This window comes from Bradyrhizobium uaiense (assembly GCF_010811875.1).
Lineage (GTDB): Bacteria > Pseudomonadota > Alphaproteobacteria > Rhizobiales > Xanthobacteraceae > Bradyrhizobium > Bradyrhizobium uaiense.
In genome coordinates, this window is sequence record NZ_VKHP01000001.1 from 1 (window position 1) to 57,671 (window position 57,671).

Genomic DNA, 57,671 nt, shown 5'->3' on the forward strand with positions numbered 1-57,671 from the left:
CTCGGGCTTCCCCGACTCTACGTGCCCGCCGAAGCATAACTCGGTCGAACCGCCATGGTACGGACCCGTATGCCTGGTGGTGTGGGAGGGGCGGTGTCGTGAGGCACCCCCCTATCCCGATCAATCCTGAATGTCGATCGGCCCTAGAGTTTCGGCCAATCGTCATGGCCGTAAAGCGATCGGAGGCACAGCCCAATGAGCGATCGGACGTCTCGCGCTGAGAGTTATCGATCCGCAATCCTGACGTAGCGTGAGATTTGCATTTCGCATTGGTTCTGTTAGGTGGGACAGGTCTGGGGGCTACCTAAGGGAATCATGATCGAATGAAAAAATTGGTGTTTGTGATTGCCGTCGTGCTCGCAGCGGCGGTGCCGACTTTCGTCGCTGAGTCCGCCGGACCGGCGGACATCAATGAACAGGTCGTGAGTGACTCAGATATTTGCAGCGCTAGCCCGGAGATGGCGTGGCTCTGCGGAATCTTTGATTGCTTAACCACCCCCGGGTGCAGATTGAACTAACAATAAACAGAAAATGAGGTCAATTTCCCAGTACGCTGCTTGATGGCCACAGCAGTCCCATTCTCTTCGCGTGGAGATACACTGTCAGATGATGCGGGCGCGCCATTTTTCAGTGTCCGCTCATCGTCGGTTCCGCTCGAGCGATTCAGGGCGTCGCTGACGAAGGGCGTGAGGGTAGATTTTGGGCAAGCATCAAGTTCCGAATGCGGCCCTCACCCCATGCGTAGAATTCTGCGCCCATCCGGATGCTTTCGACAACCATGTGCGCGTTGTCATCCGCGAAACGGCGGAATAACGTCTGATTGCGCCTTGCTGGCAACCCAACGCGGACGCTGGCCAATGACCATCGCGTAGCCGATGGCCTCAAACTCAGCGGCCGTGAAGAAAGGCGTCTTAAAGGCGAGAGGGCCCTATAGCGGTTATCGAGTGACATTCGCGCTGTGCAACCGCCTGCTTCGCAAGCTTGAGAAGCAGGCGGTATTCTTGATTCTGGAATGGAGAAATTGATGGACGCGGGGCAGGCACAGTGGAGTGCAGGTTCTTCCTCGGGGCTTTCCGAAGGGGCGGACCAGGAAAGCTACCTCGGCGGCTTCAACCGCGCCGTGGTGAATTTGGTCGAAACCGTGACGGGCTATCGGACCGCAGCTTCCGCGCGCGCGCAGATGCTGGACAATTGGGTTGTCGAAGAGGGGCAGGGCGAAGCCGAGAATCGGCGGCAGGGGCGCACACGAGTCAGGAATACGGAGAACACAGGCTCGCGCTCGCTCGACTTATCGTGGCTCTCGCTGACCACTCTGCCCAGCGCCCTGCCGCCAAGGTTGCTGGAACTGCGCGCCAGGCACAACGAGCTACGCAGCCTGCCCGCTATGTTAACGCCCGGTCTCCAGCGTCTTCTCATCAGCCATAATCGCTTGACCAGTTTGCCGGATGGTCTTCCGGCGACCCTCTCTGAGCTGGAAGTCGCTGACAATAGATTGACCAGCCTGCCGGTAAATCTTCCGGTCGGACTCGAGATCCTAAACGCGAACGACAACCAGCTAACCAGCCTGCCGGACGCTCTCCCGAGCGGGCTCACCTCGCTCGCGCTCGGTGGCAATCAGTTGACCGATCTGCCCGAGTCCCTGCCGTCGCGGCTCATTGAACTCAATGTGAGCAGCAATCAATTGGCCAACCTGCCTGACCCACTCCCGAGCACACTCCAATCGCTCAATGTCAGCGGTAACCGGCTGACCAGCCTGCCTGAAAGTCTTCTAGAGGCTCTTATACCGATGAATAGCCTCTACTACCCGCATATGGCGAGCTTCGAGTTCGGGGATAACCCGCTGCCGGACGCCGTTCTCGCTCATCTGGCGGCGGCTGAAGCGCTACCGCAGCTTGCGCAGCAATCCCTGCATGAGGCTGCCGCACACTGGCTCGCAGACGATCCGGTCGCGCTGGCCGAATGGCAGCACTTCGCGGATGAGCCCGGCGCCCAGGACTACGCCCGGTTCCTGGAGAGGCTACGAGGCACTGTGAACTACGGCAATGACGCGTTTCGGCAGCAAGTGGCTGATGATCTGCGGCAGGCGGCCGCCAATGCGGAATTGCGTGAGCAGTACTTTGCACAGGCTTCCGAGGCTAACACCAGCTGCGAGGATCGTGTTACGTTGCACTGGAACGGTATGCAGACAGCGCGCATCACCGCTGACGTTAAGACCGGGCTGTATGACAACCGGCTTGGCGAGCTGATCCAGTGCGGCCGTGTCGCGTTTCGCGTGGAGGCGCTGGACGACATCGCGCGCGACAGGGTCAAATCGCTTGCTAGCGGCAACCCGAACGTAGACGACGTCGAAGTCTACCTGGCCTATCAACATCGGCTGCGCGAGCCGTTGGAGCTTAGTCACGTCGCCCCTGACATGCGTTTCTTGGCGGTCTCTCACGTAAGCGAGGATGATGCGACGAAGGCGCTGGACCTGGTCCGGGAGCTGGAAGCAAGCCAGTTCACCGAGTACATGGCAAGCCGCTGGCAACCCTGGGAGACGGTGCTGGAGCGCATCGCTCCGGCCGAACATGCCGCGATGCAAGACCGGGTGTTCGATGCCATGGGCCAGGAGTTTCAAAGCCGCCTCGGTCAGCGACTGGCCGAGCATGGTCTGCTGGGCGACGCGGATGCCGAGCGGGTGCTCGGAGCGCAAGTCCGAAACGAGATCGCAGGCGAGATCAAACGCGAGGTCATGGACCGTGTGCTCGCACAGCGTGGCCTCGAACTATGAGGCTCCCAACCCGCCGCAGAGCTGTTTATCATTGCTCTGCGGCGGTACGTAAGGATCGATCGTGAAGCCTCGCCCATCGCTGCGGACGTGCTTTTGCACCTTGGAAAGTGCGCTGCCGTCGATCTGGGCCCTTCGGTCTTGCCGAGCGGCAAAAATTCCGCGGGCGAGGCGAGAGTGTATCTAGGTCCGGCCGAAATCCGCTATGGGACGAGAGCTCCGTCGGTCGAAAAGCTGTTGAGGAGACCAAGGCGCGCAGCGGTGAAATCATCCGTTCCGAAGGCGCTGCCGCAGCCAACAAGCTCGGTTTGACGAGGCAGTTAACTGTTCGGCTGGTCTATTTGACTTCGGGTGCTTCCCGCGAGCTCCATCTTGGCAAGCGAGTTGTGGAGTTCAAGCATGCACCGCGTCGGCAGCTTACGATGGCCAAGCCGTCGTGCAGGTGAGGTCGTCCGCGCGCGCTCCAGTGGGGCGGTCTCGATACTGCACGGGAAGCCTTACGGTTCCTCACGCAAAAACTGGGCCCGATTGAAGTGAGCGAAGTCTACCGAATCTTCATTGCCGACTTGGCTTGCAAGGCCTAATCCGCGAACTGTGGGCTGGATAAACCTTAAACCTATCTGATCCCGAGAGGAGCTCGGCGTTACCGTTGCGAGGACGGCCTGCATATCCTCTGGAGAAAAATATTTGGATCGTTTGAACCTGAACGCACTCGTTGCCACTGGCGATAGCATCTCGTCTTCAAGGGCGGAACGTCCCCTTCGAAGGACATTCGGCGAAGTCCGCCGTTTTCCGGACGACGTGGATCTCACATACAGCATTCGAACAATGGCTCCGGACTGGTGAAACAGGCTAGGATGATTCGGTCCCTCAGAATCGCAGTGAAGCAAAGTGGAACTTCAACGCGCGAGAATGCCTCCCGGTCTGCGTCGAGGAAAAGACGTTGTGCGTCATCAATGAGCGCCTGCAACAGGACAAGCTCAGCGCCAAAGTTGATGCCAAGGACGACAAGATACTCGTCACGTATTATCTGTCGGAGACTGGTAGAGGCTGTGTGAGCCCGGCCGTGATGTTTGAATTCGGCGCACGATCGACAGGCGATCATTGTTATATCCGTCGACCAATTCTCGGCCGGCGAAGAGGTTCGGCAAAACTGGAGCGACCCCGTCCTGTCGTCAGGCGGGTGACGATACGAAGGCGGTGTTGCGCGCAGCAATATCCTGATCTCGTCAGCTTTTGGAAAGGTTGCGGCTACAACAATCAGATAATCTGACCCTTGCTGAACGAACTGCTAGCTGGCCGTAATCCAGGAAGTGCGGATCGTTGCAGGGTCCATGCAAACATGAGGAGAGCAGGATGGATCCGGTTGACCCATTCTTCGATTCAGGAGCCTGGATGCGCGAGTACGCCGCCCTTCAGGGGCGGACTGGGCAGCGAGCGGGTAGCCCAAGCGAGCAGGGTGACTTTGAAGGGCGGCTGCAGGACTTGACCCTCGTTCCGTCTGATCAAAGGAATTCGACTTCGCCTGATCGGCCTCCCGCAGCAGGTGGTCGAGCAGTGCGGAGGGACGATTTCGGCGGTTCGATGCGGGCGCCGCCGCGCTCCACTTCTAGGGAGAGTGCGCTAGGCGGCACGCGCCGGAGCGTAGACATTCCCAGCTTTCAGCTTCCCGCTTCGTCGCAAGTGCCGCAGTCTAGTTTGCGAGATGATCTGTTCAACAGCACACGTTACAGCTTTCCGGACGCAGAGTCTGCCGCGTCGGCCAAGAGCGGAAAAAGCCGCGGATTATGGTCACGCTTCAAGTCGGGACTTGGCAAGGCCCTTGGCGGGAGCAGCAGCGGAAAGTCGTCGCGAGACGCGGGGCAATCTGACGTCATTTCGACGAATCTACGAATTGATCACGCCAGGCAGCCGGGCCGGACGCGTGGGGTCTCTCGGGCCGATGAGGAGCTCATTGAGGATTTCCGAAACAGGGCGGCGGGTAATCTCAGCGACGGTACGATCAAGAACGCGGCAGCCGATTTGCGCCATTTGAGCGCGCGCCTGAGCGACGCCGGCAGGCCCTCGATTGCCGATCGAATTCGCCGCGAACTGGAGAATGCGCAGCTGGAAAATCCCGATGTGGAAAACCACCAGCTGGAAGCGGAGCTCGACGAGGACGTCGACGCCTACGCAAAGGACCGCGGCAGGCGCATCAAGGCGGCCCTGAAGAAGCTTCGTGAAGTCGGCGCCGGAAACACCTTGGCGGCCGATGTCCGCCGACTGGCCCCTCGTGCTGAGGACGCAAGCTTCATCCGCATGTGGGCGGCGGCGGAAAAGGCAACCGGCAGGATCGATCCCAAGACGATCGATAGGCAAACTCGCCGCATGTTCAGACTGAGTGAGTGGCTGCAGATGCACGACAGACAGCCGATCGCTGACCGACTGTCTACCCCTGGGCTCGCTCAAGACGTCGAGGAATACAAGCAAGAAACCAAGGACAGCAAGATCAACGCTGATCTGCTCAGGCTTGGACTCTACCAGCAAATCCTCGAGGCGAACAGGGCATTGGGATTGCCGCCTCCTGAGGACCCAGGTCAACCTTCTGCGGAAGCTGCTCGGCAGGCCCATTCGCCACAGGAGCTTCCCGCAACGCCAGCCACGCCGAGCGCTGGGGCCTGGGGGTGGCTTGGTGAGCAGATCCACGGGCCCGCCTCACCAATGCCAGCGCCGCACTGGGCCGCGCAGGCTCATCCGCCATTCGAGCTTCCTGCCACCCCGAGCCAGGGAGCTTGGGCATGGCTTGGGCAACAGATGCAAGAACCTGCATCGCCTTCGTCCGTGAGGCCTCGATCGTCAAACATCTACGGCGGTCTCGAGTCCTTCGTTGATCTGGATCCACCCACACCGCACGACTTGCGCGACGATGCGCGCTCTGCGCCAGCACCTGAATTAGCGGCCGCTTCGTCGTTCGCGGATCCACCGGGGGGCCCTTCGGAGCCGCGGGATATAGGAGCGATCGTTGGGGTGGATTGGCGCCACGGTTCCCAGGCGGCGTCAGACGTGTTGATCGATGTGTTGGGCAACATCAATCTGCTGCCAAACCAGTTCGGGCCAAGTCAATTTGCGATTAATGGGGAGCGCTATTCGGCGACATTTGGACCGGGCGGTCGCAGGGATATTCGCCTGATCCATCACCGGCGGGTTGGCGGGATGAACGAAGCCGGGCCATCCCGGCCGCTGCATCGCCCACCGCCAATCGTAAGCGCAAGACGACCCGGGGAAGGCGCAGTCGATCTTGGCTATCTGATCCGGGGCGGCTGGGAGCATAGGGAGCGGTTCCTGCCGCCTTACCTCGTGCGCGTTTTGGAAGGCGAGCGCATCATGCCCGGTCCCGGGCGGCCGACCTATTTCGAGATCCGCGGGGTGCCTTACAGGGGCGAGCTGGTGGAAAGCGAAGGACGCCAGCGCGTTCGCGTCTATCCCGAACCTCGGTGAAGAAACAAGTTGGCTGCAATTCCAGATGCTCGTCGGGCAGCTCGCGCGAGGCGTTCCATCACGCGGCGCTTGGGATAGGAGCCTCCAGCGCCGACGGACGCAGGTTCGGACTGCCTTGTCTCAGCCAAGTGCTGCTCAACCTTCTTGTCCGGCTTGGCTCGTCTGCGGCTCTTGCGAGACGTCGGGCTGCACCTGCGGCCAAGCGGACACGTTAGACGGGTCAAAATCTTGCGGATCCACGCTAACCTCTCCTCCAGGATCACCTGAGCAGGTCTGCCTGGTCGGGCAAGCTTTCGAAAACCTGACGTGGTTAAGGTTCCGTGGTGGGCAGTTATTCGCGCGGACAAGCTCGCAAATGACGGCGTTCGGTATCGGCCTCTTCTCGACAATCCCCTCGATCGTCCCTAAAGACCTAACGACGTCCATTTTGCGTGATCACTTACAGCTGGTGTCCGCTTTACATCCGGTGTAACCGGCTCATAAAACGCAGATGCAGGACCGATCCTGCAAGCAGATCGCAGAGTTCAGGTTCCCGGGGGCACGCGAAGGTGACAGCAGAACGACGCTTGCCATAATCAGAAGAATATCAGCGTAGACACCAGCAGATTGAGGGCGTGCTCCGTCTGAAGCGTATGCGTGACGCTTGTCGGGTTGTGGATGTATGACAGTCCGACGCTTGCATAGATACCCGGAGCGAGATGGGCAGTATATGTGCCCGTGATCGCTAGGGTATCGCGATGCGCAAGCTGACCTTTAGCCAAGGCCGCATCCACGGCGAATTTGCTCCAGGTCGTGTTGCTGGCGACAAGAGCAATCAGATCCTGGGGGCGACAATCAAACGGCCCTTTCGTATAAAGACGAAGCTCGTAATACTGGCTGATCCTGTTGAGGTCAGGCGGAGCTCCCATGATAGAGAATCCGCCATAGAGTCCGCGAGACGGCGACCTGACGGCATCAGTTTGCCAGAATTGCCGGTCCGCAGCGATGTAATGGAAATTGTTGCCGCTCACTCGCTGTTGATCCGGGTCCGCCAAATTCTTGTAGCGGCTGGTGTTGAAACCAGCGCCGGCCCGCAGCCATGTGTCGGGCGATCCAGGAGCGGCCTTGCTCCTGTAGCCGATTTCATCGATGAGAAGCGTGCCCGCATTGGCCGTGCTCCAGTCCACGCCTGCGGGATTCTCCCTTATCTCGGCATAGGGACCATCCGGGCTGATCGAACGCTGCACTGAAATCTTGTTGTAGAAACGATCATCAAAATTGTACTTCAGGTTGACCGCCGGCGTGGGCGCAGCATTGGTGCTCACACCTGCCTGGATCAAGGCGAACATGTTCGATCCGGTCATCCCTCCGAACAATGTGCCGGTAAACTCATTCTGGTTTCTCAGGTAACCAAATTTGAGTTCGAGCTTCCTGTCGAGAAAAGTCTGGTAATAGGCGAGCGTGTTGAGCCCCACTCTGTCAGGCCCCGGGCGATCCCACGTCCAGTATTGCTGCTCGGCTCCGACGACAATCTGGCCATCGGGAATGCCAAACCGGCTGAGATCGTACGTGACGATCAAGAAGTTCGCCGAAGCGAAGGTCGGGTTCTGGCCCATGTAAAGCTGGTTTGCGATTGGGCTTCTCGCTGCATTTGGCAGCTGATTGTCTACAAACGTGTTATGTGTCCAGCCGATATAACCAATGCCGACATCAGCCAGCGCGGACCTAACGCCGCCATTCTCCTGATCAATCGTATCTGCAGGACCAGGTATCGCGAGCCACAATCCTTTTTCACGCAGATTGTCGTACCTAGCGAAGGGACCGATTGGTTTTTGCGTTCGCGTATGAGCAGATCTATCCACATTGTTGCGCCTTTCGGCAGGCATGTCGGCACGTGCCGCGGACCGTGGATGCCGAGGCTGGACGACTTGACGTGTCACACCGGTCCGCGACTTTGTCGCCGGACTGGAAGCTTGTCGTCTTTTGCTGGCCTGATCTACAGTGTCGTTTCCGGAATCGAACTCGTCACCGGTTTGTGCGAGCGCAGAGTTGCCGAACAGGCAAGCCGCCAGCGAAACTGCGACAGCACGTCTATATCGTTTGCCGGTAGGCCGAAACGTGAAAGCAGATGCCAAGGCAGCCGAAGACGTTCGAAACGATGTCGCCGCAAGAAACCAATCACGCATGCGCTCTTCAGGTCCGTGTCAGCCAGTCATGATTGGAAAGAACTCCGGCCTGATTGGCCGAGAGTGGCATCTCAACATTTTCGCTCCCGAGGAGGGAGCAGATGAGCTGCTCCGCGATTCACTTGCGCATCAGGCCGGGGCGCCGAAAAAGAGCAGCGCGGCCTTGGTGTGGCGAAAGGCTGAGACCCTCGGTCTCACCTTCTGACAACAGCCTCGCTGCTCGCCGTGCGACAGAGTGGGCTGGCGTTGGGGGGACCTTGCTGGAAGAACCCTTTGACTGACGATGTGGCAGGCGCCAGCAAGCAAATCTCGTGAGCCACGACGCATGGGCTCATGGCGTTTTGTGATGTCGTTGGGCCAGACAATCGACAGGATATGGGACCCGCCGGCTCTGGATATGCGCTCGCAGATCGCACGACGACGCCCGTCACGGACGTCCCAGGTGAATGGACGAAACAATCTTCGAACCACTTTGGTGGCGGCGGGCGAGCAACTAGCTCCATTGAAATAGTTGGGGCGTCCAAATCTGTCTTGCATTGCGGGTCCTTCACTTGCGCGGCCTTCGTTGGGTCCCGCTTGGCATGTGGCCGTGATCTCGATCAACCTGCTGAGAATGGTAGTTGATCATGCGCAATAACTGCCCTCCGAATGAGGGATTGCGGGTCAGCCGTCGCTCTTAAGCGGCCGTCTTGAGTAAAGCTGCGCGTCAGGCGGCTCTAGTCAAACACGCTTGAGGAAACGAGTTGCGGTTTGCATTCGGGAGGCACCGAGAAAGGGAAATCAGAAAGGTTGTTATGAATAAGGGCAAAATACTGCACGATCGGCGGCGAAGACGAGAACCGATGTTCGCCTCCAGCGCTATGATACAGGAGCCCGGCACAAGGCCACTCGGTTGGGCACACGGGCGCTTCGCAGGGAGCAGATGGGCGAGCGGCCGAGGAGGTCCGCGAAGTATGACATTATCGGCAGTCCAGATCGCTGGGGTGCGCGAACACCGCAAGCGCTCGGATCGACCAAGCGAGCCGGCCGAAAGAAGAATGCTGGACGAGGGGCGATGTTGATGATTGACGATGCGGTCGCTTCGGATTTGCAACCGCTGTTGCGAGGGCGGTCTCGACGCATTGTCCGAGTTTTGGTGCTTCTCCTTGTCCTCGTCGGTTCCAGTGCTGCTGGCGCCTGGTTTTGGGCTGACCTCGGGGAGTTTGTCGTGACGCCGGAAACTCACCAAGTCGCTTCAATCATGAGGTCGTCACTGGATGACAAAGCTTCCTTGTCCGAGATAAAGTGGGCACAGCTGAAGGCTAGCGATGAGTTCGCAGAACTGAACCGCAGGATCGATGCCGCGCGGAAGGACCTCAAGGGGATCCTGGATCAGATCAGCGTGCTGACTTCGCAGATCGAGTCGCTGCGGAATTCAATGCCTGTAGCTTCTACGGCCTCCATTTCTGCCCCACTATCGGCCCAAGCTGCTTCGAGCCGAGCCAAGAAACGGCTGGGGCAATCCACACCACAAGGACCTGTTTCCGTTGGAGGCGCGCCAGTGATCGCAGCACCTAAGGCAAGCGCACCTTGATGTCTCGATCGGCTACAGGCTTGGCCATAACCCCAACCGCGCCCACGGTTTGCACCCGCATTTGCGATGCCGCTTGCAGACCTAAGGACCGCGACGGCGCAGGGCTTTCCGGAGGCCAGGTTCGCTTCCTTGCCAACGACATTTAAAGGTATTATTGCCAGGTGGGCAGAGTGCGTTTCGCATACCGGTCCTGAACGGCAAATCCGCGGGACAAGTGTTTGTTGTCAGATCATTGCCAGTTGACGCACTGTCTGAAGTGATGGTCACCGCGCTCCGATGCCCCTTCGAGGTCCGCACAAGATGAGGCCGATGTATTACTGAAGGGCTCCGCAGAACCGCGCAATCTGCGTCTCTCGTCAACTCGGGGTGCCGCTTCCAGTAGGCCTAAACAGGAGCCGTGAAGCTCCACAACAGGACCGTTTCTCTAGGAAGAGTATCATACTCGTCGCTTGAGGTAGTGCCGACAAAAGGGCGACTCCAGTGTGCGGCCCCAGTTTGGAATTGATTGCTACGCCTCATAATGACTATCTCGCCTGGCTGCCACGGGCGCTCCGCCGATTGCTCCTTGGCCATTCGCGTTGATATTGTGGATCTGCTCACATGCGTAGCTTGTTAATAGGGTGTGCGGTCGAGGTGAGCGTCGAACGCGGCAGCAACGGCGCGAATGACAAAACGGTGCTTCTGCTTGACCCGGATAAAACCCTGTTGGATGTCCAGTATGCCGTCTTCGGCAAGCGTTTGCAGGCGGTCGGCTGAATCAAGAAAAGGAATTGGATCAAATCCGTGGGCGGCGCAGATTGCCGCCACATCAGCCTGCAAGTCGCACATCAGCCGCTCGATGATTTCGGCCCGAAGGCGATCTTCGGCGGTGAGGCAGTGGCCCTTTGAGGTTGCCAGATGGCCAGTACTAATCTGCCGGCAATAGGAACTGGTTGCCGTCTCGTTCTGCACGTAACCATCGCGCAGACGGCCGATGGCTGACGGACCAAAGCCGATCACTGTGTTACACGTATCGGCCGAATAGCCCAGCGAGTTGCGGCGCAGCCGGCCGGTTTGCTGCGTGTGCGTGAGTTCGTCGTCCGGGAGGGCGAAATGGTCGAGCCCGATTTGGCGATATCCGGCGGAGACCAGCGTATCTGCCATGGCTGCAGCTTGCTCGGCGCGCGCAACATTGTCGGGCAGCGCCGCCTCGTCGATCTGGCGCTGACGTTTCATGTAGGAGGGAACGTGGGCATAGCCGAACACCGCAAGGCGGTCGGGCCGCATGGTCAAAGCCGTCTTCGCTGAGTTCACGCAGGATTGCACGGTCTGATGCGGCAATCCGAAGAGCAGGTCGAAATTGATACGGCTTATTCCATGTTGGCGAAGGCATTCGACGACAAAAGCGACCTGCGCTTCGCTTTGGAGACGGTTGACCGCCCTTTGAACTACGGGATCGAAGCTTTGTACGCCGATGCTCGCGCGGCTGACGCCCGCTACTCCCAAGGTTTCCGCCATCTCGGCCGTGAACGCGCGGGGGTCGATCTCGACGGCGAGCGCGGTCGATTTGCTGAACGCGAAGCAGCGGCGCAAAAGCTCCATCAGAGCTAGGAAATCGGACGGCGGGATGGTAGTCGGCGTGCCGCCGCCAAAATGCAGGTCGCTCACTGGAAGACCGTGAGGCGTTTGCTCTGTGACCAGACGAATTTCCTCACGTACCGTCCGTAGGTAATTGCGAATCGGCCGCTCGCTGTGAGTGAGGCTTGTTGGGAAGCCGCAATACCAGCAGATCGACCGGCAGAACGGAACGTGAAGGTAGAGCGATACGGATTCGTCTGGCGGCAGCCGCCGCAACCACGCCTCACAGGTCGTGGCGCCGACCGCAGCAGAGAAATCCGGTACCGTTGGGTAGATGGTGTACCAGGGCAGGCGAGCATCGCAATACTTGTTCAGGAGTGAGGTCTGCAACGCTTACCTTTCCGCGCTGATACGCTATCAGGCTGATGGATATCGTCTGCTCTGTCTTTGCGTTAAGTCAAAAAACACTGCCCTGATCCTGAAGCTCGAGACCCTTCTTCGATGTAGCTGCCAGGACAGCCTGCGAACTGGGAGCGGTGAGAAAGTCAGGCGCCAGCCATCATTTTCACCCGGTAAGAGAACAAATGGCTCACATGAGCTCGGCCGCCCGGGCTCGATCCGCCCAATCATTGTGCGCAGGAACAATCATTCATCGGAGCGCACATTGCGTCTGCATTCTCCAAGGGGCTCTTGCGACTAAGACAGGATCCAAGGCGTTGCCGGCGGCGAACCAGTCGGCCTCAGCCTTTCAAGGCGTTTTCGGTGGAAAAGCTGATGTGGATGCCCCAGGCGTTCGATCGAGTCAGGAAATCACGCTAAATCCGATTGGTAGTCCGCGCCACGCTGGGCCGGCAGCACAGGGCCAATCGGCCAGGAGGGCTCATGAACCTGAAAGCACCCGCGGCGGGCGCCGCGCATCAGCCTATTCTCCATTGCCCGAACTGCAATCATGAGATTCACCTCACCGAATCTCTTGCTGCTCCCCTGATCGAGGAAACTCGCCGACGTTTTCAGCGACAATTGGCGGAAAAGGATGCCGAGGTCGCCCGCAAGGCCGAGGCCTTGCGCCATGAGCAGGAGCAACTGGCGAGACAACGCGAACAGATCGAGGATCAGGTGGCCGCGCGCCTGGCGGCCGAGCGCACCGAACTCGTCGCCATGGAAGCGAAGAAGGCTCGGCAGGCCGCGGCGGCCGAGCTGCTGGCAAAAGCTGCCGAAGCGGCCGAGCTTCGTCAAAGCCTGGAGGCCAACAATGCCAAACTTGCTGAGGCGCAGCAGGCGCAGGCCGAACTGATCCGCAGGCAACGCGCCCTTGACGAAGAGAAACGTGAACTCGATCTGACCATCGAAAAGCGCGTGCAGGCCTCCATCGCGGATATCCGGGCCAAAGCCAGGCAGGAAGCGGACGAAGCCGCCCGCTTTCGAGTGCTCGAGAAGGATCAAACGATCGAATCCATGGCGCGGACGATCGAAGAGTTGAAGCGCAAGGCTGAGCAGGGCTCGCAGCAATCCCAGGGCGAAGTGCTTGAGCTCGAGCTCGAAGAGCTGCTTCGCAGCCATTTCCCCACTGATACAATCGAGCCGATCGGCAAGGGAGAGCTGGGTGCGGACGTCGTCCAGCAGGTCAACGGTTCAATCGGTCATCCTGCGGGCCTCATCCTTTGGGAATCCAAGCGTACGAAGGCATGGAGCGACGGCTGGCTCGGGAAACTGCGCGACGACCAAAGGCGGTGTGGCGCAGATGTGGCCCTCATCATTTCACAGGCGCTGCCGAAGCACGTCGAATTTTTCGATCTGATCGACGGAATATGGGTTGCTCATCCACGCTGTGCTGTTGCGGTCGCGATCGCGCTCCGTCAGGGGCTGATTGATTTGAGCAGTTCGCGCCTGGTGCAGCAAGGCCAGCAAACCAAAATGGAGCAGGTGTACCGGTATCTGACCGGCACCAGGTTCCGCCAGCGGGTAGAAGCTGTCGTTGAAAAATTCAACGACATGCGAGAAGATCTCGACAAGGAGCGCAAGTTCATGGGCCGACAATGGGCCAAGCGCGAGACGCAGATCCTCTCTGTCATCGAATCTACCGTTGGTATGGTCGGTGACCTTCAGGCGATCGCCGGCAAGGCGATGCCGGAAATCCCGAGCCTCGATGCACCGCTGCTGGAATGCTCGGCCCAATCAGAGCGCAACGCTTCATAATCAAAAGCGACGCGGAGTTGAGCTTCTTTCGGCTTCGATTTCCCGCACCCCGTTCGAACTGACACGTGGGCGTGCTACCGCCGCTGGGCTCGCGCAATAGCTCCTTTGCCACACGCTTGCACGTAATGGTGGAGAAAGCGCCAACGGGTCTCGGCGTCGATGTTGTTTTCTTGCGGCAGAAGGGCTCGTCGAGGAGCGATAGTCGCCGCTTCTCGCCGCGGTCATGCCTGCCATTGAAGCTACACAATCTGCCGCATCTTTGTCAGTCACGCCTATTCAACTTGCGCAGACGGGATTTGAGCCCATTTGCAATGGTTTCCGCCACTTGGGCAGGCATTACTTTCAGAAGCGATACAGTGTTCCGAGTTGCCTAGTCGTGCAGGATAAAATGGTACACGCGAACGAGGACCGGGAAAGAATTTGGCGCGGCGCCTCCGCGAAGATGCATCGAGCAGAAAGCTCATCTGGCTGGGATTTTCAGACAAGGAGTCCCGGTTGATGGAACTCAGGGTGCGAGATCGTACAACGTGACGCAGCGTGAGTTTCAATAGCCGTCGAACCGGCGTGAAAAATATTTTGCACTCCACGTCATAAGTGTGGATGAGCCTCAATTCCGCCACGCCGCTTGTCTCATTGCGCCAAGCATCGTCACGGATGTACTGATGATGTTGGGGCTGCCCCGGCGCACTTCCAACCCCGGCAGGTGCGTCGGGGCGCTTTAACTCGGTCCCGCCATTGTGAGCGCTGCGAGTTCATCAATTCCCAACCAGGCTGCAGGCTGTGCCGGAATCGCAAAGAGCGGGCATTGTCACCCTCCGCGCTCGCTGGCACGTCCAGGTCCGACGATACGCATCTGTTCTGCTTCAGGGCATTAGGTCGTTCGTTTTGGAACCGTTCCGGCTGTTGTCATGAGCCCTGATGATCGCAACGAAAGCCCCCAGCAAAGGCAGATCGAACAGCATTTAGGTGCGAACCAACTGCACGCCGGCAATGAGAAGAACCGCCACGAGCATCAACCTGATAGCTGTTTGGCTCAGCCATTTCAGGCCGACAACCGTTCCTGCGATGGCTCCTCCTAGTGCAGCGATTGCGTAAATGGCCGAATCCGAACACGGAAGCTGGCCTGTGAAAAGAACTCCGACGAAGCCCACTGTGGAGTTCGCTAGGATGAACGGAGGCGACAGCAGGGTGACTTGCCTGGCTGACGCCCAGTTCAATGTCATGAGCGCGGGCGCCAGGAATACTCCGCCGCCCACGCCGGTCAGACCAGAAACCAACCCGATGACCGCCCCAATGCTTACGCTCCCCCAGAGCGGAGTTTCGCAAACACGATGGGCAACGCTCCCACGCCGAACAATCATCACAGCGCTCGCCAAAAGGAGGACAAGACCGGTCAACGTCCTGTAAACGTGCTCCCCGAGCACCAGCAAGCTGCCGGCAAGTGCTGCCGGCATTGATGACAATAGAAGCGGCCGGAGCGTTATCCAGTCGATGACTTTGTTGCGGTTTAAGAACCACGTGGAATAACTCGCGACAACAATGTTGAGGCCAAGCGCCGTCGGGCGCATCTCTGTAGAAGGCAAGCCGGAAAACGCCATAAGCGCTAGGAACGCGGTTCCACCGGCTTGGCCAACCATTGCATAGAGCAGCGAGATAATCGCGAAGAACAGAGAAAGCATACTTCATCTACCCTGCGAAAAGTTCTTCGCCTGTCTTGCACCTAGCTCCATGGAGTTCGAATTTGTCTTTCCACGAGGAAGAAGTCCAAGCGAGCGCGTAATCGGAGGCCGCGCGCCGCACCCGGCACCGGCTAAGGTTGCTAGACGATTGCCATTTGTGGGTCGGCTTCTTCAATTGCCAGTCTTGGTACTTGACCAGGATGTGAAAGTGGTACGCCAGCGCCTGGCTGTTTGACAGGCGCTTTGGGCGGCGGCGCGCCGAGCGGCACTCTTTCCAGGCCGCGGGAGGGTTAGCGCAAGTGGCACTGTCGCGTTTCCTCCAGATGTCGCCATTGCTCCAAGCGCGCGTGCGCCGAACCGGGCTCTTGTCTTGAATTTCTTGTTTCGAGGATTGATTTGGAGAGGTCCCCAGTTGGTACAACACTTGCTGATCCGCTGCTGGGTCCTCTCCCTTATGGAGATGCGCATGCAAGGCGTCCTCTGCAGCCGGCAGGTCTCGTTTCGACGCGTATCTCCCGTTGCGCGCCTGGCACGCGGATCATCTGTGCCTTCAATTCAGGTGCGCTGGACCTCTCTAAAGCCCCCGATCAGGCGAGGGGCCGTTATATCACGCGGTCACCTGCTGGCTCGGCTCTTCCGTGTTGGTCGCCGATCGCGTTTCCGACGCCGTCGAAGGACGGAGGATCCGCGAAGAATCCGCGACAGCAATTCGCAGGATGGGAAGATAATATGACCTTTCCGTCGGGAGGAAGCAGAAAGCCGATGTCGGAACTGCGAAGGTCGATCCCGACGCCGTCAAGTTGGCCAACGTGCTCCATTTCGCGCGAATCGCGAAGCTCAACGTTCAAGATATCATCGTGCTCGATCTTGAGGCAAAGCCAGGCGTCTTTCGGGCAGCACAGTCGCTCCTTGGCTAGAGACGATCTTGTCATTCATAGCTGGTTGGTTCGCCAGCTGGATATCAAGGGTCATCGGGTTTGCCATGGCCGCCCTATCAAACGCGATTCAGCATTGGGGCAGCATCGAGGGCACAGACCATCGACACGAACGACAATGCGGTAATCGCCTGCTTGGCCTGCTGGTCATCGGCGAGCGAAATCAATCGGATGGAATTCGACGACGCTTCGGTCGTGGCGTGCCGTCCGGTGTCCAACGAGGATAGCGGCCGGGCCCCGGCGCATGACAGGACAATTATCGCGCCGCAGTTGGCGGAAGGCGACAAATTCGGGAATGGCGTCTGACGCAGCGCGCGCTCCAGCCTCGCGAGTTAAGCTCATGGAACGGAATTTGGATCCGCCTGAAACAAACGCAAGCGAACGCAGCGATGGCGAGCCGGACCGGCGTGCCGAAGCGCCCATTGTGGATCTTTTTAGCTTCACCGAGTGCGCAAACAAGACGCATTCGCTGAGAGCGTTGTTCGATCTTCTTGTAAACCGTGCCACCGAGGAAGGATTCAGTGAAGTTGCATACGGAGCCCTCAACTTCGTCGAGCCGCTTCGGTTGGCTGAGTATCCACCGCCGACTGTCGCTGTGAATTGGCCGCCAGCCTGGTGCGATCGATACTTCAAACGCAAGTACCACACCATCGATCCGGTGGTCCGGCGGACGCCGATGCATTCGCGTCCGTTTCTGTGGGACCAACTCGCTGACCATTATCAGCTTCGACCGGACGAGAGACGCGTATTGGATGAGGCTAGGGAGGCCGGGCTGAAGCATGGCATGAGCGTGCCTCTATTTGGCCCGTTGGGCCAAGTATCTATGGTGTCCTTTGCATCTCCGTCCGACGATGCTGATCCTCAGAATCGCATCGGTCATCTCAGTGCCCTGGCTTCGCTCTTTCACAGCGCCTATGGCGAGATTGCTCGACCCTCTAGTGGCGGCTGCGGGAAACAAATTGCATTGTCGCAACGGGAGATCAGTTGCATGCGGTGGGTGGCAGAGGGGAAATCGTCCTGGGAAATTGGGAAGATCCTAGGAATCAGCGTTAATACGGTCAATTTTCATATCAAGAATGCGATGCGAAAGCTGGGTGCGACCACCCGGATCCAGGCGACAGCTATCGCCATTCGCCTCAATATTCTTTGAGTGAGGTACTCACTGCAAGGATGTGACGGACTGATCGGCTAAGCCATTGACGCCAAGCTCTGGCAGGCTCATGCCATTCTTCAAGCAGTACTTGGTTGAGACAGGCGACGGCCAATCTAAAGTTGCGTGAGGTTTTGGAGTTCGGTGGCGCATGTCACGCCGACTGGCTAGGTGACCACGGATGGCGCCTGCGGTTTGCTCCGCCAGCGAGTGATCTAAGCTTAAACGAGCTCGAGCCGGTGCCGCCGCCGGCTGGTGCGTTTTGAGAAAGAGCCCCGACCGTTGGTCGGGGCTCTCGATTAACGCGACGCGCGCGGGGGTCGCTATTTTGCCAACGTCGGACCGAACCTGTAGTTGAGCCGCGCCGTGACAAGATCGATGTCCTGGTGAACGCGATCGAAGCCAACGGCCGTGGGGAAGCTTACGTTGCTGCCCTGCATGAACAAGTGATCATACTCGAGGCCAACCGACCAGTTCGGCGTCAGGCTGACTTCGGCGCCAGCGCCGAGCGCGCCACCCCAGCGCACATCGTTATTCCTGCCAAGCTCGGTGCCATTGGCCACTGAGTTGACGTGATAGGTGTTGCTGGTCACCGCCGCACCGCCCTTGGCGTAAAGCAGCACGGCATTGAACGCGTAGCCGACGTGGCCCGTGAGCAATCCAAATGCATCTGTCTTGGTGCCAATGGTGTCCGCTGGGAAGGCACTGCTGACATTGGAGCCGCTGAAGTCGGCCCAGTTTCCCTGACCTTCGATGCCGTACACCGTTTTGAAGATTTGCCAGCGATAGCCGATCTGGCCGCCGACGGTGCCGCCGGTCGAATTATGGCAGCCCTCGGAAGTACCGCCGTTGAAATCCCAGCAATTGTGACTCGATCCCCAGCCGCCATTGAGACCGATATAGTAGCCGCTCCAGTCGTTGATCGGGGCTACGACCGGAAATGGGGGGGCCTTGATGTTGACAGGCTGCCCGGCGAGGTCCGCGCCGAATGCGGGAGCTGCAGCGCCGAGTGCGATGCTTGCGGTCAGAATCAGCAAATTCTTCATTCCAGTGTCATTCCTTTTGATGCCCCCCGGCGCCGTGCGTCTTAACAACATGATTGCGAATTGCTGTAACTGAGCCACAACATTCCTCCGCAAGAAATGGGTCGAAACGCACGGTGCGTCAGGTTGTGAAGCGCCTAACTTGCGACGCCTCGACGAAAATGCAGCGACATTGATAGGGCGCCTCGTGGCGCCTTTACCTCAAGGCGATGCGATCGTGATGGCACTGTGCGACGCAATGCTGCGAGCGCATTGCTGAAGCACCGCCACAACCAGGTTCCTGGCGATACCTCCGGCTGCGCGTCGTTCAGCGGGTTTCGTCATGAGCCGCACAGATGAAGGCGTCCTTATCGGGATGAGAGTTGAATCTATCTTGAGTCAGGAGTCGTGTGGCGGCTTAAGATTGTGGTAACGTCGGAAATGACCCATCAGAGGCATTGATCGATCGAAATTCGGCCATCCTGAAGATCCGGAGCGGTATCTGGCGCGCTGTAACTGCTCTTGCCGCGACAGGAAAGCCAATCGAGCTGGTGCGCCGCCAAGATCATCTGCCGCAGAATGTTGGTCACCGCGCCGGATGAAGCCCGCATCGAAATTTCCGAGAGGCATGCCAAGCTGCCAGATACGGTGCGCATTGTGTCACGTTGGGACAGCGCGTGCTTGTCGCGCCTTCGTTGCCGGTGTGCTCCCGTTTCTATCCTACTGGTGTGGGGACCACGAGAGCTGCACCAGCAGGGCTCCCGGACGCAATCGTCGGTGTAAAAGATGAGCAGGGAAAACTAAGATCGACCACAACCTGCCCCGTCGGGAGTTGACGATACCGTCCTGTTCCTGCCGATAACAAGGGTACCGGCCAGCTGGAGGGACGAACCTCTACTGTTTGCTCGGCGACGCCAGCTCCGCTCGTAAATTGCGTATCGCTTCGTTTGCCAGATGCAGAGTATTCCGTTCGCCGGTCCTGATCGAGCACTCCAGTAATGCTCGCAAGCGGTGGTGAAGGAACGTCTTGAGATGATGCGCCAGAACTGGGTCCTTCTCGACAAAGCGCCACGCTTTTTCAAATGCGATGCTTACGATAGCCTCTGGCGTTTGTACCTGGCCGGATATGACCTGATCCATCTCAAAACTCCTCGACTCTGGCACAAGGTAAAAGTTTCGTCCGAAGCGTGCCGACGAGCTGCGGCCTGTCTTGAGCGGCAAGAAGTCGGAGCCACAGCCAAAATGTGTGTCGATCCTACAGCGACCTTTATAGTGCCATTTGTTGAAGTCCGGATGACCGAATGTCGAAGTACCAGCGCAAGTCGGACGATTCTGAATTGGCTAAAGAGACCCTGCGTTGACATTTGCCTCTTTGCGCCGCGCATCCTGTTGCCCGCCGTTCGCCCTTCGCCGTTCGCCGGGCCCACACTCCCAAGAGTCAGTCGAACTACAGCCGCCTTACGGTGCAGGCCATTCGCTAGCTTCCAAACTGTCAAGGCTAAGAAGTGTTCTGGGTGATGTCGTATGCGCTCTTTAGGTCGCGTCCAGCTGTGTGGCTCGTTCTCGACAATCCGTTCGCGTGCTTCCCGACATGCGTCAACAGCCTGGCCGCATCCGCGGGTTCCTGCGCACGCTACCTCGTTTGCGATACGATTCTACTCCGGATGGGGCGCACCAAAGAAACAAGACAAGCTATCGCGACAATTGCGTTGATCTACCAGGAGCTCGTTCTGGCGACGAAATATCAGGTGGCCCGCAACTTTAGAACAATGCGGCCGCGATCAGGGAGCTAGCTTATGCTGCCAAGATCCGAATATCGGAAGGCGCGCTCAACCGTGCGGTGCCTCGCACAAATATCTCGGATCGTGCGTCCCCTATCTGCCCTGGAGTAAACTGCGAACGTGTAACATGCCATGATCAAACGTTTGAGGTGCAGTCCAGCGGAAATGGGATGAATGTCTCGCTCCTCGAAGCGAAATGATCAGCACGTGGAAGCGGCTCACTCACCTAGCGGTGAGCCGCGGTCTCGAAGCGGCCTTATCCGTGGACAGGAGAGCACAGCCACGGTCAGCCCAGCGATGAAGCTTTCACTGAGCGGCCGTCAATCGCAGAGGAGAAAAGCGGCCCTCAGCCCGCCGCACGTGCCAGAATCAATCTGGCAATCCGCATCTGGTTGGCCGGAGTGCGCAGTGCAGGCGGTAAGGCGGTCACTGCCTGATCGAGAAGGCGCCCCAAGATTTGAAGCTCTTCTGGATTGTAAACGCCATGGTCCCGTCTCATTCGCGCTGCTCGGCCGCCGCCAGGATGGCCACCGGGGCTCGTATCGCCGAGCTGGCCGAGCTCCAGTTCCGCTGATATCATTTCGTTCGTGAGTGCGTTGAGCAGCTGGATTGCCTCGAGCTCGTTGCTTCCTTCGCGTACCAGAGTTGCCACGATATCGAGTTGTAGGTCGATGCGATCCTCAAGGTCCTGCATGCGTGAATTCGAAGGGTCAAGTTCCACAGTGTTGCTCCAGATTAATTAGACGAGATTGGCATGTAGTTTTTGTGTGCGTTTCGGTTTGCGAGGCAGCCGATGCGGTGCGTGACGGAATTTCCGCTGCACAAGACAGCTCGCGCATGTGCAACCAAAGAAAGGGACAGGCTGGTCTCGCAGAAAGACCTGAAGGAGGTATGGTCGCTATAGAGCGCTGTGCGCTGCGTGGTAGAACGCCCGTCTTTGATTGAGCTATTGAGCCGGCGTACTCCAAGCTAGCGGACCTCGCACGAAGGCCGTTGGCATAGGCGGAACCCACCCAACAGCGTGGAGCGGATGGGCGGCATGAGAACCCCGCGATCAAAGGGCGTAAGTGGGCGGTTAGTGTTGTCGCATGGCCTTTCGCGTCGCCGAAATCGACGTCAGTACGCGCCGCTGATACCAGCGCCTCCTTTTTGTGTTTAAGGAGGTCAGATGGCAGACGTCGCATTGCTTGAGAATCGCAACATCGCGAAAGTAACGGGGCTGTCCACCTGGTCAGGCCGACAAGCCTTGCCGAGGCTGGCGCAAGAGCCAGTGCGGCTACCTGGCTTCTATGCGACGCACGCATGCAACCCGGCCAATGCGCGTGAGAAGCACCTAATCTTCGGGGACGCCTTCAGGATGACGAAATTGCTGTCGGCTACTTCGAATGAGGGCCATACGGTTCGGTGAGCCATCCGGCTGAAGCTGGACCGCTGGTGGCGCGGTTTCAAAAGTCGAGGGATATCGTTGGTGATGTTGGCGCGAAAGGCTTGAGCCGGCCTGCGACTTGGCAGAAAGCAAAGGGGGTCCATGGTCACACGAGCTTCGTCAAAGGTGCTTTCCGGAAATCGGTGAGCGACTATGGTGCATTTGGCTGAAATCCGTAAAATCGAAAGTTTTGATGGGATGCATCCAGTCCGCGGATAGCGCGCGCGACTATCCTTGACCTGCTCTGGACGACGCATAAGACAAGCCCGCATACGGGTTGAGCCACCTTGTCATGCCAACGCTATTCAACATGTCATGTCGCTGCCGACGACATCGGCTGCGCGGCCGGCAAAGTGATGCTTGAGGTCGCGCCTATATCCTTATGAGTTTGGGATCTCCCGTCGAGCAAGAAAGAACGCCTTGATCGTACGTCAATGGGCACGTACGGCATGCCAAGAAGGGGCCGGGTATCCCGCAGTAGCGAAGTTGAATAGACATGGTCAGCCAAAGCTATCGATGACTTCGGCTCTGATCGCGCTCGCGGTGTATAGTGAAATGTCGAGCGGAAGGCTCCCGAATGCAAGCTGGCAGAGTAGGTAGTTGGTACCTGCCTCTTCCATCTGGTTAAGAAGCTGCTGTCGGGCGGAAGCTGGCGTTCCGACGACGCACAATTGGCTCTCCAGCGCTGCATCGAACGACAGCGGCAGGGTCGGCGGTGTCGGAGTGGCGTTTAGCTCGTAAAGGAACTTAAAGTTATCCAGCCATTGTCCATAAGCGGTTTCGGCAGCCGCATGAGCGTCTCCGTCAGATCTCGCAATCACGATCATACGAGCCAACCCCAGGAATGGCTCTCGATCGTCCGCGGCTGTGCAGCGCGCTCGACGGCAACGAAAAGCATCCGTAATGCTTCGGACAGCAGAGGCGGGGCCGACACACGCCAGATTTGCACCATTTGCCGCGGCCCATTCCGCTGATTCGGTCCGATTGCTGGCGATCCAGGTCGGTGGATAAGGTCGCTGATGAGGCCTCAAAGTTAAGGGTACACTGTTCAGCTCAAAATGGCGTCCTTGGTAGGATAACGTATCGCCCTTCAGCGCAACATTTAGGATTTCGCTGGCTTCCATATAGCGGCTTGGCGCCGCGCCTGCGCTGATGCCGAAATAGCCCCATTCGATCGGCTGGGACCCGCGACCGATACCGAGTTCGAGCCTGCCGCCGCTCAATTGATCAAGCATGCAGATCTCTTCGAATACGCGCAATGGATGATAGAGGTTGAGCAACAGAACAAGCGGACCAAAGCGAAGCCTGCGGGTGCGCTGCGCAAGACTTGCTAGAAACAGGTTCGGCGAGGGCCCTCTGCCATGAGGGGTGCAGTGGTGCTCCGCCAGGTGATAAGCGTAAAAGCCCAGAGAATCACACGCCTCCGCCAGCTTGAGACGATCTTCATACTGTCGCGCAATATCGCGGCCGTCGTCGTCCAAGTGGTCAAAGATTGCGCATGTCAGTCTTGAGGGAAGGCCGCTTTTCACTCGATCATCTCCGATTCTGGAATGGGAGTCCTGGTTGCTTTGTGCCTTCGGCCTAAAGACGTGGCGTGCATCACTTGGTCGATCTGGCTATTCTGCGGGAGCTAATGCTCTGGGCTTGCGCCATGCAGCGTGGGCGTGAGAACCTGCATATTGGTTGCGACTACTTTGATAGGAGTTCGCGAAGTGCATCCACGCCAAGCATGTGCTCGACCAGAAGCTTCTTTAGCTTCGCGTTTTCCTCTTCCAGCGCCTTCAACCGCTTGGCGGCCGAAACGTCCATGCCGCCGAACTTGGCCTTCCAGTCGTGGATCGTCGCTTCAGAGAGCTTGTGTCTGTGAGCTAGATCAGCCGGTTTCGCACCAGCCCCATGCTCGTTCAGTATCGCGATAATTTGCTCTTCTGTGAATCGCGGTCGTTTCATCTGTCCGTTCCGTTTTGCACAGCACTTGCACTCGAAGTGCAGACAATATGCAATGTGACATCATCTGGCGCCCTTACGAAGCTTGGCTCAAAACACGCAGTAAATATTCCGAGTATCCGCGATGTCAGACGGCGCGTTCCATCCTTCATGCCAAATGGATCGGCGGCTGTGCCCGAAAGTAGAACAACGTCCAGGGATGCGCAGTCCGATGGGAGAGCTGATCGAAGTCATGTCGATAATATTCTCAATGTTGTAACTCTGCCCGATTGTCGTGGCGCCATGCCTGAATTGCCGGCTGCCGGAATCAATGTGAGGTTGTTATCGACAATTCGCTTCACAACGAGCGGTGTTGCATCAGACTGGCCGGTGGTGGGATCGCGTTCGCACAGACCTTAAGTCTGACGTAAGTCGCTTGGGAGCGGTCGAGGCGCTGGCAGAATTGACGAGGAACGCGCCGGCGAAACAGCGATTGGATAGCAATCGCGTTTCGCGCAATGTGAGGTGGCCGGAAGTTGCGAAGTACAGTTGCATTTGTCAGCATGCGCGGTCGACGGAGAGATTGCCGTGGGGGGGGTGGTTGTGATGGCTGTTGTCGCACGAGCGGAACGGCCGGAACTGCGCAGCATTCCCGATCAGACTGTTGCGGATGTCTGACAGTGAAGCGTCGCAAGAACTGGCCTTAATCGGAATGCTATTTGTCTACCATCGGACGTAGCTCCTCCTCTACGTTGACGTCTGGCAATTCTGCGAGCGCTGCAGCGAGGGCGATAAGCGTTCCGAAAGCCGCGAGCACAAGAGAGCTCGCGAGTATAACGGCAGCAAGGTCCTGATGTCGTTTCATCATCTGTGTCGTGGCTGGGTTGGCGGAGAACGGCTGTGGATCGCGTCGATCAGTTTTGGTCGAGCACTTCAACACGCCCGTTGAGCCAGCGGTAAACCACAAAGCCTGGGCCTGCATTGTCTCCCTTGGTATTGAACCTGACCGGACCAACGGCTGTTTCGATCGGTCGTGAACGGAGTTCGGTTGCGACCCGCGCAGCATTGAGGGAACCGGCCCGCTTCACCGCCTCTGCCCACGCCTGAACCGCGGCATAGGCGTAAAGTGTGTAGCCTTCGGACGACAGCTCGGAAGCCTTGAGTTTGGCCACGGCGTTGGCCGCATTGGCACTCGTTGCTATGTCGGGCATGAAGGTAAATAGCGTGCCGTTTCCCGCGCTGCTGGTGATGCCCCAGAATTCGGAGGTCATCAACGGGTCGTTTGCCATGACGGTAAAGCCGGCCTCTGCTTCTGATGCCTGACGGATGATCAGCCCAATCTCGGTGTGATAACCGCCGATATAGGCGAGGCGTACCCTGTCCTTCTTCAATCTAGAGATCAGCGCCGTATAATCCTTTTCACCGGCTATATAGCTCTGCCGAATGACGTGTTCGCCGAATCCCTGAAGCTGTGCCTCAACCGCGTCGGCGATACCTTTGCCGGCGGTGCTCTTGTCGTCGAGCACTGCGATCTTGTCGCTATGATAATGTCGGTGAATGTATTCAGCCGCAACGGTGCCCTTCTGGTCGTCGCGGCCGCAGATCCGAAACACGGTCTGGATGTTGCGTTCCGTTAGCTGAGGATTTGTCGAACCAGGTGACAATTGGATGATACCTGCTTCGGCATAGACGTCGGAGGCTGGGATGGACGAAGACGAGCAAAAATGGCCGACGACCAGACGCACCTGAGCCATTGCGAGCTTATTTGCAACGGCGACCGCTTGCTTCGGGTCGCAGGCGTCATCAGCGATACTCAGTATCACCTTGGTGTCGGGAAGCAGGCCCGAAGCGTTCAACGCCTCGACAGCCGTGGCGGCGCCGTTGCGCATCTGCGCGCCGAACGCCGCGCTGTTTCCGCTCATTGGGCCGGCCACGGCAATATGAACGTCCGAAGCCCGCGCAGTCGAGGCGAGGGCACAGAAAAGGAAGGCTGCACCTGCAGCTGGAGTGTAAAACCTATTCAACACTGCAGAACTCCTAGTGCGCACCTCGATCTAAACCCAACTGTCTGCGGCCAGCACGGGCCCGCAGGTAAGGATCGCCAAGCGAAGCATGTGTCAGCTCGGGCAACGACCATGGCGGAGCCTACAATTTGACGTTACGTGCGATTCAAGTCTTCCTTGAACGGGAGCTTCGCTCAATGCATCAGAGAAAGCGGCGGATCGCCGAGACCCTCGCAGAAAATCTGACCGGTGATTGGTAAAGCTGCCGCCGGGCATCAAAGCCGGCGGATCACGCCGAACCGCCATGACGATCGAGCCGGCCAAGCGGACTGGTCAAGCCGTCCGAAGCCGCCTCGGTGATCTCAGTATGGCTGATCCTCCAGGCCGGAGAGGGCAAGATCGAGATACTGCATGAGGCAGGGATCCCAACCAGCCAAACTGCGTGGGGCGCTTAGGCGTGCGAGGACCTTCAGGATCGTCGAAACCCGGGAATCCGCTCCAGCGATTTCGCCGATCAGCAGGCGCGCGGCAATCGCGACGGCTTTCGCGCGCTCGCCGCAAGGGTGTTCGCCTCGATCCATACAATCGCGGAGGTCGTCCCGGATGCGTCGCCATCGCTCCTCGCGTTCTGCGGCCAACTTGCATGTGCATCGGGATGTTTGACTACGCGTCTCAATCCGCGACATGGCGTCCAAGGCGGCAGGCAGCTCATCTACGCTGACCTGAACGTCACTGTCGGTCGTCATGTTGCGCAATCGATCTCGCAACAGCGTTGCTCGAGCAACTTGAAGCTCAATTCGCTCCAAATGCTTGCGCAATAGGTCGGTCAGCGAAGTCGTGCCCTCCATAGCTTTACGGATCTCGTAAAGGGAGAAGCCAAGCTCACGTAGCGCCCGGATCTGATGAACCCGCTGGATGCTTTCGCGGTCGTACATCCGATGGCCGCCGTCCGTGCGCTCTGAAGCGGCTAACAGGCCGGTGTGTTCATAATGATGCAGCGTGCGTACCGTCACTCCGGTCGCTTCCGCAAGTTCGCCAATGCGCCATCGACGCCGTCTTGGTGTAGCTTTGCTCATGTTGTTCAATTTCAAAGCCTACAACCTGACGTCACGTTGGATTCAAGCCATTTCAAAGCTCTAGCTGGATCGTCTTCCATTCCAGCGCAGGAGTGGTGACTATCCTTAGAACGGCGCGCGATCAACCCTGAGGGGAAATGGTGATCAACAGGTTCGTTAAGCATGCCAGCTGAGTGTCGCCGGCCGCTGTGCGCTCCAGGATGAGTTTGGCGATCGCCGTCCGATTTTCCGAAGTTCGCATTGATGGCGGCAGCGCGGAGACTGCCCTGTCAAAAAGACTTCCTAAGACAGAAAGCTCTTCGGGATCGAATACTCCACTGTATTGCTCCAACGTACGGCCTCCTTGTTCGTCATTGCGTCGGCATAGCGCACCTCGTCAAGACGTTTGGCCGAGGTGCGGCCAAAAGAAGTCAGACCGGCGGCGCAGAGAGACGAAGATGCGATGCGCTCTCGGGTGATGCGACAGAGCAACACGCGCGTGCGATGCCTTGCTTGGACGGAGCGAGTCCAACATTCATATGCACAATCAATCGGCACTGCGTTCGCTGTGGTGCTGGGTCTCCGACGAGGCCGGATCGTCCGCTCATTGCGAGCGCCACGACCGATTCGCCGCGTTGATGTGATTAGCCGCCGAGCCGATCCTGCCGTCTCGAGAGCGGCGCGGCCGCAAGCCGGGCTTGCAATGCGCCAGCGTAGCTTTGGCGCGAGCACGTAGCGACCTCTCTGTCTCTCAAAGCCGGGCTCATGCTCGAGCGACCGCTTTACGTCGAGCCCGCCGCCGGTGCGAGAAGGACGGCCTCGGGCTTGTGACGGTCGCCAACTATGAGGGGCTTTGACGAGAGACAATGAGTTCGAGCGAGATGATCCGAAATTGCACGCGTTGGGACACGGTCCGGGGGCCGGGTTCGCTCACCTTTGCTAACGTCCTTACGCTAACGGCGAGACCGATCGTGCGAAGGGGCCGGCATCATCCGCTTGTCCCGAAGCGCTAATGCTGAATGCCTCTTCACGCGTAGTTGCTATGCGAGCTGCCTCCTGCAGCAATATCTCTCTCAGCCAGATGCTTTCTGGATTGCTGTTATTAAGGGCTGGCCATTGGACTGCCTCGGTGAAGGTGGGGAATGGCTGGGGAAGCGTGGCAATCCGAAGCGGCGCGGTTCTTTGAAAATGCTTTGCGAGCCTTAAGGGTATGGTCCCTATGCGGCCTGTGCCCACTAGCAGGGGTGGGATCATGCTGAAGCTCTGCACAAGAATATCGATGCGCCGATTGAGGCCGAGATCGAGTAACAAGGAATCCTCGACGAAGGTCTTGCGTGCGCCTCCGAGCTTGACCGCAACGTGGCCCATCGACATATACCGATCAAATGTCAACCGCCTCAGTAGGTGACTATTCGTGTGGCAGCCCACGCAAACGAAACTCTCCTCGAACAAGGCCGCTCTGGGGTGTGTACCGGACATGAATAGTTCCGGCAGGATGACAAAATCGACCTCGCCGCGCCGAAGTAGCTCATCGTGTTCATCGGTGAGCGTCACCAGCTCGAACCCGACATTGGGTGCTTCTCGCGCGACGCGCTCCACGACGTGGCGGAAGAATACGACGGTTATGAAATCTGACAGGCAGATCCTGAACCGCCGGTTCGATCGGGCAGGGTCGAAGGCCTCCCGCGCGATAATCGAGTGCTGAATGTGCATCAGCGCCTCACGAACCGGAGCGGCGAGTCCCTCCGCGCGTGCGGTCAGGACAAGTTCTCGTCCTCTCATTACAAACAACTCGTCACCAAAATAGGAGCGCAGTCGGGCGACAGCTGCACTCATAGCGGGCTGGCTAAGGCTGATCTTACGTGCCGCTGCAGTCAGGCTGCGCTCAGTCATTAGAGCATCGAGCGCGACGAGAAGATTAAGATCCAGTCCTTTGAAACGCATGTCTTCTTGTCCGGCGCAAGCGTGCTTGCGGTGTATAAACGACCGGCCGCGGCCACGTCTGGGGCGGTCTCACCGGCTGGTCCGAATCGGTTTCGTCCCACCTTGCGATCGCGAGAGGAAGGTCGCGGAATCGTCGCAACAATGGACAGTTCGGCCGTTGGCGGACATCAGAGGCCGGAAACCGTTACAAGCCCGTAGCTAATAGGCTCGCCGCTCCCGCGCGCCTCGTAACAAGACCCGGTCTTAACTATTGGCACCAGTCCAAGTTGTTCCGCCAAAGCCGTGAGTTCGGCTGTGCGCCCGGTCGACCGCCGCTTAACGCAGCGCGAGCCAAGGCGCGCAGCCTACAACCTCACGCAGCGTGGGATTCAAGCGAATAATTGAACGTGTCGGACATTTGCACACCAATAACGATTGTGTCCCGCGGCAACGCTGCGCGTCCGTCGACTTGTATCGCCGGTATCCCAACCTCAGCCGGAACATTATTACGCGCTCGACCTGCCAAGCCCTCGGAGCGCTTCGTCATCGAACGTCAGGCGTCTGCAACATCGCGCGTCGAGAAATGGAAAGCGTCGGCGGAGAATTAATGGCGTGCCGCAATACTCGAGACACGGCCGGAATCGCCTTATGCTGAACTTAACATCGCCTGCGAGTAGATGTCTCGAGATGCCCCGATGCGATGTTGGACGCCTCTTCCAACAATATTCGCCTCATCCAAACACTCGCTGGGTCGGTGTTGTGGAACGCAGGCCATTGCAATGCTTCGGTGAATGTGGGCAGAGGCAAGGGTGGTGCGACAATCCGCACGGGCATCCGCTTTTCGAAGTGCCTAGCGAGTCGCAAAGGCATCGTGCCGATACGGCGGGTGTCCAATATTATGGGTGGGATAAGGCTAAAGCCTTGCACTACCACCTCGATCCGTCTCTTTAGGCCGTGTTCAAGCAAAAACCATTCTTCCAGGTTGGGCCTCAGCGCCCGTCCGAATTTGGCCGTAACGTGACCCATCGAAAGGTATTTTTCGAATGTCAGTTGTCGTGACAGCTGCTTGTTCGTGCGGCATCCCACGCATACGAGAGTCTCGTCGAACAGCGTCGCCTTGGGATGAGCGCTCGACATAAACAACTCCGGCAGAATGAGAAAGTCGACCTCGCCCCGGCGGAGCAACTCGTCGGGCTCATCCGAAAAGGGCAGCAATTCAAAGCGCACAGCCGGGGCTTCCTGTGCGATACGGTCCATAATTCGTCGAAAAAAGACGATTGTCATGAAATCGGAGAGAATGACCCTGAAGCGACGGCTGGACTGAGCAGGGTCGAACGAATCTCGCGAAATAATCGAAATTTGAATGTGCAAGAGGGCCTCGCGAACGGGACCCGCGAGCGCTTCCGCGCCCGGTGTCGGGACGAGCTCTCGACCGCGCATCGTGAAAAGTTCATCGCCGAAGTAGGTGCGCAGCCGCGCGATTGCCGCGCTCATAGCGGGCTGGCTCAGGTTAATTTTACGCGCCGCGGCGGTGAGGTTGCGCTCGGTCATCAGAGCATCGAGCGCAACGAGCAGGTTTAGATCGAGTCCTTTGAATCGCATCTTTTGAGTCTATCCATCGTGTGGATGCATTCTATCGAAACAATCGATTTTACCAAACTGCGGGATGTTGGATAGCAAACATCAGTTTGGAAAATGGTCGGAACACCAGGATGGCTGTCGGTCGTGCACGGGCTCTGGACAACCTCTTGAATGCGAGCGGCTGCTGTCGGCTTCTTGGGCGGTTATTCAACGCGAAGGCGTACGAGTGGCGTCGGTCTTGACCAGCGCAACCCGCGTATCCGTTGCAACGCGAAGCGCTCGGTAAACCTTCGTATGTGTATTCCAACCCTTTCCATATCGGCGGTTTACCCGCGTACACTTGAGGGCCGGATCAGCATCGCCCTAGTGTCGCGATACAACGGCAGGCGCAGATTGCGGATGCCAAATAGATCTGGCGACAGTCCATTGGCTCGACTGTCAATCGCATTCGGGGCGTGTCGAAGATGCATGAGAACCAAGTTGATCTGGTGTCACTGGGACGCTCCCTCAACGAGGTGGTCCGCATCGATGGTCAGGTCACTACCGGCAAAGCGCCGATAGCCGCCATAGACGAGGCAGAAGGGCTCCATGGTGCAGATAACATCTGTACGATCAAATCGCCCCGTCCGTACGCCTTCGGCACAGCATTCGGTCGGAATGACAAGCCTCAATGCGGCGATCAGCTGATCGCACACAAAGGCGCCACCCCAAGCGATCTGCTCCGGCGCCGGGCGCGCAAAGGAGAACCGGCATCCAACAAAACGCGACGGCGCATTTCTCGATCGATCTGCGTCCGGTGAGTGAGTTTGTGTGACAGACCCCGCTCTTGAGATTACTCGCGTAGGAAAGCATGCCATGAACATTGTCGCATCTCGGGCCACGGAAGCTCCTTCCGCGCGTACTCAAGTTCATTGGAGCGTTCGCTGGGAAAACGAGCTGCGGCTTACCGAGCATGCCGAGCTCGCCGAATTTTTTCGCAAGAGTTACGGGCCGACCGGTGCTTTCAATGCGCAGCCATTTGAAGGCAACAGAAGTTGGGCCGGCGCTAGGCCTGAGGTCCGCGTGATTGGTCGCGACGCCCATGGTGTAGCTGCTCACGTCGGACTACTGCGCCGCTTCATCAAGATTGGTGCAGTCGATCTACTCGTGGCCGAACTTGGGCTGTATGCCGTGCGGCCGGATCTCGAGGGACTGGGAATCAGCCACGCGCTGCGGGTGATGTATCCTATACTGCACGAACTTGGAGTCCCGTTCGGCTTCGGGACGGTCCGGCCCGCGCTTGAGAAGCATCTTACCCGACTGGTGCAAAGACAGGGCCTCGCGACCCTCATGTCGGGCCTTCGCGTCCGCTCCACGCATCCGGATGTCTATCCCAATTTGTCGCCGATCCGCATCGAAGAGGTGATCGTGGTGGTGTTCCCGGTTCAAAGCGCGATCAGCGAGTGGCCCGCCGGCGCAATGATCGATCGGAACGGGCCCGAGCTGTGAAGGAGCTTGTCCCCGTGTCTGCCGTTCCTTGCGACTACGCTGATGTGAGCGGAAGCTTCCCCGTCTATTTGACGTTTGACGATGGGCCAAATCCATTCTGCACGCCAGAGGTTCTCGATGTGTTGACGCAACATCGGGTGCCAGCGACGTTCTTTGTGATCGGTACCTACGCAGCGGAGCAGCCCGAGCTCATTCGGCGGATGATCGCGCAAGGCCACGAGGTGGCGAACCACACGATGACGCATCCGGATCTGTCCAGATGCGGGCCGGTCCAGGTGCGCGGTGAGGTGCTAATGGCCAGCGAGGCGATTCGTTCGGCGTGTCGGCAGGCCGTGCCCAGGCACATGAGGGCCCCCTACGGTAAATGGACCGAAGAGGTGTTCGCTACGTCGGCGCAGGCTGGCCTTACGGCTGTGCACTGGTCGGTCGATCCGAGAGATTGGTCCCAGCCCGGAGTGAACAGAATTGTGACTTCGGTGCTCGGAGCAGTTCGACCGGGTTCAATTGTTCTCCTGCACGACGGATATCCTCCTGATGAGGACGGGCCGTGGGCTGATGCAACTCGGCGAGACCAGACGGTTAGAGCGCTCTCTTACCTGGTTCCAGCACTACAACACCGCGGCTTCGTGATCCGTCCGCTCCCTCAGCTTCACTGAACAACAACTGGCACCCTATGGACCTGCTCGCTACAACCAGCGCCGTCGCGGTTTCGTCTTACGCGCTGCTCTCGACCATCTACAAAAGCGCGCAGGCGCTGTATGCGCGGCGGGGGAATGCGCCATCGTTGCGGAGCGATCTGGGACAATCCGAGCTGGCTCTGCCAAGTGTGGATATTATCGTGCCTTGCTTCAACGAGAAGCCGGAGACGCTCGCCCAGTGTTTGGAGTCGCTCGCCAGGCAAGACTACGAAGGAGAGCTGCGGGTCTACGTGGTCGACGATGGCTCGGCAAATCGCGACGTTGTGGGGCCTGTACATAAGATCTATGCCAACGATGCGCGCTTCAGCATCATCTTGCTTGCCAGGAACGTTGGCAAGCGCAAAGCGCAGATCGCCGCAATACGCGGCTCGTCCGGTGACTTGGTGCTTAACGTCGATTCGGACACGATACTGGCCACTGACGTGGTCACCAAGCTTGTGGCGAAGATGCGGGACCCCGACATTGGTGCCGCGATGGGCCAGTTGGTGGCGAGCAATCGCAACGACACATGGCTGACCAGTCTGATCGACATGGAATATTGGTTGGCGTGCAACGAAGAGCGCGCGGCGCAAGCTCGCTTCGGTGCGGTCATGTGCTGCTGCGGTCCATGTGCGATGTATCGTCGCTCTGCTCTTGCCCTGCTGCTTGATCAGTACGAAACGCAATTCTTTCGCGGCAAGCCGAGTGATTTCGGCGAAGATCGCCATCTGACGATTCTCATGCTCAAGGCGGGATTTCGAACCGAGTATGTTCCGGACGCGATTGCGGCAACAGTTGTCCCTGACACTCTCGGGCCATACCTGCGTCAGCAGCTGCGCTGGGCGCGCAGCACATTTCGCGATACGTTTCTCGCATTGCGTCTGCTGCCGGAACTCGATGGCTACCTCACACTGGACGTTGTCGGGCAGAATCTTGGCCCACTGCTACTCGCTCTTTCAGCACTGGCTGCGCTTGCCGAGCTTGCAGTCGGCGGATCTGTACCCTGGTGGACGGGCCTGACCATCGCGGCGATGACGATGGTTCGATGCAGTGTAGCTGCACTTCGGGCGGGGGAATTGCGATTTCTCGGCTTCTCGCTCCACACACCGATAAACATCTTTCTTTTACTGCCACTCAAAGCGTATGCCCTTTGTACATTGAGCAACAGCGATTGGCTGTCGCGCACGATCGTCAGCGAGCCGACTGAAGGAGATGAGCGGGCGGTCCTGCCGGCGCCGAACAGTGCAGCAGGTCCTGTGGCTACAGGGGTGGCGTCTGGCACAATTCCGAAGCCGGTGGTTCCTCACCGTCCATCGCGCTTGGCGGCGCCGGAGAGTATTTGCGGTCGGAAACGATCGAGCGGGTATAAGTAGGTCGATCGGCGCATGACTGCGTACAAGAACCATCAATTACTGGAACGCGAGCTCGCTGTGGATGATCCATGGCATCTCGACAGCAGTGCGTTCGAGCAGGAACGGTACGCGCAAATACTCCGGATGTCGTTTTGCAATGGGAGTGTCGAGCATGCCCTCGAGGTCGGATGCGCAGCCGGGGCATTCACGGAAATGCTTGCACCGCGTTGCCAACGCCTAACGGTGGTCGATGTCATGCCGCAGGCGATCGAACGGGCGCGCCTGCGGACCGGGCATCGGTCACATATAAATTGGATAACCTGCAATATTCAGCAGTTTTCGACCACAGATAAGTTCGATCTGATCGTCGTCGCCGAGGTTCTCTACTATCTCAATGACGTTTCCGAGATGCACGCGGCGGTCCGCAACCTGGTGAGCATGCTTGCCCCAGACGGCGCTCTGGTGTTCGGGTCCGCGCGTGATGCCACCTGTCGACACTGGGGTCATGCCGCTGGTGCCGAGACGGTGATCTCTCTCTTCAAGGAGAGCCTGTCGGAGGTGGAGCGTCTGCACTGCCAAACCACGTCGGTCAACGAAGACTGCTTGCTCGTCCTGTTCCGGAAGTCGGGGCAGTCGTTAAAACACTCAATTGTCGGTCATTAGATCAGGGGGTCGTATGCGCATCTGCGGCATCAAATTAACACATGACGGCGCAATTGCTCTCGTCGAGGACGGGCGGCTCGTCTTTTGCACCGAGCAGGAAAAGCGCGGCAACAACCCACGCTATCAATCCATCGACAACCTCGATGAGGTCGTGCGTGCGTTGGCAGAGCATGGTCTTGATCCGCGAGACATTGATCAGTTCGTCATCGATGGCTGGGATGGAGAGATCGAGTCGCGGTTCCAGGTCCTTAGTGGGGCGGTGCCGATCACGCTGAAAGGAGGACCGTATGTCGAGCGTCATGCTGAGGGCCTTCTTGATTCCGTCGAAGGCTTTGGCCTGATCCTCGGCGACAAGGTCTTTCCCTATAAAAGTTACCCGCACGTCACGGGCCACGTTGCGTCGGCCTATAGCACCAGCCCCTTTGCCAGCATCGGAAAACCCGCGTTCTGTCTGGTTTGGGACGGCTCCATCTTTCCCCGCCTTTACTATGTCGAACCTCGCGGCGCGCGGCTCGTGAGGTCCTTGTGTCCCATGATTGGTCAGGCCTATGCTGCCGCCGGCCTTCACTTCGGGCCTTACAGGCAGCCGAACCGCACCAGTTGGGATTTGGGCATCGCCGGCAAGCTGATGGCGTACATCGCGCTTGGCTCTGTCGACGAAGACGTTGTCGCAACTTTCCAAGAACTCTACGAGAAGCGCTTCGCCGCCGACACGGAGCAGGCTCGTCGCTACCGCGCGGAGATCCACAATCCGGAAGCATTACTTTCGGCCACGCATGAGTTTTTCGAGGCAAGCGCATTGCGCCTTACGGGCAAACGAGCGGAGGACATCCTTGCCTCGTTCCATATGTTCCTGGAACGTCTTCTGGTTCGGGAAATCGCGATGGTTCTGTTGCAGCACTCCTCTCTTCCGGGCGCGCGAAATCTATGTGTGGCAGGAGGGTGCGGTCTCAACATCAAGTGGAATAGTGCGCTTCGCGCGACGGGCCTGTTCGATGAGGTGTGGGTGCCACCCTTCCCGAATGACAGCGGCTCGGCAATAGGTGCTGCTTGCGCGGCGATGGCGGCGCGAAATGGGTTTGGACCGTTGGAATGGTCTGTTTACAGCGGTCCGGCTCTGCAGGTCACCGAGGGGGTGTCGGAATGGGAGGCCGAGCCGTGCAGTCTGCGTGAGCTTGCCGCCATTCTCGCCGACAACAAGCCGGTAGTGTTCCTGTCCGGGCGCGCCGAGCTGGGTCCGCGCGCGTTGGGCGGCAGAAGTATTCTGGCGGCTCCGACGTCACCGGCTATGAAGGATCATCTCAACGACATCAAGTGTCGTGAGCACTTCCGACCGGTGGCGCCGATCTGCTTGGAGGATCGCGCGCCAGAGATATTCAACCCAGGTACGCCGGACCCCTACATGCTGTTCGATCATCAGACCAGGGCGGAATGGTGCGACAAGATTCCCGCTGTCATCCATCTGGACGGTTCGGCGCGATTGCAGACAATCTCCCGCAGCTCTCCACACAAAGTCGCTGAACTTCTCGTCGAATTCGAGCGCCTTACGGGGCTTCCGTTGCTCTGCAACACGAGCGCGAACTTGAACGGGCGTGGATTCTTTCCGGACGCCGCGGCGGCCTGTCAATGGGGGCGCGTTGAGCATGTGTGGTGTGACGGCCAGCTTTGGACTAAGCCGGTCATAAGGAAGCAACCGCCGGCCAAACGGCTCCAGTCGGCCTAAGATGAGCATGTCCACGGTAGCAATCGACCTTGCCGGCGTCAGAAAGTCATTTGGAGGCAGAACTATCGTCGATGAACTGTCGTTCTCGGTTGCCCGCGGAGAGTGCTTTGGTCTACTCGGGCCAAATGGAGCCGGCAAGAGCACGATCGCCCGTATGCTCCTCGGCATGATCTCGCCGGACGCAGGCAAGATAATGGTACTCAATGAACCTGTACCGGCGCGCGCTCGTGTCGCACGCATGCGGATCGGTGTCGTACCGCAGTTCGACAACCTTGAGCTTGAATTTACCGTACGCGAGAATCTGCTGGTGTTTGGTCGCTATTTTGGCATGAGCGCCCGCAAGATCGAGGCCGTCGTACCGTCGCTGCTCGAGTTCGCGCGGCTCGAAACCAAGGCGGACGCACGGGTCTCAGAACTGTCGGGTGGCATGAAGCGGCGACTGACCTTGGCACGCGCGCTAATAAATGACCCGCATCTGCTCGTGATGGACGAGCCGACGACTGGTTTGGATCCGCACGCCCGCCACCTGATTTGGGAGCGTCTGCGAGTTCTACTTGCGCGGGGCAAGACGATTCTCTTGACCACTCACTTTATGGAAGAGGCCGAACGCCTGTGCGATCGGCTGTGCGTCCTCGAGGGTGGACGCAAGATCGCCGAAGGCAAGCCAGATGTGCTAATCGACGAGCATATTGGCTGCAACGTGGTCGAAATCTATGGAGGTGATCCACATCAGCTCCGCGAGCTGATCAGGCCCCATGCGCGGCACATCGAAGTGAGTGGAGAGACGCTCTTCTGTTATGCGCCATATCCGGAGCAGGTCCGCGTGCAACTGCGGGGGCGAGCGGGACTTCGTGTTCTGCAGCGCTCCCCAAATCTCGAAGACGTGTTTTTGCGGTTGACCGGGCGCGAGATGGAGAAGTGAGTGATGGGTGAAAGTTATGCGGCGGTGATGCCCACTAACGCGTACAACTGGATCGCGGTATGGCGCCGGAACTTCCTAGCATGGAAGAAAGTGGCGCTTGCATCGATTCTCGGCAACCTCGCAGATCCCTTGACCAATCTGTTTGGCCTCGGCTTTGGCCTTGGGCTGATCGTGGGGCGCGTTGAGGGGACGTCGTACATCGCGTTCCTGGCGGCAGGCATGGTCGCGACCAGTGCCATGACGTCCGCGACCTTTGAAACCCTGTATGCAGCCTTTGCACGCATGGACGCCAAGCGTACCTGGGAAGCAATCCTCTCCACTGAGCTCACGCTTGGCGATATCGTTTTGGGTGAACTGGTGTGGGCGGCCAGTAAGTCCGTTCTGGCCGGAACAGCGATCGGGATCGTCGCTGTCACGCTGGGTTATGCATCATGGCTATCCATTCTATATGCGATGCCAACAATCGCCCTTACTGGCCTTGTCTTCGCCAGCCTGGCGATGGTCGTCATATCTCTTGCGCCAAGTTACGATTACTTCGTATTTTACCAGACACTTGTTCTTAGTCCTATGGTGTTCTTGTGTGGCGTGGTCTTTCCGACGAGCCAACTGCCCGGCTCATTTCAGCAATTCGTCGGCTTGTTACCTCTCGCACATTCGGTCGACCTTATTCGCCCAGCGATGCTTGAACGCGGTGTCGACAGTGCTGTCCTGCATGTCGCTGCGCTCTGCGTTTACACGGTCGTGCCCTTTTTTGCGTCGATAGCAGTATTTCGGCGCCGTCTGCTGCGTTGACGTGAGTTCAGCGAGAATGGAGAAATTCACAGTCAGATGCGTCGTGCGGTAGCTCGGGATGACCTGGTCTGTCGCAGCGGCCGCTGCAATGGACTTGAGAGGCCGCGATCGAGCAAGGTCTCTGGCCGTCTGTTCGGTCGATCGGTGCGGACGGCTGCACCGCTACATTCTGAGCGCCTGTCGCTAAGCGCCGAGACGGATTTGCAAAGTTGTATTGTGTTGTCTGGCCCGCGCACCCGACGGAGCGTGACCGCACAGATCGGATAGGTGGAACGCAGTTGTCGTTCCGCCATGATCAAATGGAGAGCTGGTTGTTGTGCCTAGGAATAAGTGGTGGTCTTGACAGAATCTATGAAAGCTCGCCGGAGTTGCCGAGTACATTTCTTCACGATGGCGCTGCGGTTCTTGTGCAGGATGGCCGCGTGATTGCTGCCGTCGAAGAGGAGCGCCTCAACCGCGTCAAGCACTCCAACAAGTTGCCGAGCAACTCCATCCGATACTGCCTTTCTACCGCAGGAGTTGAGCTCGGCGAGATCGACCGTATCGCGTTCTACGCGACTGAAGCCTACTGCAATACAATGCTCGAGCGTCTTTCTGTTTCCAAGCCCGTTCCGTTGGACGCCAAACTGTTGATGCGCCAGCTGCTGGCACGGGAGTTCGACGCCGAGATCGATCCGTCGCGGCTTTCCTTCGTAAATCACCACGAAGCGCATGCCGTGAGCGCGTTTGCCATGTCGGGGTTCGAACAAAGTCTCATTTTTACGATCGACGGTAGTGGCGATTTTCTCTCCGGCTTATTGGCGGTGGGGTCTGGCATCGAAATTGCGCAACTTGCAAGCTTCCCGGAACGTAACTCCCTGGGGCTGTTCTATCTCGAGACGATCCGATATCTCGGCTACGGGTTGTTCGACGAGTACAAAGTGATGGGGCTTGCCCCGTATGGCGATCCCGCTCCCTATCGCGAACTCTTCGCGCAGTTCTACGAGTTGTTGGACAAGGGTGGCTATCGCGTTCACCTGGATCGGATCGCTCCGGCCCTGGTCCGCCACATCGAGGTTCGGCGAAACGGAATGCCATTCACCCAACAACATCGAGATGTCAGCGCTTCGCTGCAGGAGGCGCTGGAGCGGATCGTGTTTCACATCCTGCGGCACCATCGTGAAGCGACAGGCATAGCACGCTTGTGCCTGGCTGGAGGGGTAGCCCATAATTGCACGCTGAACGGTAAGCTGCTTTATTCCGGCCTATTTGACGAGATTTTTGTTCAACCCGCGGCGCACGACGCCGGTTGCGCGCTCGGCGCTGCATTGATCGTGTCAAATGAGCTGGGCAGGCCGGCGCCGCGCGAGCGACTGCCGGACGTTTATTGGGGGCCCGATCTCGGCAATGAGCAAGCCGTGGAGCGTGAGCTCAACGCATGGTCTGGCCACCTCGACATTCAACGAAGTGATGACATAGCATCCAGTGCGGCAGACTGGATGGCAAATGGCGCTGTAATCGGCTGGGTTCAGGGCCGCTCTGAGTTCGGCCCACGCGCGCTTGGTAACCGCAGCATTCTTGCGGACCCGCGGCCAGCCGATAACAAGAATCGAATTAACGAGATGGTCAAAAAGCGCGAGAGTTATCGTCCGTTTGCGCCGTCTGTACTGGTTGAGCATGCGAGCGAGTTCTTCGAGCTTCCAGGCGGCACGAGGGAGCTGCCGTTCATGAACTTTGTGGTTCGCGTGCGTGAAGCCCAGCGTAGCGTGCTCGGTGCGATCACGCACGTTGACGGGACCGCTCGGCTGCAAACGGTGTCGCGCGAGACAAACCCCGCTTATTGGGATTTAATCAACGAGTTCAAGAAGCGAACTGGAATACCGATTCTTCTAAACACGTCGTTTAACAACAATGCCGAGCCGATCGTTGATTCGGTGTCAGACGCGATTGTAACGTTCTTGACGACCGATTTGGACGGACTTGTGGTCGGGCCGTTCCTGGTCAAGAAGCGGACGGCAACATTGCAGGATTGGAGCGCACTGGGCGTTTCATTGCCACCCTACGCATCGCTTCATCGTGTCCGCTCTCACGTAGCGGTAGATCGTCAGGAGACGGTCTGCGAGATCCGCACGGGACATTCCGCCTACGATAGTATGCGCATCTCACATGAGCTTTTCGAGATGTTGATGCGGGTCGAGGGCGAGGCGTCGCTCGGCTGGCTGCTCGACGCAACCATGCTGGGCCAGGCCAAGCGTGAAGATCTCGTGAAGGAATTGCGGCTCGTGTGGGAGCTGCGAGGCATTCGTCTGCATCCGCCGCACGCGGCCTGTGACCGCAATAAGTGTAAAGCAAAACATATCCGTAACTTATGAGCGTGGCCATGCCTATGCCTGCATGTGAGGAGGCCAGGCCGTCCGACGCACGGAGGGGGCATCGGGCATCCGGCTGAAATCGGCACGTCGCCGCAACGCCGCTCAAGAAAAGACGGAAAGTGTTGCGGGATCTCGGCGCATCACGGATAGCACTGATATGAAGTTCTACCGACGCAGCTCGCCGGCACCGCAATTTCAGACCGCGACGTCGGACGAGATGATACATGAGATGTCTGCCATGGCGTCTTTTGTCCAACCAGGAGCCCGGGAGGAGGCCATGCAGAGCGGTTCGAAGAATGATAGGTTCGTAGTTTCCCGACGACGTACGGGATTCGGCGACTGCCTGTGGTCGCTGGCGGCTGCTTGGCGTTTTGCACAGCGGACCGGGCGGAACCTGGTCATCGATTGGCGGGGGTCTTGTTATCTCGACCAGCCGTTCATCAATGCCTTTCCAGTGTTCTTTGAACCAGTTCAGGACATTGCCGGCGTACGGGTGATTTGCGACGACCAGATCAATCAGCGCTCGTTTCCAGGACCATTCTTCCCGAGTTGGTGGAACAAGCCATCGATCGACTGCGTCTATCGGCCGGACGAGCAAATTTTCCGAGAGCGCGACGAACTAGATCAATTGTTTCAAAGCCAGCAAGACAGCGATGCGAACACTGTCGTTTGTGACGCCTGCCTGATGTGGCGCTGCGATCAAGAAGCAGAACGAGAAATCTTTCGGAGCATTAAACCGCGCCCTGAGAGTCAGGCCCGGATCGATGCCATTTATCGCGAGCACTTTGAGCCATACAGTATGATCGGCATTCATGTTCGACACGGCAACGGCGAGGACATTATGGGGCATGCTCCGTATTGGACCGATCCGGAGCGCGCCCTGCGACAGGTCTGTAATGCGATTGAAAGGGCCAAGGCGTTGCCGCACACAAAACCCGTGAGGGCGTTCCTGTGCACGGACAGCGCGCACGTCCTCGAGCAGGTTTCGGCGATATTTCCTGATGTTTTCACGATTCCCAAGCGCTTCAAGCCGCCTCAGGCCGGACCGTTGCACAGCGGGGCGCTCGGAGCCGAGGGCGGCTTTGCCGCCCTTACCGAAATGTATCTCCTTGCGCGGTGCGACACTGCAATTCGTTTTCCTCCGACAAGCGCTTTCACACGCTATGCACGCCTGTTTGCGCCACGCGTCATAGAGTTCGACCTCAACGATCCGGGCCGACTAATCTTGATTGAAGAAGCCTCCCAAGAGGTCGTGACGGCATGAACGTCGTAGCTTGCCTCATTGATCTGATGGCCGCTCTTTGCATCAAAAAGTGCTATCACGTGTTTTCAGGGCGTAAAATCGTTGGCGAAGTGGCCGCTGGCAGCGAGGTTACCCTGGAGGACGCTAATCCTCGGGAGTGCGAAGCTCAACGTCGATCAACAATTGCCCCGCCGCGCTAAAAAGGTGCGCGCCAATCTCCGTCTTCGCCTCGCGCGAACCTTGGGAATTCGGCTTCCTGACGTCGGACAAGGCTGCGCTCCCATATCACCGCGGCCGACGTTAGACGGGATGGTATGCATTGATGCTTGCTCCTCGGGAGGTCGAGCAGCGCCATGCTCTGAAAAATGAGCCAACAGTGCCTCCTTTCCAGGACCTCGAAGGCGCGGGTGTGGCTTGCGACAGTCTGATGCCAGGAGCTTTCCGCCGTTGGCAGCTGAAGTGTAGGACGTAGAAGGTGCTGGCCCGCTGAGCGCGCATCTTCGTCTTCCGCGGTCGCCGGAGCGATCTTGTGAAGGTGTCTGGCACGCGTGGCAGGGAGTATACTTGTTCACCAAAAGGCTAGGGAGAAGGAAGAATCATCGGGACATCGGTCGCGGGTGAACCGGAAACGATCTCTCCGGCGTAGCTGAACTATCTGTTGGCCAGGATCGATTGGCGCAACGGCCCTCAAGGCCGTCTGCCGCTCGCTCGCCCAACTGACGCAGGCGCGACCGGGGACGCCGTTCAGACAATCAGCGCACCGGCTCACGATACGCGAAAGGAATTCGCGGCGATGTGCGACTGTCAAACGGGCCAGTGCGTGACAGGTCGGGCAGCTGTAGGGAATCGGACGTGCCAGGATGATAACGTCAGTTTCGGATCGCTGAACGGCGCGGCTAACAGGCCTGACCGTACCGACCGATCGTTGCTCCGCGACAAATGCTGCCCAGCTGTCGGATTCGCGGTTGCGCAAGCAGGAAAGAGCGCGCGCTTCCAGGCCCGTATCCATCCAGGCGAGCGCGTGGTTCCGACATTTTTGTTGCTAACATGCCATTGTTGTCGCAAAGCGAATGCGCCGTTGCGAACCTGCCAAGCGTTCTGCGACACCAGGCCGCAAAGCCGGAGCGGCGTTGCCTCAGTTATGGTGGCCCAATTCCTGCTTGGAGTGCGCGAGCACGCAACAGGAGAGGAGGTGGGCGTGGGTCTCGATTTGCCAAATGACGATCTGATCCCGAGCCCGCTGCTGGCGATGCACTCGACTTGTCCGTTTCATGCCGATAAAGCCGGCGTGCATCGAGGAGAAGGGAAGACGATGCTTCTAACCGGCGCATCGCGCGGAATTGGTCACGCTACTGCCAAGCTGTTTTCAGAAGCCGGCTGGCGTATCATTTCTTGCGCGCGCCAGCCGTTCGACGGCGAGCGCTGCCCGTGGGAATCAGGGAACGAGGATCATGTCCAGATCGACCTCAGCGACCATCGAATGCTGCCGCGCGCGGTGAGCGAGGTGAAGAAACGTTTGAGCGGCGGAGTGTTGCACGCCCTGGTGAATAATGCCGGGATTTCGCCGAAAACACCTAATGGGGATCGGCTAACGTCCTTGACGACGTCCACCGAGACTTGGATGAGGGTCTTTCATCTCAATCTCGTGGCTCCGATCCTGCTGGCGCAGGGTTTGTTTGACGAGCTGAGAGCTGGGTCAGGATCGATCGTCAATGTGACTTCGATCGCCGGATCGAAGGTGCATCCGTTTGCTGGAAGTGCCTATGCGACGTCGAAGGCGGCGCTTGCAAGTCTCACACGCGAAATGGCACATGATTACGCGCCGCACGGCATTCGTGTGAATGCGATCGCTCCCGGCGAAATCGGGACGGACATGTTGTCGCCCGAAACCGCAGCGCGTCTTGTGCCCACTATCCCGCTGCGCAGAGTGGGAACGCCCGATGAGGTGGCCAAGGTCATCTTCTTCCTGTGCTCAGATGCTGCGAGCTACGTCACGGGAGCCGAGCTGCCGATCAACGGTGGGCAACATCTGTGATCGGCCTCGCCTTGCGAGGCAGCTGACTTGAGCTGCAGCAGTGGAACGTGCGTTCTACGCTGACGTCGGGCATCCATTCCGCAAAAGAAACGCACTGAAAGTTTATCGTCGTGCCACGAAAAGCTGTTACGCTTCTACGGCGTCTCGTCAACACTTGGCCCTAGATCGAGAATGACATGCCTAACGAAGCTCGCAAACCAGAACAAGTCGCCAGGGAGGATGATCAAAACAACGGAGACCGCCTCATGCTGCATATCGCTTCCGCACGCGAAAGGCCTGCCTCAGAAGTGGAGCCGCAACACGAGCTCTCCGTCGAGCCATTGCGCGAGAGCGCACTGACCGGCATCTTCGAAATATCGAAGATACTGACCGCTCCTTGCCGGCTTGAAGTCACCTTGGCCCAAGTTCTCGAGCTTCTGCAATCGTTTGTGCAGATGCGACACGGCATCGTCTCACTGTTCGACGATGACGGGATGCCAGACATCACCGTGGGCGACGGCTGGAGCGAAGGCAGCGACGAACGGTACCGGATGCGCTTGCCCCGGAAGGCGATCAACCAAATCGTCGCGGAGAACCGGCCTCTTGTCGCCGAGGATGTGTCAGCCGAGCCGGCATTCAGCGCTGCCGACCTCGAGGTGCTGGGCGCCTCGGATAATACACCCGTCTCGTTCATCGGAGTGCCAATTCGCATCGACCCCAAGGTCGTGGGTACGCTGACAGTCGACCGTATCCGCGACGAAAGGTCGAGTCTCCGGCTCGATCACGACACACGGCTGCTTGCCATGATCGCCAATTTGGTGGGACAGACAGTGAAGCTGCACCGCTTGTTCGCCTGCGACCGCGAACGGCTGATGGTGGAGAAGGACCGGCTACAAAAGCAATTGTTCGAGCTTAGGCAGCCTGCACGGGATCGTAAGAAGGTCCACGTTCATGGCATCATTGGCGACAGCCCGGCGCTCCGTGGGCTTCTCGAGAAGATCGCGATCGTAGCCAAATCGAACAGCACGGTTCTATTGCGCGGTGAATCCGGGACCGGAAAGGAACTGGTAGCCAAAGCTATTCACGAGTCGTCACCTCGAGCCAAGCGGCCCTTCGTCAAACTGAATTGCGCGGCGCTGCCTGAGACGGTCCTGGAGTCCGAATTGTTTGGCTATGAAAAAGGTGCCTTCACCGGCGCGTTCAGCTCGCGCAAGGGGCGCTTCGAGCTTGCTGACAAAGGGACACTATTTCTAGACGAGATCGGCGAGATTTCGGCGCCGTTCCAGGCGAAATTGCTGCGAGTTCTGCAAGAGCAGGAGTTCGAGCGCGTCGGCAGCAACCAGACCATCAAGGTCGATGTTCGTGTCATAGCGGCGACCAACAGGAACCTGGAAGAGGCCGTAGCAAAGAGCGAGTTTCGCGCAGACCTTTACTATCGGATCAGCGTCGTTCCTTTGCTCCTGCCGCCGCTGCGTGAGCGGCGCAGTGATATTCCGCTGCTGGCCAGCGAGTTTCTCAGGAACTTCAATAACGAGAACGGGCGTACGCTGACCTTGGATGCGAGCGCGATTGATGTGCTGATGAATTGCGGCTTTCCCGGAAATGTCCGAGAGCTCGAAAACTGCATTCAGCGCACGGCGACGCTGTCCGCCGGGCCAGCGATCGTGAGAAATGATTTCGCTTGTTGCCACGGCCAATGTCTTTCCGCCATGCTGTGGAAAAGTACATCGGAGGAGATGATCATGCCGGCGGTCCCGACCACGCCGGTACTGGCTAAGTCGATCACTCCGCTACCTGAAGCGACCGCGCCGGCTCCGCCAGGCGGCAGCGAGTTGGCCTCGCTGGCTGCTCCTCCCGGCACGGTCCTCGTAAGTGGCGCGAAGATCGCCGATCGCGAGCGAGTCATTGCAGCCATGGAAAAATCTGGATGGGTGCAGGCAAAAGCAGCGCGCTTGCTAGGGCTAACGCCGCGTCAGATTGGTTACGCGTTGAGGAAATACGGAATCGAGATCAAGCGGTTTTGAGCGCAAGGATCTTGGCGTCACTTGCCTGACGTGCCCGGCGGCGGCACGGCGCTGTCGCGGCTTCGACGCATGTCGGTATTCGTCCCTCACAAAACCGCGCCAGGTCGCTCGATCGGCTCCGTCCAGGCCTTTGTAATGGCGAGCACAGTCCACGGAGAGTCGCTGTGGTACGAGACTTGCTGTTCTCTTCGCAGTGTCGTAACTTCTGGAGCAACTCCGTGCACAATGTCGTCTGCATCAAACAGGTTCCCGACTCTGCACAGATTCGCGTGCACCCCGTTACCAATACGATCATGCGTCAGGGTGTGCCGACCATCATCAACCCATATGACCTCTTTGCGCTTGAGGCCGCGCTGGAACTGCGCGATCGGTTTGGCGGCGAAATAACCGTGCTTACAATGGGCCCGCCGTCGGCGGAAGACTCTTTGAGGAAGGCGCTGACCTATGGCGCCGATCGCGCCGTACTGCTCACCGATCGATGCTTTGCGGGCTCGGACACCCTTGCCACGACGTATGCACTGGCAACAGCCATCCGAAAGATCGGTAAGGAATATGGCCCGGTAAACCTCATCTTCACGGGCAAGCAGACCATCGACGGCGATACCGCGCAGGTTGGGCCCGGCATCGCAAAGCGCCTGGGCGTGCTGCAGCTTACCTACGTCGCCAAGGTCAGATCCCTGGATCTCGCCGCACACACAATCGAAGCGGAACGACGTTCCGAAGGTGGTATCCAGGTCCTGCACACGAGGCTGCCCTGTCTCGTCACCATGCTGGAGGCGACAAACCAGATTCGGCGCGGCGCGATGGCGGATGCCTTACGTGCCGCACGGGCGCCGATCGTGAAATGGAGCGCGCACGACGCAGGCGTTGAGGACATCTCCAAATGCGGTCTCAAGGGCTCACCGACCGTCGTCAAGCGAGTGTTCGCCCCCTCTGCACGCGCCGAGAAGGCGGCCTTGGTTGAGGCCACGGAGCAACCCGCGCAGGCGCTGATAGACGCTATTTTCAAGCATCAACCCAAGCTCGAAGCCGATCTTGCGGTATCAGCCCGTGATGCTTGATCTGGATAGAAGGTCAGTCAGACCAAAACACAAGTCCAGCTTCGAGATGGCGGTGACGACGAGGCGAAACCTGTCTGCATCCGGGAGCACCATGCTAGGGCGATGCCGTTTGCACGCCCAAGGTGCTGTCATTTGGTTCTGGGTGTGAACGGTCCGCGGTTCTCGACGGTTTGGCGGTGCCCCGATAGATGGTCAATGCCGCGATGATGCCGAGCGTGGCTGAAAACATCAGCCAATACGCCGGTGAAGCCTTGTCGTTGGTCCGCTCGATGAGCCAGGTCGAGGCCAACGGCGTAAAGGTCCCAAACAAGGCGGCCGCGAGTGCGAAGGCCAGGGAAAAGCAAGTTGTGCGCACATGCGCGGGCACGATCTCAACGAGCGCGCCCAACATAGTTCCGCTGTAGGTGCCAAAATAGAACGAGAACATCATCGCGACCGCCAACATCTTGCCGAAGGTGGGAGCGCTTACCAGCCAGTTCAAAGCCGGATACGCGCTCATCAATGCAAGGCCGGCAATGGCGAGCAGAACTGGCTTTCGGCCGATACGGTCGGAGACGGCGCCGCCAATTGGATTCCAGATGAAATTGGTCATGGCGACCAGGAGCGTCACCAGGAGAGCATCCTGAGCGGACAGCTTCAAGACTGTCTTGCCGAAAGTGGGCGTGTAAACGGTGACGAAATAGAAGGTCGTTGTGCTCAGGATCGCCATCATCATTCCGAGAACGACTATGCGCCAGCCGACCAGCGCCGAGGCAAAGATCTCGCGGGCTTTCGGATGCTTCTTCATCGCCAGAAATTCCGGCGTTTCCTCCAGTGTTCGACGAAGAAGGAAGATAAGCGGGATGATAAGGCAGCCGAGAAAAAACGGAATGCGCCACCCCCAGGAGGCGACGGTTTCGGCCGGCATCGACTCGTTCAGCAGGTAGCCCACGCTTGCCGCGACAAAGATCGCGACCTGCTGGCTGGACGATTGAAAGGATGTATAGAAGCCGCGATTGCCTGGGGTTGCGATCTCCGCCAGGTAGACTGAAACGCCGCCGACCTCGACGCCGGCGGAAAAACCCTGCAGCAGCCGTCCAGCCAAAACGATAATCGGGGCTGCAATGCCAATGGTCGCGTAACTGGGACAGAAAGCGATAATGACAGTGCCGATCGCCATGATCGATAGTGTGATGATCAGGCCTTTTCGACGGCCGATCTGATCGATATAGGCGCCGAGGACGATTGCGCCTACTGGACGCATTAAGGCACCCAACCAGAACACGCCGAAAGTGTTGACCAACGAGGCTGTTTCACTTTCGGATGGGAAGAAGGCTCGTCCGATAGCGCTGGCGTAAAAGCCAAACAGGAAAAAGTCGAATTGCTCGAGGAAATTGCCGCTGGTTGCACGCAGGATCGCATTGACGCGCGATTTAACCGTCCCGTGCTGAATAAGTGTCTGTGACAAGCGAGTTTCCTTCCCGTCAAAAATGGCCGGTTCGGAAAACCTCACGCCAGCCCAATTGCATCAGGCCGTGACTTTGTCATTGGTGACATTACCGGCCGAGCGGAAGGCGCCTGATCTTTTCGGCGTATTTTCGGCGATAATTAGATTAGTGCACATATTTCAGCGCCGGTTCGCGGAGCACCAGCAGATCTCGACGCCAATTGCCGCAAGCGCACTTCACCTCAAACAAGAATTGACGAATACCTGAGGCGATTCGCCGGCTCACGGCAGCTATGAGGCTTGTTCGGACATTCTGGCGGTCAAGGACGTATGCCCCTCGTGGGCAGAGGCTGGCACTTATTCGCTGCTCGATTTCCGACAGCCATGCAAACCGTGTCAGACTCAAGACACCTGTCCTGACGAGCCGGCATGAACGTTTTACCAAACTATTCCGAAACTTATGGCGCGAGACCAGGGTTGGCACGGCGATTGCTGGAAACGTGCAAGACCACAGGAGCGGACGAGTGCAGGCGGAACGGGTAAGAGCAGCGGCGGTGTTTTCTCAGACGCTCGTGGGGGCGAGCTGCCGACATCTCGCGCAGATCGTGGCGGAAGCTCCTAAGAGCGCGGTAGACACGCCTCCTTCTAGAAGCGCTGTCCCAAGCGCGTAGCCAGTCAAAAATGAGCAATGAGCAGAAACCGCGGGGATTCGATGCATCTTGCGACCGACGTCAAGCGAGGCTCGATCGCGCAAACAGAGCCCCCTCCTGTGATGCAAAATCCCGATGCTTTTGGGCGGGCCAATAACTCACCATGAATCTGCGCGTGATGCCTGGAGGCGCCAACTATGCGCGGAATTGGACTGATCTGGATCGTAGTCCGACAGAATTATCGCCGCTTCAATCAATGGGCGTGCTCCATGTGTGAACAGGATTGGGCTCAAGACGCCCGGCTAAGGGGGCCGCGAGGATGCAAAGAGCAGAGTTCGCCTCGGAGGCGACGGCGATCATGCGCCATCGCGCCAACTAGCTCGTCTGTCTCGACTGGCCAATAGCTGGTCCCGACGAGAATTCGCTTCTTCAGGGCTCGTTCTCCCCTCATGGCTATCGTCCAAATGACGTCTTCTCAAGCTTCTCGATTTTCGCCGGATCAGCCTCCGCAGAGTTTTTGTGCGCATTTGACTGAGCGTGCGCGAGCTCTGTTTGGCGCGCATCCCTTTGCTGAGGAACTGTCCGAAGAGCAGGTTGGTAGCCTGCTGCCTGAATACCTGGCGATGTCACAGGCGTTTCCCTACCTGCAGGCAGGGTCGCAAAAAGATCTCATATTCGATGCAATGCATCATAATCGGGATCTTCCCAGGGATATTGAACTGACCAGCGTCGTCGCTAATTTCATTTGTTGGGACGAGACGGGCGGCTATGGCCGAGTTCTCCAGGGTGGCAAGGCGGCGCTACCCGATATTCTGCTGACCGAAAATTTTCACTCAAATCTGTTTAGAAGGGATGCATCGCGACTGCTCGGCAGAGCAATACGTCCCAACTATAGCGCCACGACGAACCGGTACCTGCATTCTCTCTATGACGGATTGTCAGCGAAAGATCCCGTGGTGCGTTGCGCCTACATGGTCGCTTTTGAGCTGCACGCTGCGGAGATGATCCAGGCGCTGTGGACCACCACGGTCAAAACCTTTGATGCGAGGCCTGACGATCTTGAGTACTTCCGCAGCCACGTCGGTGGAAAAGATCCGGCCGAGAAGTATCATGGAGAAATGACATGCCGCCTCATTGGCGAACTTGTCGCGGCTGACCGCAATGGTTTCTTTTTGGACGAGTTCGATCGAGCCTATCGACTGAACTTGCAGTGGTGTCACGATCTGCTCCGGATTGTCTCACTTGAGCAAAATGACCGATCTGAAATCGAACACCGTGGCCATTGTCATTGTGGTTCTGTCAAATTCCGCGTCCGGGCGCCGCGGCAGCTCTCTGCAGTTCGATGCAATTGCTCGATCTGCCGGATGTCTGGATTTATGCACTTGCTGGTACCTGGCGATAGGCTCACGATCGAATGCGGCGAAGAGTTCCTCACCACTTACCAGTTCAACAAGAACATCGCCCGGCACACGTTTTGTCGGGTTTGCGGCGTCAAGCCATTCTATCGGCCGCGGTCGAACCCCTCCGGGTTCAGCGTCAATGTTCGATGCCTGGATAAAACAACGATCGAGGGCATCAAAATAGACGAGTTCGATGGCGAGCATTGGGAACAAGCATTCAGCTCGATGCAACCAGGACCCAGGCTGTGCATCGAAGAACCAACCCCGGAGTGAACTCAATGGCGCGTTCAGCACATGACAAAAAGGGCCTACTTTCAGAAGAGGCTCTGACGAAATTCCGCGTAGAGCTCTTGGTGAAGGGTACGATCGTGATCGGCTCCCAGACGTTATTTACACAGGATGAACTGGCGAGGATCAATCAGCTGCAGGCTGAGATTCCCGAAGAAGAGGTGCGGTTGGGAGATGCCGGCGACTCGCACAACGTCTTTGTCAAACGCGTAAGGGTGGACCCGCCCGGCCGCAGTCCCAGCAATGTGGATGGCGCAGCGCCGAGGCAAATCATCGATCTGCTTGAAAGGAAAGACCGCGGATTCGCATTAAAAACGATCCTGGGAGCATCGTCGGATTATGTGATTCGCAGATGCCAGTTGCATCGTATGCCTCCCGGTTCGTTTGTTGGCATCCATTTGGATGCCGAGAGCGATCCAGACTTTGAGTACTCCGTAATTGTGCAGCTCGCGCAAGATTTTGAGGGTGGCGAATTCGTCGTATATCCGAGCGCGTACGAGCAGCAGGTATTTCGACCACCATTTGGTGCGGTGCTTGTCACAACATGTAGGCTGCGGCATGAGGTGAAGCCTGTATCCGCCGGGGAGCGCCGGTCGCTGGTCTACTTCTGTTCGAAGCGCAGCGGCACAAACCGACGCGTCATCGAAAGCTCTACCAGCGGCCATGAAGCAAGTTAGCTCGAGTACCTGCGAGTAAGTTGAGTGGCGCGGAGGTCTCACGCTGAGTTCGGCAGATCGCACCCATCTTGCAGAAGATCTGTCCTGCGAAGCGGTTTGTCGCTGCGGAACGCGCTGTCAAATCGGATCCGCCGAAGACCGTCGGCGAGAGCCATTCGGAAAGGAATGACGTGGTGACCCGTCAAGGTCCCGCAGCGAGCTCGCGCGCACAAAGGGGGCGTCGGCCGTTCCAGAGTCCACCGGAACGAGGTGACGAAGACGTTGGTCAAAGTGGGAACCGGGCGCTTCGAGCAGTGAACACGTTTTTGCTGGGTCCATCTGTTTTGGAGGGCCAGTGCGGAGATGCGTTCGTTGGGCGCCGATCGTCAGCTGATCCGCCCGCTGCAATGAGCGTGGCGGTAGATGGTGGAATTCAGCGACCGAAATTGCTCTGGCTTAAGGGAGTCGGCGCAAACACCCGCGCGGACAGGCTGCTCCTCGCCCAGGCTGCCAAAATGCTGAGCCGAGCCATGGAAGAAGCCACGATCGCACAACTTGCCTCATAAGAATACTGGGGCAACATCGCGGCACGTCCTCGTCACTGTTTTCGAACTGCGGGTGTTCCGGCGCGTGCTCGACCGTGTTGTCGCGCCGCTCGTAGAAAGCTGCGGGCTCGTCAGGTTCTCGACAGCTATCCGGTCTAGCAAAGCAGGCGGATGCTGGGACCATTTGGGACGGTCTGTGCGAAACTAGGGTTTAGTGCAAAGGGCAGGCGAAGAAAAGCGGTTAGCTGATGCTCTAATCGCACTCGCTCGATTGCCCGATTGTCCATGCGGCAGCCGAGACCCAGATATTTCACCGTCGAAAGTGACAGCGAATGAACTTTCCCTCTCCTGGTCGCGCGCTTCAGCAGTCGGGCAGCGTGGGCGCGCAAGACAACTCGTCGGTCTCCCCCTCGGCGGACGCGGCGGCGTTCGAACAACAGCCGGGAGAGATCGCCGATGCGGGTAGTGGCGTGCCGGAGCAGACCTCCGCCCGGCTGGTCGGCGCATGGCGAAGCGAGGGGCTGCCCCTAACGGATACCGATGAGCACGAATATTCGGCGCTATCGCATGGTGGAAGCTCCCGGGCGATGCTGCTGCCCTCCGTGCAGCAGCCGAGACAGGCAGTGTGGGCTTTTGCAGACCGGGGCAGTGAGCCCCTTTATTTTGAGGATGTGCCTCTCGTCGAGGGATTAAGAGCGGCACTCATCAAGCGCGGATTCAAGGAGCATACGGCGAAGGGGCACGTCGATTCTCTTCTCAGATTTGGACGCTGGCTCGTTCAGCACAGCAAGCAGGGAATTGCCGAGCGTCTTCACGACAGTACGCTGAACAGCGATGCAGCGGCTTTCAACGAGAGTGGCGAGCGGGGTATCCTCACTGCGCTCGGCCATCTGCGGATCTCTCAGGTGGCGGGCGGAGTGGAGTTGATCCCGTCGCGGGCTAGCCCCTTTGCTCAGGACGCCGAGCTCATCAAGGAGTACAAGTCGACTGTCATTAACGAGCGTAAGGAAGCAGCGACGGCATACAGGTATGGAACTGCCCTAGGCAGATTCAGCAAGTACCTGCGTAACAATGCCAAGTCCGCCAAGTCCGCCATCGCTGCCCGGCTTCACGACAATTCGCTGGATGAAGACCTCATGCGCTATGAGGCCACCCCTGGTTATCACCCGAAGGTTCGAGCTGCACTGACCGACTTGCGAAAGACACTGGCTGGCGATGACGCGGTCGAGCTTGATGGCGGTATTCGTCCCGACTCGGAAGCCGCGGCCGTAACGGGTGAAATGTGGTCGGCAGACGCCGTTGCGCCCGACAGCGTGTGGCAGCGAACGGTCGGCTGGCCAGAGATACTGCCTGCGCAAGGTCACGAGCAGGATGCGCCCTCGAGCGTCATGGATCAACCGAGCCCCTCGGCTTATCTGGCGCCGCAAGCAGGCCAGGTCGGGCGCAGCGCCGATCTCCTTTATTCCGAGGATATTCCCCTCATTCTCGGGCTTAGGAAGGCGCTCCTCAGGGGCGGGGCCGCCGAGAGCACAGCCAGGAGCAATGTCGATTATCTTTTAGGCTTCGACCGCTGGCTCTTTGGCAACCACAGGCCGGCAATGGCGGAACGGCTTGACCACGAGATGCTGGATGAAGAGATCGAGGAATTCATAGCAAAGGGCGGTGCCACGAACGTACGTACGGCACTGGCTCATTTGCGGACCTCTCAGGCAGCGGGCGGCGTTGCGCCGGTCGCAGGCCAACCTGACCTGAAAGCCTATCCGGACGACGCGGCACGCATCAAGCAGTACAAGGAAGACGCGGCGGCCGCCGGCACATCAAAGATTGCCAGGACCTATGCAAGTGTTATGACCGATTTCAGTCACTACCTGCGCGAAAACAACAGGCAGAGCATTGCCGCTCGCCTCGACGAGGATGGGCTGGATAAGGATCAGTCGCTCATCGAAGATATGGATCTCTATCGGCAATCCGGTGGCTCCAGGGCGATCCGTGCCGCGCTGAAGCATTTGCGGACCGGTGCGAGAAAACCTGCATCTCTGCATGCTGAGGATGCGCCGCTCATTTCCGCGCTTGAGAACGCACTCATCAAGGCGAACTTCGAGAAGATCACCGCCCAAACCAATGGACGGATTCTCCGAAGATTCAGCCGATGGCTTTTTTCAAACGAAAAGCTGGCCATTGCTGCTAGGCTTTACGATAAGTCGCTGGATAAGGATGCAGCAGCTTTTGACAAGAGCGGCAAGCGGCGCGCTCTCACGGCACTGGCACATCTGCGGGCCTCACAGTCGGCAGACGGAATTGCACCCAATGCAAGTCGCGCCAAAACGGTCGCGAACCTCTTCCATCCCGAAGACGCGCAGCTTGTTTCGGCGCTCGAGAAGGCACTCGTCGCAGCCAGATACGAAGAGGCGAGCGCCCAGGCGATCGCCCGTCATATTCGCAAATTGAGCCAGTGGCTGTTAGCAAATAACAGACCGGCGATTGCCGCCCGGACCGGAGAGGAGTCGCTTGATAAAGATGCCGCGTCATTTAAGGCGAATGGGGGCGAGCAGCAGATCACGGCGTCACTGGCACATCTGCGGGCCTCTCAGTCGGCTGCCGGGATTGCACCAAGGAAGCCCCGTGCTGAGCTCAGCCCTTATCCCGAAGATGCGGACCTGATCAAAGACTACAAAGCCGCAGAATCCCGGCCGACTGCCAGAAACTATGCACCTTTCCTTATCGGTTTCAGCAATTACTTGCGCCAAAACCACAAGCAGAGCATTGCCGCCCGACTATCCGACGAGTCGCTGGATGAGGATGTCGAGACCTACAAGAGGTCCGGCGGTCATGCAAAGACCAGTGCCGCACTGGCACATCTGGCCAAATCGGCCGCAGGTGTTCGCGCCGTGGAACTCAGACGCACGGCTGATAAGCTGCGCCGGACAATGCACTACTAGGAGCCCCCAATTCGCCTGTGGATGTTGCCACGGAAGAGTACGACCATCTCTCGCCGGTACCGCCTGCAGCCAGCACCCTTTCGCCGCTCGCGCGGATTCGGTACCCTCACGAGGCTCCAGATCCCGGTGAGCACGTAGACCCCTTGAGCGAGAACTACGAGAATGCGATTGCCGCAGACGGGCTGATCAATGCACCTGATTGGGGCGATTTCCTCTCCACCGAGCACGTTTTTGGCGATGATGAGCACGAGGCGGGCGCCAGACCGGCGAAGAGGCAAAGGATCGACAATGCTCCACAAAACGGCGCATTCGAGCGGTAGTCAAGCCAGATCAGCGTTTCAATAGCCGAAGCGTTGGCGCAGCCTCCAGCCAATCAGCCGGATGCTTCTGTTTCGCAGGAACAGAGTGGACAAGGCTACGGGACGGCGGCGCAAGCTGCCTCGGGGGACGTTGTGGACGCCGCTTCGCAGCAAGGACCGCCGCAGGGACCTGTCAGCTGGCCATTGCTTCTGCGGACGGCTTACGATCAGGATCAGCTCTGGGGGGCGTTGGAAGACCTGCCGGCGTGGTCCGGGTTAGCCAGCCCCGAGCGCGCGCCGGAGGCAGAGCAAGTAGCACGGCCGGCAACAGCTGGATCCACCTCGAGCTGGTCGCTGCCGACGTCGCCCGACTTGATTGGAGCATGGTGCCGGCAACGCCATCCTCTGTCGAGACGCGTTCGTCTGATGTCGAGCGGGGTGTCGAGGCCCTGATTGATTTGCTGTCTCAAGAATTGCGTGATGAAGGCCAGCTTGCGCCATCACGCACGCCAACTGATGCCGGGACCGAAGGCGTGACTCCCACAACCTCGGTGGATGGGCACAGCGGACAGCGGCTTGGCCTGACCGAATGGTTGCAGGACGAACATATCGCCGCCGATTACGCCCTGGTTGAAGAGGAGTTGTATTGGAACAATCCAGATCTTGCTCGCCAGACCGGATTCGTACAGCCGGCGCAAGCCAAGCTATTGCGCCTGGTTCCGAGTGAGAGCGACCGCCTGCAGATCCTGCTGCCGATCTTCAATGAGGATGATACAGATGTCGCCAACTTCTTGTTCGTCCCGGTGAATGATGCTGGAGTTGGGGGCGGCGGATCGCATTGGTCGCTGCTGCTGGTTGATTGGCGTGCCGACAGCCGCGGTTGCCTATCACTATGACTCTGCCGGGCTTTGCAACAGTGCCGTTGCAGAGCTCGCAGCACGTCTCGGCTCCCGCTTTCAAGCGGCACGGATGGCCCAGCAGCAGAACGGTTATGAATGCCGAGTCTTCGTGGTGGACGCGACGCGAGCGCTGGTCGGACGATTGGCGCAAGGAGAGCGGCCGGACCGTGAGCCGCTGCACCTCGAGCGCCTCATCGCCGATCGACCGGCACTTCGGGATCGCCTCAGGACTGATCGCGGCTTGCGCTGACGGACTCCATCGGACCGCCGGTTTTCGCCCGGATCAGTCTCCGGCTGAACAGCGCAGCCGGCAACGGATATCCGCATCATGCGAGACGGACGCGGATTTCGGGTCACCTCCCAGGTACCGTTCTCCAGCACGCTACCGGAAGCAGGGGCAAGTTCGAATGAATGGAGTGGCAGGATAGATGTGGTTACTGTGATTCCAATCAAACCAGTGTGAGGAGCCGTTGTTTCAGATCGCCGGCGGCGGCCCGGTCGTACGCAATCACGAGGCACTCCACCGTGCCAGCCTCCTCGTCAACGGCAAGCGGGATCACGCCCTGCTTGCGTGTGCCATCGAATAGAAAACCCTCCTTGGCGAAACGTTCATGTGCAGTCCGGAGCGAACTCGATCGAACGTTCCTCACGGATGAAATAACGTAGGAGGCGGAGTAGTCGAAGCCCAGGAGCCGGACGGCGATGCTGTGCAACACCGAGCCGCCACCCCAGCGGCCGTTCGCTTCATTGAATAGCAGCCGTCCGTCGTTCGCGAAAATTGCGTCAATATTAATTGGTCCGCGATATCCTAGATTGCGGACAAGGGATACGAATCGGTAGGCATGCGCCTGCGCAGTCAACCATTGCTCATTCCCCAGATCGCTTGGAAGCTCAAGTCCTGTCCAGATCAGAGCCCGTTCAGATCGATCGGTGCTCCGGCGTAGTCGAATATTCCCACTGTTGATGAAAGTGATTGAGCCATCACGCTCGATTTCATACTCAAGATAGAACGCAGTCCGCGCCAAGTGGTACGATTCGACCACCAGCGTCTTGCATGACGCAGTTGTCATCTCAGACCAAAGTACGTCCGGATCGAACGACGGCCAGGCAATCTGTCGGGTCTCTCTCGCCCCGGATAGCGGACCGTCTTCATTGCTGCTCAGAATGACATTTCCGACCCCGCCGGCCCCATTGTCCAGCTTCAAAATGACCCTGCCGGTTTCGTGCCGGAGCGAGTTGACCGCTCGGAACAGTTCGTTCGAATTCGTCGTTATGGAGCCATTGGGCAACGGAAGTGCGACGCTTGTCGCCAGTTGACGGAAGTGGCTCTTGCGGTTCAATAGATCAGGCCCACGCTGTAGAGCGAATTCGTCGCCAGTCTGCTGTATACCCAGCACGGACGCCAGCCGCGCCACGCCTTCGCTGGAGTAGCAGGGATACATGCTCCAGGATGATTTCTGACGAATATGCCTGTTGATTTGCTCAACCATGCTGTTGGACAGCAGTGCGTAATCGTTGAGAATCGGCGCTTCGCGGCCGCCTCCAGGTACAAGCAATGAAAGACTGGAGGCGTCGAAATTAAGCGTCGCGCCAACGTAGGAGAGCAGATCCGTCGGGATAGATAGGGGGGACACTATCAGATCGCCCTCCTGAGCAAACCACGCCGAACGGTAAACCGAGTTGCCGGCGAGCGAAAGTTGAGCTGATACCAGATCGGAGCCCGACATTTGCGGCGTGCCGGCATTCATGATTATGATCCGCGGCATCAGTGACCTTTTTGCATTGGGATGTGATCAGAGAGAGACGGTCGACAATGGCGAGGTTGCTGCAGCAGCCTGTAGATGCCCAGGCGGATAAGCGCATTTCGCGCCGTCACGATGTCACCTAACGGGTCGCTGAGAAGTACGGCTCGCGTGCAGTCCGCCGAACTCAATTGCCATTTCCTTTGCAGCTTGAGTGCGCGACAGCTTCCTTCAGCTTGAAATGTTGGACCTTGCCCAACGCAGTTTTCGGTAGCTCTGGCGCGAAAATGATTTCGTGCGG

At 58.4% G+C, this 57,671-nt stretch carries 39 protein-coding genes and 2 pseudogenes (1 of these 41 running past the window's edge); 25 read left to right on the forward strand and 16 right to left on the reverse strand.

The features are described from left to right. Positions 1-1,024 precede the first annotated feature (1,024 nt). The 3 genes and pseudogenes from nopM to FNJ47_RS00010 all read left to right on the forward strand — a co-directional run bounded on the left by nopM (position 1,025) and on the right by FNJ47_RS00010 (position 6,244). The gene (gene nopM / locus FNJ47_RS00005) at positions 1,025-2,770 is read left to right on the forward strand and encodes a T3SS effector NEL-type E3 ubiquitin ligase NopM (RefSeq protein ID WP_175068332.1); all 1,746 of its coding nucleotides are present in this window, start codon (positions 1,025-1,027) and stop codon (positions 2,768-2,770) included. Positions 2,771-2,791: 21 nt separating this feature from the next. Continuing rightward, positions 2,792-3,391: pseudogene (locus FNJ47_RS54575) on the forward strand (DUF6088 family protein). Between the two features lie 1,074 nt (positions 3,392-4,465). Further along, positions 4,466-6,244 carry a hypothetical protein gene (locus tag FNJ47_RS00010; RefSeq protein WP_235999220.1) on the forward strand — a complete coding sequence of 593 codons (1,779 nt, stop codon included), beginning with the start codon at positions 4,466-4,468 and terminating at the stop codon, positions 6,242-6,244. 575 nt (positions 6,245-6,819) lie between these two features. Here FNJ47_RS00010 and FNJ47_RS00015 read toward each other — a convergent pair. After that, complete coding sequence (locus FNJ47_RS00015) at positions 6,820-8,409, reverse strand: carbohydrate porin (protein ID WP_163149232.1); 1,590 nt, start codon at positions 8,407-8,409, stop codon at positions 6,820-6,822. A gap of 1,054 nt (positions 8,410-9,463) precedes the next feature. On the opposite strand from FNJ47_RS00015, the gene FNJ47_RS00020 reads away from it, so the two are divergent. Then, complete coding sequence (locus FNJ47_RS00020; protein WP_163149234.1) at positions 9,464-9,982, forward strand: hypothetical protein; 519 nt, start codon at positions 9,464-9,466, stop codon at positions 9,980-9,982. 612 nt (positions 9,983-10,594) lie between these two features. On the opposite strand, the gene hemN is transcribed toward FNJ47_RS00020, so the two are convergent. Beyond that, positions 10,595-11,929, reverse strand: coding sequence for an oxygen-independent coproporphyrinogen III oxidase (gene hemN / locus FNJ47_RS00025; protein ID WP_163149236.1), 1,335 nt, complete (start codon positions 11,927-11,929; stop codon positions 10,595-10,597). A gap of 492 nt (positions 11,930-12,421) precedes the next feature. Between hemN and FNJ47_RS00030 the strand changes: the two genes are divergently transcribed. After that, the gene (locus FNJ47_RS00030; RefSeq protein ID WP_163149237.1) at positions 12,422-13,735 is read left to right on the forward strand and encodes a DUF2130 domain-containing protein; all 1,314 of its coding nucleotides are present in this window, start codon (positions 12,422-12,424) and stop codon (positions 13,733-13,735) included. A gap of 962 nt (positions 13,736-14,697) precedes the next feature. On the opposite strand, the gene FNJ47_RS00035 is transcribed toward FNJ47_RS00030, so the two are convergent. Further along, on the reverse strand, positions 14,698-15,414 hold the full coding sequence (locus FNJ47_RS00035; RefSeq protein ID WP_163149238.1) for a sulfite exporter TauE/SafE family protein: 717 nt from the start codon (positions 15,412-15,414) through the stop codon (positions 14,698-14,700). Positions 15,415-16,520: 1,106 nt separating this feature from the next. Here FNJ47_RS00035 and FNJ47_RS53120 point away from each other — a divergent pair. After that, entirely contained in the window at positions 16,521-16,655 is a 135-nt protein-coding gene (locus FNJ47_RS53120) for a hypothetical protein (protein ID WP_283811163.1), read from the forward strand. A 118-nt stretch (positions 16,656-16,773) separates the two neighbouring features. Beyond that, positions 16,774-17,499 carry an autoinducer binding domain-containing protein gene (locus FNJ47_RS00040; RefSeq protein ID WP_163149387.1) on the forward strand — a complete coding sequence of 242 codons (726 nt, stop codon included), beginning with the start codon at positions 16,774-16,776 and terminating at the stop codon, positions 17,497-17,499. A gap of 323 nt (positions 17,500-17,822) precedes the next feature. On the opposite strand, the gene FNJ47_RS00045 is transcribed toward FNJ47_RS00040, so the two are convergent. The 10 genes and pseudogenes from FNJ47_RS00045 to nodD1 all read right to left on the reverse strand — a co-directional run bounded on the left by FNJ47_RS00045 (position 17,823) and on the right by nodD1 (position 30,237). Next, on the reverse strand, positions 17,823-18,545 hold the full coding sequence (locus FNJ47_RS00045) for an outer membrane protein (RefSeq protein WP_163149239.1): 723 nt from the start codon (positions 18,543-18,545) through the stop codon (positions 17,823-17,825). A 425-nt stretch (positions 18,546-18,970) separates the two neighbouring features. Further along, positions 18,971-19,177 carry a hypothetical protein gene (locus tag FNJ47_RS00050; RefSeq protein ID WP_163149240.1) on the reverse strand — a complete coding sequence of 69 codons (207 nt, stop codon included), beginning with the start codon at positions 19,175-19,177 and terminating at the stop codon, positions 18,971-18,973. A 238-nt stretch (positions 19,178-19,415) separates the two neighbouring features. Beyond that, positions 19,416-19,661 (reverse strand): hypothetical protein, encoded by a 246-nt coding sequence (locus FNJ47_RS00055; protein WP_163149241.1) that lies wholly within the window; start codon positions 19,659-19,661, stop codon positions 19,416-19,418. Positions 19,662-20,648: 987 nt separating this feature from the next. Beyond that, positions 20,649-20,996: a NolY gene (locus FNJ47_RS00060; RefSeq protein WP_165445455.1), complete on the reverse strand. Its 348-nt coding sequence runs from the start codon at positions 20,994-20,996 to the stop codon at positions 20,649-20,651. Positions 20,997-22,228: 1,232 nt separating this feature from the next. Next, positions 22,229-23,257: an LLM class flavin-dependent oxidoreductase gene (locus FNJ47_RS00065; protein WP_163149244.1), complete on the reverse strand. Its 1,029-nt coding sequence runs from the start codon at positions 23,255-23,257 to the stop codon at positions 22,229-22,231. A 163-nt stretch (positions 23,258-23,420) separates the two neighbouring features. Next, positions 23,421-23,678: pseudogene (locus FNJ47_RS00070) on the reverse strand (transposase); the annotation flags it as partial. Positions 23,679-24,568: 890 nt separating this feature from the next. After that, positions 24,569-25,576, reverse strand: coding sequence for a branched-chain amino acid ABC transporter substrate-binding protein (locus FNJ47_RS00075; RefSeq protein ID WP_235999225.1), 1,008 nt, complete (start codon positions 25,574-25,576; stop codon positions 24,569-24,571). 443 nt (positions 25,577-26,019) lie between these two features. Further along, a complete protein-coding gene (locus tag FNJ47_RS00080) occupies positions 26,020-26,733 on the reverse strand; it encodes a MerR family transcriptional regulator (protein WP_165445461.1) in 714 nt (237 codons plus the stop codon). 927 nt (positions 26,734-27,660) lie between these two features. Next, entirely contained in the window at positions 27,661-28,656 is a 996-nt protein-coding gene (locus FNJ47_RS00085) for a LysR family transcriptional regulator (protein WP_163149248.1), read from the reverse strand. Positions 28,657-29,292: 636 nt separating this feature from the next. Next, positions 29,293-30,237, reverse strand: a complete 945-nt coding sequence (gene nodD1 / locus FNJ47_RS00090) for a transcriptional regulator NodD1 (protein ID WP_163149250.1) — start codon at positions 30,235-30,237, stop codon at positions 29,293-29,295. Between the two features lie 443 nt (positions 30,238-30,680). On the opposite strand from nodD1, the gene FNJ47_RS00095 reads away from it, so the two are divergent. The 13 genes from FNJ47_RS00095 to FNJ47_RS00155 all read left to right on the forward strand — a co-directional run bounded on the left by FNJ47_RS00095 (position 30,681) and on the right by FNJ47_RS00155 (position 46,526). Further along, positions 30,681-31,016, forward strand: coding sequence for a hypothetical protein (locus FNJ47_RS00095; RefSeq protein ID WP_163149252.1), 336 nt, complete (start codon positions 30,681-30,683; stop codon positions 31,014-31,016). Positions 31,017-31,071: 55 nt separating this feature from the next. Then, positions 31,072-31,704 carry a NodA family N-acyltransferase gene (locus FNJ47_RS00100; protein WP_163149254.1) on the forward strand — a complete coding sequence of 211 codons (633 nt, stop codon included), beginning with the start codon at positions 31,072-31,074 and terminating at the stop codon, positions 31,702-31,704. Continuing rightward, on the forward strand, positions 31,701-32,360 hold the full coding sequence (nodB, locus tag FNJ47_RS00105) for a chitooligosaccharide deacetylase NodB (protein WP_163149256.1): 660 nt from the start codon (positions 31,701-31,703) through the stop codon (positions 32,358-32,360). The genes FNJ47_RS00100 and nodB overlap by 4 nt, the downstream gene beginning before the upstream one ends. Before the next feature lie 17 nt (positions 32,361-32,377). Then, entirely contained in the window at positions 32,378-33,754 is a 1,377-nt protein-coding gene (nodC, locus tag FNJ47_RS00110) for a chitooligosaccharide synthase NodC (protein ID WP_163149258.1), read from the forward strand. 12 nt (positions 33,755-33,766) lie between these two features. Further along, a complete protein-coding gene (gene nodS, locus FNJ47_RS00115) occupies positions 33,767-34,396 on the forward strand; it encodes a nodulation methyltransferase NodS (RefSeq protein ID WP_163149260.1) in 630 nt (209 codons plus the stop codon). Positions 34,397-34,409: 13 nt separating this feature from the next. Then, positions 34,410-36,119 carry a nodulation protein NodU gene (nodU, locus tag FNJ47_RS00120; RefSeq protein ID WP_163149262.1) on the forward strand — a complete coding sequence of 570 codons (1,710 nt, stop codon included), beginning with the start codon at positions 34,410-34,412 and terminating at the stop codon, positions 36,117-36,119. A gap of 1 nt (position 36,120) precedes the next feature. Beyond that, positions 36,121-37,041, forward strand: coding sequence for a nodulation factor ABC transporter ATP-binding protein NodI (gene nodI, locus FNJ47_RS00125; RefSeq protein ID WP_163149263.1), 921 nt, complete (start codon positions 36,121-36,123; stop codon positions 37,039-37,041). 3 nt (positions 37,042-37,044) lie between these two features. Continuing rightward, on the forward strand, positions 37,045-37,833 hold the full coding sequence (locus FNJ47_RS00130; protein WP_163149264.1) for an ABC transporter permease: 789 nt from the start codon (positions 37,045-37,047) through the stop codon (positions 37,831-37,833). Between the two features lie 311 nt (positions 37,834-38,144). After that, a complete protein-coding gene (locus FNJ47_RS00135) occupies positions 38,145-40,184 on the forward strand; it encodes a carbamoyltransferase family protein (protein ID WP_163149391.1) in 2,040 nt (679 codons plus the stop codon). Positions 40,185-40,341: 157 nt separating this feature from the next. Further along, positions 40,342-41,448, forward strand: coding sequence for a nodulation protein NodZ (locus FNJ47_RS00140; RefSeq protein ID WP_163149265.1), 1,107 nt, complete (start codon positions 40,342-40,344; stop codon positions 41,446-41,448). Positions 41,449-42,625: 1,177 nt separating this feature from the next. Next, the gene (locus tag FNJ47_RS00145) at positions 42,626-43,462 is read left to right on the forward strand and encodes an SDR family oxidoreductase (RefSeq protein ID WP_175068333.1); all 837 of its coding nucleotides are present in this window, start codon (positions 42,626-42,628) and stop codon (positions 43,460-43,462) included. Positions 43,463-43,638: 176 nt separating this feature from the next. Beyond that, positions 43,639-45,465, forward strand: a complete 1,827-nt coding sequence (nifA, locus tag FNJ47_RS00150) for a nif-specific transcriptional activator NifA (protein WP_163149266.1) — start codon at positions 43,639-43,641, stop codon at positions 45,463-45,465. Between the two features lie 218 nt (positions 45,466-45,683). Next, the gene (locus FNJ47_RS00155) at positions 45,684-46,526 is read left to right on the forward strand and encodes an electron transfer flavoprotein subunit beta/FixA family protein (protein WP_163149267.1); all 843 of its coding nucleotides are present in this window, start codon (positions 45,684-45,686) and stop codon (positions 46,524-46,526) included. A gap of 94 nt (positions 46,527-46,620) precedes the next feature. On the opposite strand, the gene tcuC is transcribed toward FNJ47_RS00155, so the two are convergent. Beyond that, entirely contained in the window at positions 46,621-47,973 is a 1,353-nt protein-coding gene (gene tcuC, locus FNJ47_RS00160; protein WP_163149268.1) for an MFS transporter, read from the reverse strand. A 1,078-nt stretch (positions 47,974-49,051) separates the two neighbouring features. Here tcuC and FNJ47_RS50130 point away from each other — a divergent pair. The 5 genes from FNJ47_RS50130 to FNJ47_RS00185 all read left to right on the forward strand — a co-directional run bounded on the left by FNJ47_RS50130 (position 49,052) and on the right by FNJ47_RS00185 (position 55,625). Beyond that, on the forward strand, positions 49,052-50,275 hold the full coding sequence (locus FNJ47_RS50130; protein WP_235999229.1) for a GFA family protein: 1,224 nt from the start codon (positions 49,052-49,054) through the stop codon (positions 50,273-50,275). A gap of 5 nt (positions 50,276-50,280) precedes the next feature. After that, complete coding sequence (locus tag FNJ47_RS00170) at positions 50,281-50,967, forward strand: 2OG-Fe(II) oxygenase (RefSeq protein ID WP_163149270.1); 687 nt, start codon at positions 50,281-50,283, stop codon at positions 50,965-50,967. 856 nt (positions 50,968-51,823) lie between these two features. Continuing rightward, positions 51,824-54,430, forward strand: coding sequence for a hypothetical protein (locus tag FNJ47_RS00175; RefSeq protein ID WP_163149271.1), 2,607 nt, complete (start codon positions 51,824-51,826; stop codon positions 54,428-54,430). A 143-nt stretch (positions 54,431-54,573) separates the two neighbouring features. Next, complete coding sequence (locus FNJ47_RS00180; RefSeq protein ID WP_163149272.1) at positions 54,574-54,750, forward strand: hypothetical protein; 177 nt, start codon at positions 54,574-54,576, stop codon at positions 54,748-54,750. 362 nt (positions 54,751-55,112) lie between these two features. Further along, complete coding sequence (locus FNJ47_RS00185) at positions 55,113-55,625, forward strand: hypothetical protein (RefSeq protein ID WP_163149273.1); 513 nt, start codon at positions 55,113-55,115, stop codon at positions 55,623-55,625. A 452-nt stretch (positions 55,626-56,077) separates the two neighbouring features. On the opposite strand, the gene FNJ47_RS00190 is transcribed toward FNJ47_RS00185, so the two are convergent. Both FNJ47_RS00190 and FNJ47_RS00195 read right to left on the reverse strand, forming a co-directional pair. Then, positions 56,078-57,376 (reverse strand): preATP grasp domain-containing protein, encoded by a 1,299-nt coding sequence (locus FNJ47_RS00190; protein ID WP_235999230.1) that lies wholly within the window; start codon positions 57,374-57,376, stop codon positions 56,078-56,080. Between the two features lie 181 nt (positions 57,377-57,557). Next, a protein-coding gene (locus FNJ47_RS00195) for a class I adenylate-forming enzyme family protein (protein WP_163149275.1) crosses the window boundary here: on the reverse strand, positions 57,558-57,671 show its 3' portion. Its footprint extends 1,422 nt past the window's final position; 114 of the gene's 1,536 nt are visible here — the last part of the coding sequence; the start codon falls outside the window, past its right edge; it ends in the stop codon at positions 57,558-57,560.

Excerpts from the sequence above, each read along its gene's own strand:
- FNJ47_RS00035 (WP_163149238.1), bottom strand. The coding sequence starts at position 15,414 with ATGCTTTCTCTGTTCTTCGCGATTATCTCGCTGCTCTATGCAATGGTT.
- FNJ47_RS00055 (WP_163149241.1), bottom strand. The coding sequence starts at position 19,661 with ATGGATCAGGTCATATCCGGCCAGGTACAAACGCCAGAGGCTATCGTA.
- nopM (WP_175068332.1), top strand. The coding sequence starts at position 1,025 with ATGGACGCGGGGCAGGCACAGTGGAGTGCAGGTTCTTCCTCGGGGCTT.
- FNJ47_RS00060 (WP_165445455.1), bottom strand. The coding sequence starts at position 20,996 with ATGCAGGACCTTGAGGATCGCATCGACCTACAACTCGATATCGTGGCA.
- nodI (WP_163149263.1), top strand. The coding sequence starts at position 36,121 with ATGAGCATGTCCACGGTAGCAATCGACCTTGCCGGCGTCAGAAAGTCA.
- FNJ47_RS00170 (WP_163149270.1), top strand. The coding sequence starts at position 50,281 with ATGGCGCGTTCAGCACATGACAAAAAGGGCCTACTTTCAGAAGAGGCT.
- FNJ47_RS00020 (WP_163149234.1), top strand. The coding sequence starts at position 9,464 with ATGTTGATGATTGACGATGCGGTCGCTTCGGATTTGCAACCGCTGTTG.
- nodC (WP_163149258.1), top strand. The coding sequence starts at position 32,378 with ATGGACCTGCTCGCTACAACCAGCGCCGTCGCGGTTTCGTCTTACGCG.
- FNJ47_RS00030 (WP_163149237.1), top strand. The coding sequence starts at position 12,422 with ATGAACCTGAAAGCACCCGCGGCGGGCGCCGCGCATCAGCCTATTCTC.
- FNJ47_RS00085 (WP_163149248.1), bottom strand. The coding sequence starts at position 28,656 with ATGCGTTTCAAAGGACTGGATCTTAATCTTCTCGTCGCGCTCGATGCT.
- FNJ47_RS00100 (WP_163149254.1), top strand. The coding sequence starts at position 31,072 with ATGAACATTGTCGCATCTCGGGCCACGGAAGCTCCTTCCGCGCGTACT.
- FNJ47_RS00190 (WP_235999230.1), bottom strand. The coding sequence starts at position 57,376 with ATGAATGCCGGCACGCCGCAAATGTCGGGCTCCGATCTGGTATCAGCT.
- FNJ47_RS00045 (WP_163149239.1), bottom strand. The coding sequence starts at position 18,545 with ATGAAGAATTTGCTGATTCTGACCGCAAGCATCGCACTCGGCGCTGCA.
- FNJ47_RS53120 (WP_283811163.1), top strand. The coding sequence starts at position 16,521 with ATGGAATTCGACGACGCTTCGGTCGTGGCGTGCCGTCCGGTGTCCAAC.
- FNJ47_RS00095 (WP_163149252.1), top strand. The coding sequence starts at position 30,681 with ATGCATGAGAACCAAGTTGATCTGGTGTCACTGGGACGCTCCCTCAAC.
- FNJ47_RS00185 (WP_163149273.1), top strand. The coding sequence starts at position 55,113 with ATGGTGCCGGCAACGCCATCCTCTGTCGAGACGCGTTCGTCTGATGTC.
- FNJ47_RS00015 (WP_163149232.1), bottom strand. The coding sequence starts at position 8,409 with ATGCGTGATTGGTTTCTTGCGGCGACATCGTTTCGAACGTCTTCGGCT.
- nodD1 (WP_163149250.1), bottom strand. The coding sequence starts at position 30,237 with ATGCGATTCAAAGGACTCGATCTAAACCTGCTCGTTGCGCTCGATGCT.
- FNJ47_RS00075 (WP_235999225.1), bottom strand. The coding sequence starts at position 25,576 with ATGAGCGGAAACAGCGCGGCGTTCGGCGCGCAGATGCGCAACGGCGCC.
- nifA (WP_163149266.1), top strand. The coding sequence starts at position 43,639 with ATGCCTAACGAAGCTCGCAAACCAGAACAAGTCGCCAGGGAGGATGAT.
- FNJ47_RS00130 (WP_163149264.1), top strand. The coding sequence starts at position 37,045 with ATGGGTGAAAGTTATGCGGCGGTGATGCCCACTAACGCGTACAACTGG.
- FNJ47_RS00140 (WP_163149265.1), top strand. The coding sequence starts at position 40,342 with ATGAAGTTCTACCGACGCAGCTCGCCGGCACCGCAATTTCAGACCGCG.
- FNJ47_RS00080 (WP_165445461.1), bottom strand. The coding sequence starts at position 26,733 with ATGAGCAAAGCTACACCAAGACGGCGTCGATGGCGCATTGGCGAACTT.
- FNJ47_RS50130 (WP_235999229.1), top strand. The coding sequence starts at position 49,052 with ATGGCTATCGTCCAAATGACGTCTTCTCAAGCTTCTCGATTTTCGCCG.
- FNJ47_RS00050 (WP_163149240.1), bottom strand. The coding sequence starts at position 19,177 with ATGCGCACCGTATCTGGCAGCTTGGCATGCCTCTCGGAAATTTCGATG.
- nodU (WP_163149262.1), top strand. The coding sequence starts at position 34,410 with ATGCGCATCTGCGGCATCAAATTAACACATGACGGCGCAATTGCTCTC.
- nodS (WP_163149260.1), top strand. The coding sequence starts at position 33,767 with ATGACTGCGTACAAGAACCATCAATTACTGGAACGCGAGCTCGCTGTG.
- FNJ47_RS00175 (WP_163149271.1), top strand. The coding sequence starts at position 51,824 with ATGAACTTTCCCTCTCCTGGTCGCGCGCTTCAGCAGTCGGGCAGCGTG.